The 54,875-nt window shown below is 31.2% G+C and carries 42 protein-coding genes and 1 tRNA gene (1 of these 43 cut by a window edge); 10 read left to right on the top strand and 33 right to left on the bottom strand.

From position 1 onward, the window contains the following. Positions 1 to 186 precede the first annotated feature (186 nt). The 4 genes from hpf to RSC72_RS04320 all read right to left on the bottom strand — a co-directional run bounded on the left by hpf (position 187) and on the right by RSC72_RS04320 (position 2,876). Positions 187 to 486 (bottom strand): ribosome hibernation-promoting factor, HPF/YfiA family, encoded by a 300-nt coding sequence (hpf, locus tag RSC72_RS04335; protein WP_332543538.1) that lies wholly within the window; start codon positions 484 to 486, stop codon positions 187 to 189. 2 nt (positions 487 to 488) lie between these two features. Beyond that, the gene (locus RSC72_RS04330; protein ID WP_332543537.1) at positions 489 to 1,388 is read right to left on the bottom strand and encodes a tyrosine-type recombinase/integrase; all 900 of its coding nucleotides are present in this window, start codon (positions 1,386 to 1,388) and stop codon (positions 489 to 491) included. Between the two features lie 82 nt (positions 1,389 to 1,470). Next, a complete protein-coding gene (gene rpsU / locus RSC72_RS04325) occupies positions 1,471 to 1,665 on the bottom strand; it encodes a 30S ribosomal protein S21 (protein ID WP_332543536.1) in 195 nt (64 codons plus the stop codon). Positions 1,666 to 1,733: 68 nt separating this feature from the next. Continuing rightward, positions 1,734 to 2,876: an acyl-CoA dehydrogenase family protein gene (locus tag RSC72_RS04320; protein ID WP_332543535.1), complete on the bottom strand. Its 1,143-nt coding sequence runs from the start codon at positions 2,874 to 2,876 to the stop codon at positions 1,734 to 1,736. Between the two features lie 235 nt (positions 2,877 to 3,111). Between RSC72_RS04320 and RSC72_RS04315 the strand changes: the two genes are divergently transcribed. Further along, positions 3,112 to 3,759: an OmpW/AlkL family protein gene (locus RSC72_RS04315; RefSeq protein ID WP_332543534.1), complete on the top strand. Its 648-nt coding sequence runs from the start codon at positions 3,112 to 3,114 to the stop codon at positions 3,757 to 3,759. Positions 3,760 to 3,838: 79 nt separating this feature from the next. On the opposite strand, the gene RSC72_RS04310 is transcribed toward RSC72_RS04315, so the two are convergent. From RSC72_RS04310 to RSC72_RS04290, 5 genes are all read right to left on the bottom strand, one after another. Beyond that, positions 3,839 to 4,768, bottom strand: a complete 930-nt coding sequence (locus RSC72_RS04310; protein ID WP_332543533.1) for a cation diffusion facilitator family transporter — start codon at positions 4,766 to 4,768, stop codon at positions 3,839 to 3,841. A 61-nt stretch (positions 4,769 to 4,829) separates the two neighbouring features. Beyond that, a complete protein-coding gene (gene pruA, locus RSC72_RS04305; protein WP_332543532.1) occupies positions 4,830 to 6,458 on the bottom strand; it encodes an L-glutamate gamma-semialdehyde dehydrogenase in 1,629 nt (542 codons plus the stop codon). A gap of 122 nt (positions 6,459 to 6,580) precedes the next feature. After that, positions 6,581 to 7,315 (bottom strand): DUF1003 domain-containing protein, encoded by a 735-nt coding sequence (locus RSC72_RS04300; protein ID WP_332543531.1) that lies wholly within the window; start codon positions 7,313 to 7,315, stop codon positions 6,581 to 6,583. Between the two features lie 56 nt (positions 7,316 to 7,371). Beyond that, the gene (locus tag RSC72_RS04295) at positions 7,372 to 9,921 is read right to left on the bottom strand and encodes a hypothetical protein (protein WP_332543530.1); all 2,550 of its coding nucleotides are present in this window, start codon (positions 9,919 to 9,921) and stop codon (positions 7,372 to 7,374) included. Then, entirely contained in the window at positions 9,918 to 10,907 is a 990-nt protein-coding gene (locus tag RSC72_RS04290) for a hypothetical protein (protein ID WP_332543529.1), read from the bottom strand. Before RSC72_RS04290 ends, RSC72_RS04295 begins: the two co-directional genes overlap by 4 nt. A 252-nt stretch (positions 10,908 to 11,159) precedes the next feature. Here RSC72_RS04290 and RSC72_RS04285 point away from each other — a divergent pair, with 252 nt between their 5' ends. Further along, positions 11,160 to 12,269 (top strand): GEVED domain-containing protein, encoded by a 1,110-nt coding sequence (locus RSC72_RS04285; protein WP_332543528.1) that lies wholly within the window; start codon positions 11,160 to 11,162, stop codon positions 12,267 to 12,269. Between the two features lie 184 nt (positions 12,270 to 12,453). On the opposite strand, the gene RSC72_RS04280 is transcribed toward RSC72_RS04285, so the two are convergent. From RSC72_RS04280 to RSC72_RS04270, 3 genes are all read right to left on the bottom strand, one after another. Further along, entirely contained in the window at positions 12,454 to 13,704 is a 1,251-nt protein-coding gene (locus RSC72_RS04280) for a type IX secretion system plug protein (protein ID WP_442878298.1), read from the bottom strand. A 333-nt stretch (positions 13,705 to 14,037) separates the two neighbouring features. Next, a complete protein-coding gene (locus RSC72_RS04275; RefSeq protein WP_332543526.1) occupies positions 14,038 to 16,059 on the bottom strand; it encodes a T9SS type A sorting domain-containing protein in 2,022 nt (673 codons plus the stop codon). A gap of 142 nt (positions 16,060 to 16,201) precedes the next feature. Then, entirely contained in the window at positions 16,202 to 18,619 is a 2,418-nt protein-coding gene (locus RSC72_RS04270; protein WP_332543525.1) for an alpha-ketoacid dehydrogenase subunit alpha/beta, read from the bottom strand. 119 nt (positions 18,620 to 18,738) lie between these two features. Here RSC72_RS04270 and RSC72_RS04265 point away from each other — a divergent pair, with 119 nt between their 5' ends. Next, on the top strand, positions 18,739 to 21,480 hold the full coding sequence (locus tag RSC72_RS04265) for a M16 family metallopeptidase (protein WP_332543524.1): 2,742 nt from the start codon (positions 18,739 to 18,741) through the stop codon (positions 21,478 to 21,480). 214 nt (positions 21,481 to 21,694) lie between these two features. Beyond that, positions 21,695 to 22,714 carry a hypothetical protein gene (locus RSC72_RS04260; RefSeq protein ID WP_332543523.1) on the top strand — a complete coding sequence of 340 codons (1,020 nt, stop codon included), beginning with the start codon at positions 21,695 to 21,697 and terminating at the stop codon, positions 22,712 to 22,714. A gap of 73 nt (positions 22,715 to 22,787) precedes the next feature. Here the strand turns inward: RSC72_RS04260 and RSC72_RS04255 are convergent, their stop codons facing one another. The 10 genes from RSC72_RS04255 to RSC72_RS04210 all read right to left on the bottom strand — a co-directional run bounded on the left by RSC72_RS04255 (position 22,788) and on the right by RSC72_RS04210 (position 38,773). Next, on the bottom strand, positions 22,788 to 24,389 hold the full coding sequence (locus tag RSC72_RS04255; RefSeq protein WP_332543522.1) for a class I SAM-dependent methyltransferase: 1,602 nt from the start codon (positions 24,387 to 24,389) through the stop codon (positions 22,788 to 22,790). Between the two features lie 121 nt (positions 24,390 to 24,510). Next, the gene (locus RSC72_RS04250; RefSeq protein WP_332543521.1) at positions 24,511 to 25,104 is read right to left on the bottom strand and encodes a PepSY-like domain-containing protein; all 594 of its coding nucleotides are present in this window, start codon (positions 25,102 to 25,104) and stop codon (positions 24,511 to 24,513) included. A 78-nt stretch (positions 25,105 to 25,182) separates the two neighbouring features. Continuing rightward, positions 25,183 to 26,568, bottom strand: coding sequence for an alpha-amylase family glycosyl hydrolase (locus RSC72_RS04245; protein WP_332543520.1), 1,386 nt, complete (start codon positions 26,566 to 26,568; stop codon positions 25,183 to 25,185). 22 nt (positions 26,569 to 26,590) lie between these two features. Beyond that, positions 26,591 to 28,246, bottom strand: coding sequence for an alpha-amylase family glycosyl hydrolase (locus RSC72_RS04240; protein WP_332543519.1), 1,656 nt, complete (start codon positions 28,244 to 28,246; stop codon positions 26,591 to 26,593). Positions 28,247 to 28,424: 178 nt separating this feature from the next. Further along, complete coding sequence (locus RSC72_RS04235; protein ID WP_332543518.1) at positions 28,425 to 30,596, bottom strand: glycoside hydrolase family 97 protein; 2,172 nt, start codon at positions 30,594 to 30,596, stop codon at positions 28,425 to 28,427. A gap of 420 nt (positions 30,597 to 31,016) precedes the next feature. Continuing rightward, a complete protein-coding gene (locus RSC72_RS04230) occupies positions 31,017 to 32,873 on the bottom strand; it encodes a glycoside hydrolase family 13 protein (RefSeq protein WP_332565993.1) in 1,857 nt (618 codons plus the stop codon). A 387-nt stretch (positions 32,874 to 33,260) separates the two neighbouring features. Further along, complete coding sequence (locus RSC72_RS04225) at positions 33,261 to 35,555, bottom strand: glycoside hydrolase family 65 protein (protein WP_332543516.1); 2,295 nt, start codon at positions 35,553 to 35,555, stop codon at positions 33,261 to 33,263. 27 nt (positions 35,556 to 35,582) lie between these two features. Then, entirely contained in the window at positions 35,583 to 36,239 is a 657-nt protein-coding gene (pgmB, locus tag RSC72_RS04220) for a beta-phosphoglucomutase (protein ID WP_332543515.1), read from the bottom strand. Positions 36,240 to 36,244: 5 nt separating this feature from the next. After that, the gene (locus tag RSC72_RS04215) at positions 36,245 to 37,591 is read right to left on the bottom strand and encodes an MFS transporter (protein WP_332543514.1); all 1,347 of its coding nucleotides are present in this window, start codon (positions 37,589 to 37,591) and stop codon (positions 36,245 to 36,247) included. A gap of 162 nt (positions 37,592 to 37,753) precedes the next feature. Next, a complete protein-coding gene (locus RSC72_RS04210) occupies positions 37,754 to 38,773 on the bottom strand; it encodes a LacI family DNA-binding transcriptional regulator (protein ID WP_332543513.1) in 1,020 nt (339 codons plus the stop codon). 224 nt (positions 38,774 to 38,997) lie between these two features. Between RSC72_RS04210 and RSC72_RS04205 the strand changes: the two genes are divergently transcribed. Genes RSC72_RS04205 through RSC72_RS04195 form a run of 3 tightly spaced genes read left to right on the top strand, consistent with a single transcriptional unit; the run spans position 38,998 to position 44,600 of the window. Then, on the top strand, positions 38,998 to 41,928 hold the full coding sequence (locus RSC72_RS04205) for a SusC/RagA family TonB-linked outer membrane protein (RefSeq protein WP_332543512.1): 2,931 nt from the start codon (positions 38,998 to 39,000) through the stop codon (positions 41,926 to 41,928). Between the two features lie 10 nt (positions 41,929 to 41,938). Continuing rightward, the gene (locus RSC72_RS04200) at positions 41,939 to 43,561 is read left to right on the top strand and encodes a RagB/SusD family nutrient uptake outer membrane protein (RefSeq protein ID WP_332543511.1); all 1,623 of its coding nucleotides are present in this window, start codon (positions 41,939 to 41,941) and stop codon (positions 43,559 to 43,561) included. A 1-nt stretch (position 43,562) separates the two neighbouring features. Further along, positions 43,563 to 44,600, top strand: a complete 1,038-nt coding sequence (locus RSC72_RS04195) for a SusE domain-containing protein (protein ID WP_332543510.1) — start codon at positions 43,563 to 43,565, stop codon at positions 44,598 to 44,600. A 116-nt stretch (positions 44,601 to 44,716) separates the two neighbouring features. Here RSC72_RS04195 and RSC72_RS04190 read toward each other — a convergent pair whose 3' ends face one another. The 4 genes from RSC72_RS04190 to RSC72_RS04175 form a co-directional block, all read right to left on the bottom strand. Beyond that, entirely contained in the window at positions 44,717 to 45,433 is a 717-nt protein-coding gene (locus tag RSC72_RS04190) for a TIGR00730 family Rossman fold protein (RefSeq protein WP_332543509.1), read from the bottom strand. A gap of 67 nt (positions 45,434 to 45,500) precedes the next feature. Beyond that, complete coding sequence (locus RSC72_RS04185; protein ID WP_332543508.1) at positions 45,501 to 46,205, bottom strand: Bax inhibitor-1/YccA family protein; 705 nt, start codon at positions 46,203 to 46,205, stop codon at positions 45,501 to 45,503. Between the two features lie 80 nt (positions 46,206 to 46,285). Then, a complete protein-coding gene (pnuC, locus tag RSC72_RS04180) occupies positions 46,286 to 46,966 on the bottom strand; it encodes a nicotinamide riboside transporter PnuC (protein WP_332543507.1) in 681 nt (226 codons plus the stop codon). Between the two features lie 90 nt (positions 46,967 to 47,056). Next, the gene (locus tag RSC72_RS04175) at positions 47,057 to 47,686 is read right to left on the bottom strand and encodes a 4'-phosphopantetheinyl transferase family protein (RefSeq protein WP_332543506.1); all 630 of its coding nucleotides are present in this window, start codon (positions 47,684 to 47,686) and stop codon (positions 47,057 to 47,059) included. A 77-nt stretch (positions 47,687 to 47,763) separates the two neighbouring features. Here RSC72_RS04175 and ahcY point away from each other — a divergent pair, with 77 nt between their 5' ends. Together ahcY and RSC72_RS04165 are read left to right on the top strand one after the other, a co-directional pair. Further along, a complete protein-coding gene (ahcY, locus tag RSC72_RS04170) occupies positions 47,764 to 49,077 on the top strand; it encodes an adenosylhomocysteinase (RefSeq protein WP_332565867.1) in 1,314 nt (437 codons plus the stop codon). A 166-nt stretch (positions 49,078 to 49,243) separates the two neighbouring features. Then, a complete protein-coding gene (locus RSC72_RS04165; RefSeq protein ID WP_442878293.1) occupies positions 49,244 to 49,819 on the top strand; it encodes a hypothetical protein in 576 nt (191 codons plus the stop codon). 61 nt (positions 49,820 to 49,880) lie between these two features. Here the strand turns inward: RSC72_RS04165 and RSC72_RS04160 are convergent, their stop codons facing one another. Together RSC72_RS04160 and RSC72_RS04155 are read right to left on the bottom strand one after the other, a co-directional pair. Continuing rightward, positions 49,881 to 50,612 (bottom strand): hypothetical protein, encoded by a 732-nt coding sequence (locus RSC72_RS04160; RefSeq protein ID WP_332543503.1) that lies wholly within the window; start codon positions 50,610 to 50,612, stop codon positions 49,881 to 49,883. Between the two features lie 19 nt (positions 50,613 to 50,631). Beyond that, a complete protein-coding gene (locus RSC72_RS04155; RefSeq protein WP_332543502.1) occupies positions 50,632 to 51,258 on the bottom strand; it encodes a hypothetical protein in 627 nt (208 codons plus the stop codon). Positions 51,259 to 51,462: 204 nt separating this feature from the next. On the opposite strand from RSC72_RS04155, the gene RSC72_RS04150 reads away from it, so the two are divergent. Further along, positions 51,463 to 52,749, top strand: coding sequence for a retropepsin-like aspartic protease (locus RSC72_RS04150; RefSeq protein ID WP_332543501.1), 1,287 nt, complete (start codon positions 51,463 to 51,465; stop codon positions 52,747 to 52,749). Positions 52,750 to 52,781: 32 nt separating this feature from the next. Here RSC72_RS04150 and RSC72_RS04145 read toward each other — a convergent pair whose 3' ends face one another. From RSC72_RS04145 to RSC72_RS04125, 5 genes are all read right to left on the bottom strand, one after another. Further along, entirely contained in the window at positions 52,782 to 53,375 is a 594-nt protein-coding gene (locus tag RSC72_RS04145) for a hypothetical protein (RefSeq protein ID WP_332543500.1), read from the bottom strand. Further along, positions 53,365 to 53,796, bottom strand: a complete 432-nt coding sequence (locus RSC72_RS04140; RefSeq protein ID WP_442878294.1) for an RNA polymerase sigma factor — start codon at positions 53,794 to 53,796, stop codon at positions 53,365 to 53,367. The genes RSC72_RS04145 and RSC72_RS04140 overlap by 11 nt, the downstream gene beginning before the upstream one ends. Positions 53,797 to 53,874: 78 nt before the next feature. Further along, the gene (locus RSC72_RS04135) at positions 53,875 to 54,135 is read right to left on the bottom strand and encodes a hypothetical protein (RefSeq protein ID WP_332543498.1); all 261 of its coding nucleotides are present in this window, start codon (positions 54,133 to 54,135) and stop codon (positions 53,875 to 53,877) included. 116 nt (positions 54,136 to 54,251) lie between these two features. Next, positions 54,252 to 54,659: an NUDIX hydrolase gene (locus RSC72_RS04130; RefSeq protein ID WP_332543497.1), complete on the bottom strand. Its 408-nt coding sequence runs from the start codon at positions 54,657 to 54,659 to the stop codon at positions 54,252 to 54,254. A 193-nt stretch (positions 54,660 to 54,852) separates the two neighbouring features. Continuing rightward, a tRNA-Asp gene (locus RSC72_RS04125) sits at positions 54,853 to 54,875 on the bottom strand; it runs 154 nt beyond the window's last position.

Here is a 54,875-nt window from a genome sequence, read left to right as displayed (position 1 = left end):
CCCACGACCTGCTGATTACAAATCAGCTGCTCTGGCCAACTGAGCTACATCGGCATTTTTTAAAAAAAATATTACTTTTTAAAAGAACAATCCGTTAATTCTGTATGTTTAACGGATTGCAAATTTACGTTGTTTTTTGAATTAACCAAATTTTTATACTTTTTTTTTAGTCAATTCAATAAAATTTTATCTTTCGCTAACTTTTTCTTTTTTTCTAATGATTAGTTTTTTTAATGTATCTACTGCTAAATCAATGCATTCCTCGAATGATTGACCTGTTTTACTTACTACAATATCATCTCCAGGAACTTCTAACTTAATATCCACTGTTTTGTTACTTTTCTCAGATGTATTTTCAAGTTTTAGAAATACTTGTGCAGAGATTATTTTATCAGATAATGTTTCTAATTTCTCTAATTTTTTTCCTAAATACTCCTCTAAACCTGGTTTAGTGTTGAAGTTTACTGCTTGAACATTAATTGTCATAGTTAATCTTTTTTGTTCTCACGTGGGTGAGCTTTGTTAAACACTTTTTTTAGATTCTCTATACTTCCATGTGTATAAACTTGAGTTGACGACAAACTTGAATGCCCTAAAATATCTTTAACCGCATTCAGATCTGCTCCAGAGTCTAACATATGGGTTGCAAAAGAATGCCTCAACATATGAGGACTTTTTTTATGCTTTACACTTATAAGACTAAGATAATATTTTACTTTGGAATAAACAAGATTATCATACAATGGTTTTCCTTTTTCTGTCACAAAAATATTAACACAATTTAGTTCAATTTCTTTATCTCGTATTTCTTTATACGCAGCAATATCTTCTAATAAAAAGGTTGAAACGGGTATAAAGCGTTCTTTATTTCTTTTACCTAGAACTTTTATTGACAGTAGATTAGGATCTATATCATTTTCTTTTAGATTGATTAATTCTGCACGACGAATACCGGTTTGATACATCAGATCGATCATCAAACGGTCGCGTACGCCTTCAAATGTTTTTGGAAAATATTCTTCATTTGTTAACAAATCATTAAGTTCTGCTTCCGTAAATGGTATTAGAACTTGTTTATTTTGTTTCAAAGAATGGATTTGTTCGATTGGATTTACGGTGAGTTGTCTTTCTTTTATTAAATATCTATAAAAGCTTCGAAGTGCACTTAATTTACGATTTACTGTTTTTTCGGATTTCTCCAGCTCAGTTAAATACATAATGAATGCACGAATGTGATTTTTAGATGCAAGATGAATTTCTGTTGTGTTTTCTTCTTGTTGGTAAAAATTAATAAAATCTTCTAAATCACGTTTATAACTTGTTACCGTTAGCGCAGAATAGTTTTTCTCGAGTGCTAAATAATCTAAAAATTGATGTGTAAAATCCATAAAAAAAACCTATTTATCAAAGTTACAACTTTAATAAATAGGTCAACAGAAATTAATTCTTTATATTGTCTAAAACGGTAGACTAAGCTTCTTCTTGAACTGTTAAAGACAATTTGTAGATTGCTCTACTCATTTTTTGTCTTTTAGTAACTGAAGGCTTAATGAACTGCTGACGCGCTCTTAACTGACGTACAACACCTGTTTTATCAAATTTTCTTTTGTATTTTTTTAGAGCTCTTTCGATTGACTCTCCGTCCTTTACTGGTATAATCAACATAATTTTATCTATTTCTTTTTAAGATGGCAAATATACAACTCTTTAGTTATTAAACAAATCCTTTTATATTAATCTTTCAAAATATTTCTTCCGATTACTAATTTTTGAATCTCAGTTGTACCTTCCCCGATTGTACATAATTTAGAATCTCTGTAGAATTTTTCTACTGGAAAATCTTTTGTATATCCGTATCCACCAAATATTTGAACCGCATCATTCGATATTTTTACACACGCTTCAGAGGCATAATATTTTGCCATTGCACCCTCTGTAGACATTGGTTTTTTATTATTTTTTAAATACGATGCTTTGCGAATTAATAATTCTGAAGCCTCAATTTCTGTTACCATTTCTGCTAACTTAAAGTTTATAGCTTGGAAATTTGCAATTGCAGTACCAAATTGATGACGTTCTTGTGCGTATTTTAATGCCGCTTTATATGCTCCTTTTGCAATTCCTAAACTTAGTGCTGCAATTGAGATACGACCACCATCTAATACTTTTAGCGCTTGTTTGAAACCGTCTCCTACGTTTCCTAAACGATTTGCGTCTGAAATACGTACATTATCAAAAATTAATTCTGCTGTTTCTGAAGCACGCATTCCTAATTTATTTTCTTTTTTACCTGATGTAAAACCTGGTGTACCTTTTTCTATTACAAAAGCAGTTGTGTTATTTTTTGCTCCTTTTTCTCCTGTACGTGTCATAATTACAGCAACATCACCAGAGATAGCATGTGTAATAAAGTTTTTTGCTCCATTTATCACCCATTCGTCACCATCTTTTACAGCTGTAGTTGACATTCCTCCGGCATCAGATCCTGTATTGTGTTCTGTTAATCCCCAAGCACCAATCCATTCTGCTGTTGCTAATTTTGGTAACCAACGTTGTTTTTGTTCTTCAGTTCCAAACTCTAAAATATGATTTGTACAAAGTGAATTATGCGCTGCGACTGATAAACCGATAGAAGGATCTACTTGAGAAATTTCGTCTACAATCGTCACATACTCTTCATAAGACAATCCGCTACCACCATATTGTTCTGGAACTAAGACACCCATGAATCCCATTTTTCCTAATTCTTTAAATACTTCTACAGGAAAAGTTTGGGCTTCGTCCCACTCCATTATATTTGGTTGAATGTATTGCTTTGCAAAATCTTGTGCAGATTGTGCGATCAATGTTAAGTTTTCGTTTTCTAAGAAATTCATTTTTTTGAGTTTAATTCTGATTTTTGTCAAAAATAATAAAAATATAGTCTTCTATGATTATTAAATTAATTATCTTATTTTTATTGATTAAGAATTACTGACTATCAGCGTGTTTAAGGTATAAAAGTTTCATAAAACACCAAATGTTTTTTCTCATTTCGATGTATGATTTTCGACATTTTAATTCGGATAAAACTATCCTAGTTTTGCATTAGAAAAAGATAAAACAAGTACTATGAAAAAAGGATTATTAGTGTTGAGCGGATTATTACTATCTACTTTATCATTTGGACAAGAGGCTGGTGAATTACATATGCGCGTTAGAGCAACTGGTGTTGTACCAATGGAAAATGCGACTATTGAAACGATTGGAGGAAATGTTAACCTTACAAATAACTTAATTCCTGAAGTAGATTTTACTTATTATTTTACAAAAAATATAGCTGCCGAATTAATTTTAGGAACTTCGAAACATGAAGTTGTTGCTGTAAATACAGCTTTAGGTAATTTAGATTTGGGACGTGTTATGTTATTACCTCCTACGCTAAATCTTCAATATCATTTCTACCCAACCAAAAACTTAAAACCATATATTGGTGCTGGACTTAATTATACTATTTTTTACGATGAAGGTCAAGGAAAAGGACGTAATGCTGCTATAACTAATGTTGATTATGATAACAATTTAGGTTACTCTTTTCAATTAGGATTTGATTACAAAATCAACGATAAATTATATTGGAATGTCGATGTAAAAAAAGTTTACTTGAATACAGATGTTGAAGTTGGTGCAGCTTTACCTGCTGGACAAGTTTATGTACCTGCTGATGTAGATCTTAATCCATGGTTGATTAGTACTGGTATCGGTTTCAAATTATTTTAATACCAACTCACTTATATAGTTTCTTTAATTTTTGAAATTAAAGAAAAACAAAAAAGAGAAGCAAAATACTTCTCTTTTTTTATTCCCCTACTTTTCTATCTTCTATCTGATGATCTCGATAATATTTTCTAACCGAAACAAAAGTTGGTTCTATATGCACCAAAACATCTTGTACTTGTGGCATTTTCTCTTTAATTTCATCTTTCAAATGATGGCTAATTTCATGACCTTCTACAACAGATATATTTCCATCGACAATCATATGTAAATCTACAAAATAATACATTCCACTTTTGCGAACATTACATTTTTCAGTTGCAATAACGCCCGAAACGTTCAACGAAATCTTTCTAATTTCTTCTACTTCTTCTTCATACAATTGCTCATCCATAATCTCTCCTAAAGCAGGACGAAGAATTTTATACGCATTGTAAAAAATAACTCCCGAAGCAAAAAGCGCCGCAACATCGTCTGCCGCTTCCCAACCTGGTCCCATTACCAACGAAATCGAAATCCCAATAAAAGCCATTAACGATGTAATTGCATCTGAACGATGATGCCAAGCATCTGCTTTTAGAGAAGAACTATTGGTTTCTATACTTTTTCGCATTACATACTGAAAGGATAATTCTTTGAATAAAATAATTCCTCCTAAAACCAATAATGTAAAAGGTGCGGGCTGATGATGTGGTGTAATAATATTATTGACACTTTCTTTTGCAATAATAATTGCTGAAACAATTAAGAAAGTTACGACCAAGAATGTGATCAGAGCTTCTGCTTTTCCGTGTCCATACGGATGATTTTCATCTGCTGGACGTGCAGAATATTTAAGTCCAAAAAACACAAATATAGATGAAAATACATCTGCCGAAGATTCTATAGCATCCGCAATAAGTGCATAAGAGTTACCGAAATATCCAGCCAAAAACTTGATAATAGCCAAAGAAGCATTCCCGAAAATACTAAATATTGAAGCTTTTATAGCTTTCTCCGAATTGTCATTCATACCAAAAAAAATAAGCCCTACAAATGTAAGGCTTATTCTATTTTATATCTCGAAAAAAAAATTATTTTGCCAAGAATGGGTATTTATAATCTGTTGGAGAAACTAATGTTTCTTTGATTGTTTGAACTGAAGTCCAACGTAACAAGTTCATTGCAGAACCTGCTTTATCATTAGTTCCTGATGCACGAGCACCTCCAAATGGTTGTTGACCTACAACTGCACCTGTTGGTTTATCGTTAATATAGAAGTTTCCACAAGCATTTTTCAATGCTTTAGCAGCAATATCTACAGCAGCACGATCTTTAGAGAAAATAGATCCTGTTAATGCATAAATAGAAGTTTCGTCAACTAATTTTAATGTTTCTTCGAATTCATTTTCATCATAAACATAAACAGATAATACAGGTCCGAAGATCTCATCTACCATAGATTCATATTTAGGATTTGTTGCTTTAATAACTGTTGGTTGAACAAAATATCCGATAGAATCGTCATACGTACCACCAATTACAACTTCTGCTTCTGAAGATGCTTTTGCTCTATCAATATATCCTTTTGATTTTTCGAAAGAATTTTTATCAATAACAGCAGTCATAAAGTTTGAGAATTCTTCTGGTGTACCAACTGTGATTGTTGCAACCATTTCTTTCATTTGTTTTTCAACTTCTGGCCATAAGTTTGATGGAACATAAGCTCTTGAAGCCGCAGAACATTTTTGACCTTGATACTCGAAAGAACCACGAACTAATGCTACCGCTACTTCTGTTGGACAAGATGATTTATGTACCATTACAAAATCTTTTCCTCCTGTTTCACCAACAATTCTTGGATAAGTTCTGTAATTATTAATATTATCTCCAATTTGTTTCCATAATGTATTGAAAACGCGTGTTGATCCTGTGAAATGTAAACCTGCAAAATCTCTGTGTTCTAAAACAGTTTTTGCTGTTTCTGCACCATCAGTTAAAATTAAGTTGATAACACCATCTGGTAAACCTGCTTTTTTGAAAACTTCCATTGTAATTTTCGCAGCTAAAGTTTGTTTGTCAGATGGTTTCCATACAACAACATTCCCCATTAAAGCCATACAAGATGGTAAATTACCTGCAATTGCAGTAAAATTGAATGGTGTAATTGCGAATGTAAATCCTTCTAACGGACGATAATCTACGCGATTCCAAATTCCTGGAGAAGAAATTGGTTGATCTGCATAAATCTCTGTCATATATTGTACGTTGAAACGTAAAAAATCTATCAACTCACAAGCCGAATCAATTTCTGCTTGCATTGCATTTTTAGATTGACCAATCATTGTTGCAGCATTTATCTTAGCGCGGTAAGGACCTGCTAATAAATCTGCAGCTTTCAAGAAAATAGCAGCTCTATCTTCCCAAGCCATTGCAACCCAAGCATCTTTTGCAGCCAAAGCTGTATCAATTGCTTTTATAACATCTGCTTGTGTACCTTCGTGGAAATAACCAACTACTTTTTGATGATCATGTGGTGGACGAATTTCTTTTTTGTTTCCGCTAAAGATTTCTTCAGAACCAATGTACTGAGGAACTTCTGTTATCTCATTGTACATTTTTTTGTAAGCGTCTAATAATTGTGCTCTCTCTGGCGTACCAGGAGCGTATGATTTTACCTCTTCGTTAATAGCTTGAGGAATTTGAGCAAATGATTTTGACATTTTATTATTTTGTTTGTTTATACTTTTTCAAAGTTCAAATTTAAGAAAAATAAATGAAAATGATTTAAATTGAATCATTAACTATATGTCATCAAACTCTTTTTAAATGATTTAACAAAAAACTATTCTAAGTTTTCTAAATTATCGTCCGATTTTTTAGTTTTGCTTTTAGATTGAAGTACTTGTTGCTCAATATTCTCTAAATATTGAATCTGCATTTCTTGAATTTCTAATAGTTTTTTATTTTGATGAACTAATAAATGATCAATTTTTTCGCTCAATAATTTAATTTCTAATTCAGCTTTCAAATTAATTTTATAATCATGTTCTGCACGTTCACGGTCTTTATCTTCTTGTCTATTTTGACTCATCATAATAATTGGTGCTTGTATTGCCGCCAAACATGACAAAATCAAATTAAGTAAAATAAACGGATACGGATCAAATCCTTTGTTATGTAACATCCAAAAATTAAGAAACATCCAAATCAATAAAAATGTAAAAAAAATAATGATAAATGTCCAACTTCCACCAAAAGTTGCCACTTTATCAGCTATTCTTTGCCCCAAAGTAGAGTCTTTTTCTACTTCATCTTTTATATTTTCTGACAAAATAGAATTATCACGAATTGCTTCCATAACATCTTGATCTAATTTTTCCATTTCTCCTTTTTCCTGCGAAATCAGATTTGCAAAAAATAATCTTCTATATTTATTTAATTCTTTGATAGAAATATAATCTTCTATCTTGAAATTAGGAAAATCTACATTGATTAAGTCAAAGATTTCTTTCTGTAAATCTTTTCCTTGAACAGTTTCATATTTTTTAAATTCTTGGTTCGTTATAAAACATTTCATACATGATTCATTTTCTTAAATATATAAAAAAAGCTTCCATGTGGAAGCTTAAAATTTTAATAGTTATTTGTATAATAATCAAAATACTTACAATTTGATTTCGTTTCTTGATAAGATTTTGTATCCGAATATTGTTTCAATTCTTTGAAATAACTACGATAATTCACTACTTTATAACTCAATATTTTTGCTTCATTATCATATTCATTTTCGAATAATTTTCTCAAAGTCGCATCTTTAGAATTATAAAAACGTCCTTGTTCATCTTTAGATAAAGCAAACAAAATTTGCGCTTTCATCTCTCTATTTGTCGTAGAACTGAATGCTTTTTTCAAATAATTTTCTGATGGTGTAAAATTATCCGTGTAATTTCCACCCCAACCAAAACTTTTGTAGAAAAAATTGTTTGTTGCCTGATATTCATCACCATAATTATTGTATTTCGGTCCGTTACTATTATTTGTGTCAAATGTTAACAAATAACGATAATAGCCTAAAGTAGTGGTATTGTAGTAAAAATTACCCAACAAATAATTTGCTTTTGCACCTTCTTCTGTATTCTTTTTGGCAATTTTATTCAATTCTATCATAGCATTTATCAATTCCAATTTTGACAATTTTGGCTTGATAAACTTAAATTCATTCAAATAAGGCGTTTCAATTACAATATTCTCATCACAATTAAAACATTCTATTTTATTGTAACCAAATATCTTATTCGGAATATTGTGATAACCGTCAAACTGGTTTTCTACCCAAGTTTTCGTTTCCTTGTCTTTTACAGAATCATAACCATATACAAAATAAGCACTCTCTGAAGTCTGATATTTTTGATCAATTTTCTCAAATTCTTTCTTCGCCAAATCAAATTTCATCTCACCCAAATACAATGTTCCTTTGAAATCTGCTAAATAATCAGAAAGTTTGAACTGTAAATCTGTCGATTTCTCAGTTCTCCAATCCCATGAACTCGACTTTACTTTCGCTTTAATCAAATACTTTTCGAAAGCTGTTTTATTCGATTTTTTATCCAATTTATCCAGATCATTGATGATATCCCAACTCGGATTCGTACCTAATTGCGTAATATCATTATGTATAAGAAATGCTTTTCCTTTGTCGCCTTGCAAATAATAACGATTCGCCAAAACATCAAAAATCACATTTTTTAGATTCATTTTTTGATTATCTGCATTCGAATAATCATACACATCTTCTGGTAATTTTGGAAATTCATAGCTCAGAATCGTACCATATTTTTGTATCAATTGATTCTCAAAATTATCTGTAATCTTTTTTTGTTCAAAAATTTCTAATAAAATCTCGATTACTTTTTTCTGTTGTTGAAATTCTTTCGAATTAGAATTTGTCTTTGCTAAAAAAGTCTTTGTTTCAGTAAAATTTTTATTTAATAAATTAAGATAAGCAACGGAAAGATTCCAATAATCTTTATCTGTAGCCTTCTCTGCTTGCGATTTAGCTAAAGAAATTAATTCATTAATTTGAATATCATTTGTATTTTCGGAATAATAACTATCTTGTTTTACAGGTAAATATAAATCGGTGTATTTTTTTCGTTCCTGAGAAGAATCCCAATAATAATCTTCTGGATTTTGCTGCAAATATTCGCGCTCTATCAAATTGATTGCTCGGGCAAATAAAATTCTGGCTTGTGGCGCATTTACATCATTCGCAATTATTTTCTTTGCTGGCGCTAATGGATTTGAAAAATTATTGTAACCAATCAACAAATACAAATCATTTTTTTCTTGCATTGTTTTTGCATTCGCCAACATATTCTCAAAATTCAAATCTTCCGTGAATTTCATTGACTGATATGCACTCAATTTTCTATCATTTGAATGAGAAAATACTTCAAAAAAATCATAATTCGCTTGCATATAATTTCCTGAACCTCTTTCTGCTCCTGCTTTTTGATCTAACGCATAAAAATAAATCGCATTTTTAATCCCTTGCGATTCTACATACATTTTGAAATAATTAACGGCATCTTTATATTCATGAAAATAATGTGCAAAACGTACAATTTGATAACCATAACGCATCTTCAGCTCTTTGTCTGTCTCTGCATTCCAGCTTTTTTTCAGAACATCTAATACTTTTTTATAATTCAGATTATTTACATTTTTATCTGGACGATCTACATACGACCATTCGCCATTATCAATGTAATAAAAAGCCATATAAGGCTCTAAATACTTGGCATACGACAAATAAAGTAAGTTTTGTTTGTTCTTTTTTACCCAATCAGAAGTTGCAAAATTAGTCTTACTATCAGTCGATTTTCCATTTTTGATTAATTTATCAACATCAGCTTTAGACGTTATCAAAACCAACTCATACGCCTCATCATAACTAATACCTAAGGTTTTTTGCCAAGCCATAATATTGTCATTTTTCTGATTTGGATCCATGTCATAATACGGATTATCCATTGTCATCAAAAATGGTTGATATTGCGGTGCTTCGCTCAATGTTTGCGAAAAAAGATTGTAGTAATAATAATCTTCTCCACCTCTATCAGCACACGCAAAAGCTTGTGATAACGGTAGAATTAAACTTAATGATAGTATTAATTTTTTCATAGTTCTGTTGGGATTGTTTTCAAAAATTTTGAATCTAAATGATAATAAATTAGTCGATAATCATTTTTCAATTTTGTATCAAGAAATGATTTCGTTTTGACCAATAATTCGGGTGAAATTGTTTCAACTTTTATCGTAAAACCTTTGCTGACATAAAATTTTTCAACAAAAAAATCATCTTCCACTTCATAAAATCCATTACGAATTTTCTTCACTGGTTTCCCTATCAAATCTTGCTCCGAAAAAGAATTAATTAATTTTATTTTTCCTAAATGATTGGTCACAATCGCCCACGAATAAATAGGTAATGCGACATCTAATTTTATCGGATAATTATTCAGATTTTGGAGATAATCTTTTGCAATATTCAAATCTAAAATCGAATTATTTTCAGATTGATCGGTTGGATTTTCGGTTGCATAACACATCAAAACCATTTTGTCCAAAGGCGGAATTCCTTCTTTGTCTTTAAATTTAACTTGATGTAATCGTAATGTTGCCGAAAGTTTTTTATTTGAAATATGTTTCAATTCATTCAGAAACAAAAAGTAATTTTCTCGTGTAGATTTTGTCCAATCACAATCAATCTGAATTTCTTCAAATTCGTTCAAATTTCCCTTTTTAGCTGTTTCATTTATAAAATTGAATACATTTTTTGCTAAAGTTTTTACTTGATCTTTTGATGTATTGAGAAAAGTTCTGTTGGTAATAAAAACCGTTGGAATGTAATTTACAGGAAGTTTTCTTGCATCAAAATTTTGAATAATTCCGACTGGTTGTATGTGATCTGCGGTTTTATCAACATCAAAAAATCGAACATAAATATTTTCGACTTTTAACGAATCTACCGTGTTTTTTTCTGTTTGATTTATACCATAATTACTTCGCCAATAATAGAAGTCTATTGGCGATTTTTTAGTTTCGGAAGTACAGCCTACCAAAAGAAATAATAGAAAAACAACAATTATTTTCTGTAAACAATTCATACTCAAATTTACTACGAAATTTGAATTAAACTATCGATAATTTTAGTGATTATTTCCGCTTTTTGAAGGATTGAAATACTGGATATCTAAATTTAGATTACAGTTTTGGTTTCGTCTAAAAACACCAAAAAAACTGATTTAACAAACCATTAAACAATTGATTTAATTACAATTAAACAATACTATTTATCTGTATACACAATATTGAATAATTAAATTTAATTATATTTAAGCATAATTAAATTTCAAAATATGAAAAAAACATTTACAGCTATGATTATTTTAGGGACTGCGTTGAGTTTAAACGCACAATGCTTAACTTCTAATAATGGAGAATATCCTAATTATATCTTTACACCAAATTGCAATGGACTTCAAAATAAAATTGTAGAATACGCTTATACATCAGAATATTCTAAAATAAACGTTACAGAAGGAACCGAATATGAGTTTATTAACAAAAACTATAACGGTGGAACTTATGGATACATTACAATATCAGATGGAGAGGGAAAAACAGTTCTTGCTCATGGTGCTGGTAAATTAAAATGGACTGCTGAAAAGGATAGTGTTATTAGATACTACTCACACATGAATGGTACAGATTGTGAAAAAGAAGACTGGGATGCTTCTTTTGATAGAACACTAGTTTGTAACAAAGCTGCAGTAGAATATTGTAAGCCAATATTAGATTGCAGTAATGGTGCTGTTATTACAACTGTTTCTTTAGCTGATTACTCTAATACAACAAAATGTTCTACCAACGGTTATGCAGACTATACAACTAAAAAGATAACATTAAAAAAAGAAACAGATTATGACTTAAGTGTTTCTGTTGGTTATGGATGGCATGAACAATCCGTTTCTATGTGGATAGATACTAATAAAAATCTAATGTTTGATCAAAACGAATTTATTTACGTTGGACAACAAAATAATGGAGCTGGAACTGTTACAAAAACAATCAACATTCCATCTACTGTTCCAGATGGAGAATATCAAATGAGAATTAGACTTGCAACAACACCACAAGCTAATGCAGCTTGGAGTAAATCTTGTGATGGCGCAGATGCTTATGGAGAAACTGAAGATTACACTGTAAATATTGTAACAAATTTAGACACAAAGGACATCAAAGAAAGCGAGATTAAAATTTCGCAAAATCCAGTAGTTGATGTACTTCATATTTCTGATGTTTCTAATGTTACAGAAATCAGTATTATTAATAGTAATGGTCAAATAATAAAAAAACTAACGCCTCATACTAATATCGATTTAAAATTTCTTACTTCTGGTATCTACATTCTGAATATCAAACAAAAAGATGGAAAAAAAATAAGTAAAAAAATTATTAAAAAATAAATTTTTTATACAAAATCAAAAAGTCTATAAATACAAAATTCTGTTTGGATTGAACTCAAACAGAATTTTGTATACATTTAATACTTATTTTGTTGTATTAAAACTCTTGATTTATCACGTCTCTATATTTCTTTTTTTGAATGGATTATTTCATTCATAGATAATAGTAAATTAAGGTATAAAATTATCTCCTCGAATTTCCAAAACCATAACCCATCAACACATCATAACGCTGTCCCCAAGGGCGATAGTAAAATAATGCTTGATACTGATTTTCGGTTTGCCAAAAACTTCCGCTCACATAACTTGGATCAATTTTCCCTGTCTTCGTATTTTTAACAACATATTGATAGTTATAATATCCTTGTTTCAAGAATAATTCGGTTACCCAAAGTCCATTTTCGTCTTTATGTAATTTAGAATCTTCGTTAATTTCCCATTTATTAAATGCTCCAACAACATAAGGCTCATATAAACCATTCTGATCTTCAAAAGCATCTAATGCAAAATAAACCCATGCATAATCTGCTTCAGAATTCGCCGCATATTCGTTACCATAACGGTTATTTCTAATGTAAAAATTACCATCAATGTCTGGATAATCATCATAAGGTAAATTATATTTCGGGATATCTACTCGTAAAATAGTGTTATAAACGCTGTCTTTTCTGAAAGCTTGTTCTGTTGTTAAACTCGGAACTTCGAGATTTTTATTATCAAACCAATTGTATTCTGCACCACCTGGAAATAAAATATTTGTATCGCTATAGGTTAATTGATTTGGACGCGAAAAAGTTGAACGATCAACAAATAAACCTTCGTTCCAATTATTATTTTTCATCAAAAATAACTTCGCTCCATCTGGAACTTCAGTTAAGTTTTGTGTTCCGCTTGCAACTTGAATTTGCAAACGTTGATTTAACTCTTTTATCGTCGGATTATTGTAACGAGAAACCGTGACACCGACATCTGTAATCGGTTGATAAATTGCAAAACGTTGCGTAAAAATTGGATTAGAATCGTTTTCTAAATAGACTTTCAGAACATAATTTCCTGAAAGTTTAACATTCATTGTATTATTTGGAAACTGAATTTGATAATTGGTATATTTCTGATAGGTATTGAACGAATTTTTATACGTTCTGGCATAATCATTATTCATTCCTGTTAAAAACTCAGATTGAAAAATATTAGACTCTGACCAATCCGCATTTCGATGTTCTATAGAATAATTGTATCGTTTGTATCCTGCATTTATATCGTCAAACAAAAACAATAGATATTCGCTTGAACCTAGCTTGATAATTGGTGTATTATCATTTGTTTGCGGGTTAAAAACTTGCAAACTTTTAATATTTTTGGGTGGTTTAATTTCTTGAAACTGTCCAAATACGATCGAAGTAATTAAACAAACTATTATCGAATAAAATTTCATTTCTTTTCGTTATTTACGTAAACATACAAAAAAAACAGCTGTATTTTTGTTAAGTATATACCCTTTTATAACTCAAAATCTTATTTTTTAGTACAAAATAGAAAATTGATTAGATTTTACTTCTTTAGTTGAAGTTTCTAATGATAAAATTCTATTCTCGATACAATTTTTATTCATTCTTGTACTGAGTTTATCGAAGTGTCATTTCTAAAAATCACTCGAACTGACGAATTTTAATTTAAAATCGACAAAGAGTATTCTTACACTATTTTTAAAACATAAAATGGTCGGAATTTCTCCCGACCACAAGTAACTAATAAATATTTTTTTTATTTAATTTTTAATTATTTTTTGTTCAGTTATTTTACCATCTTTTGTTTGTATTTGTATCATATAAACTCCTTTGATAAGATGTGATAAACTAATTTCTGAATTAGATGTTTTTATTAATTCTTTTCCATCAATAGAAAAAACTTTTATTTGATTGATTTTTTTATCCGAATTGATAAAAACTTTATCTGTAACTGGATTTGGATAAATTGTTAGTTGTGATTTATTTTGTTCATTTGTTCCTAAATTATCGGTCATAACAATTAACTGCACAATACCAGTTGGCTGTTTTGTTGCACTTGTAAAATTAGAAACATTAACATAGTACATTACATCTTTATTAGAGTTTTCTATGTTTACAGTATGTGTAAAATCTGTTACTTGAGCACCTTTTGTTCCTACACATGTTAGTGAATTAGCAAATGTTGGGTTGGTTTGTTTTTCTTGCTCTGTTAATGATCTATAAACATCTATTCTTGCATCCCAAAAATTATCTGTAATGGTACGAACAGAAAAATTACTTCCGTTTCCTTTAAACTTAAACCATACACCATCATCTGATACGTTTGTTGTAGTAAGATTAATTCCTTCTAAATTAATATCAGCATACATTGAGCATGTAGAAATTAAATCATCTTCTGTTAAATTTGATCTTTTTGTATAGCCTGATGTGTCAAACTTTTGATCAAAAGTAAATTTCTCTATTAATAATGCTGTGGATTGGTCATCATTTTGAGGTGCTACTGAAGCTGTCGAAAGACAAATATCAAACTCCGAATCTGTAAGATTATTAGAATACGTGAATAGTCTAATGTAATATGTTTTTCCTACAACTAAATCATCTAAAATAGCTCGTTCTTCATCAATACATTCTTTTTTTATGAGTTGATTTGGCTCACCTTCATATAATGTAAAATATAAATCGCTTACACTTCCATCTGTTGGTGTTAATGTAATTACATGTCTTTTTGCTGTTGCTACAAATTTATACCATACATCATTATTGGGATTTGCAGAAGTTGTGCAACCTAATTCTTCTATCGATTTGGATGCATTATTAAATGTTCCTCTCAAACCTCCTTCACAAAAAATATCGTTTGATGGTGTTAACAATATTGCATCTGCAACTTCATCATTAATAGGCGTTGTTTTAGTTTTGAAAGTAATTTCTTCACAATTTACTGCGCTTCCTGATACATTGTAAGGAACAACTTTAATAAAATATTGCGTATTTGATTTTAGATTTGTGGTTAATTTATATGATGTTACATTCCCTAAATCAACATTATCTAAAATTGAATAAACACCAGATTGTTCTCCTAAATAAATACGATAACCTTCGGCACCACCAACTGGCGACCAAGTAAAGTTTTGATCTACACCAAAATTTTCGGCATTATTTGTTGGTGTTATAAATGTTGTACAAGATGGCAAAGTAACTGTTGATTGTGTAATTACAAGATCATCAAAATAAATATAAAAATTGTTTTGAGTACCGTCTAATAACAACGCTGCCGATGTTTTAGCTTTTAATTTAAATTGTGATCCTACAGGAACTTTATCAGCAGATATAATAAACTGAGAAGTTATTATTCCTTTTGTTGTAGGATCTAAACTTGTATCAAATGCTTCATTATAGCTAATTAAATCTCCTAAATTAGTCCAAGACGAGCCATTATCTATAGAGTACATAAATTGAAGTTGTCCATTTATTATACGGTCAGAAAAACGATGTGCTCTTGTTTTTATTGCTACCGTAATCTCGTTTCCATTAGATTCTGTATAATTTTTGGTTATAAATTCGACTACTGGAGATGGAGCTGCTGTTGTTGCAGAAATTGACTTTCTAAGCGATCTATTTCCGTTTAATGGACTAGCTGTTGATGATACCCAACCAGTACTAGATGGTGTGTAAGACCAACCAGATGGAAGTGCTGATGTTTCGAAAGTTTCGTTGACTGAAATTTGAGAATAGGCTGTTACACCAAGTACCATAGAAATGGCAAATGTTAAAATTTTTTTCATACGTTTAGTGATATTGGTTAATTCTTTTCAATTATACGTCAATTAGTTAGAAATAAATAAAAAATTATTAAAAAATATTTTAAATAAAAAAATCCTGTCTAAAAAAGACAGGATTTACATTATTATATATGATATTTTTTATTTAATAAATTGCAGGAAATACAGTTGGTTTTGCTTCATGCATTATTTCATATACTTTCTCTACCATATCATCTACAGATGGTTTAGAGAAATAATCTCCGTCTGTCGCATACGCAGGACGGTGAGCTTTTGCAGTAAGTGTTGTAGGAACACTGTCTAAACTAAAATATCCACCTTGTTTTTCGATGATTTCTTGTAATAAGAAAGCACTTGCTCCACCTGGAACATCTTCATCAATAATAAGTAAACGATTTGTTTTAGCTAAACTTTTTACAACATCTCCTTTAATATCGAAAGGTAATAAAGATTGTGCATCTATAACTTCAGCAGAAATACCTAATTGCTCCAATTCTTTTGCTGCTTCCATAACAATTCTCCAAGTAGATCCGTATGTTAACAACGTAATATCTTTTCCTTCTTTTGTTACTTCAACTTCTCCAATTGGTGTTGTAAAATCTCCAATATTTGTTGGTATTGGTTCTTTTAGACGATAACCATTCAAGCTTTCAACAACAATTGCAGGCTCATCTGCTTGCATTAAAGTATTATAAAAACCTGCTGCTTTCGTTAAATCACGAGGAACTAAAACATTTACACCACGTACCAAATTAAGAATTCCTCCCATTGGTGAACCCGAATGCCAAACACCTTCTAGACGGTGTCCACGCGTACGAATAATAACTGGCGCTTTTTGACCTCCGTTAGAACGATAAAGAACTGTTGCTAAATCATCAGAAATTCCTTGTAAACAATAAAGGATATAATCTAAATATTGAATTTCTGCAATTGGACGTAAACCTCGCATTGCTAAACCAATTCCTTGACCTAAAATTGTTGCTTCGCGAATACCTGTATCCGAAATACGATCAATTCCATATTTTGCTTGTAAACCTTCTAAACCTTGATTTACATCTCCAATATTACCTGCATCTTCTCCAAAAATTAATGCTTTTGGATATTTCTCGAAAATTTTATCAAAATTATCACGAACAATTACACGACCATCTTCCATTTCTGGATTTTCTGGATAATTTGGTGCAACTTGAGTAACATTAGTTGCTGTACCAGAAACTAACTTTGTCGAATAAATTTCTTCTTCTATTTTTAATTGTTTGTCTAACCAAGAAATTAATTCTGTTTTGGCAGTATTTTTTTCTTCTCTTGTTAAACGAATTACTTTACGGATTGCTCCATAAACATCACGTTTGAAAGGTGTTTTCTTAGATTTAAGATTATTAATTTCAATCGTAATAAATGCTGAATTAGAACTCGCATCTGCTACATTTTGTAATAATGCTAATCCTTTATTTTTCAACTCAAGAATTGGGTTTAAATAATCATCCCAACATTGTTTTTGAGCCGATTTAACTTCTTTCTTTATTTGATTTTCTAATTCTCCTAATTCTTCTTCAGAAATGATAGATTCTGGGGAGTTATCACCAAAGGCTAAAATATATTCGCGGAATTTTTTAATTCCATCAAAATCTTTTTCCCACTCTAAACGCTCTTCAGATTTATAACGTTCATGAGAACCTGAAGTCGAATGACCTTGTGGTTGCGTACATTCTTGTACATGTACAATACATGGTATATGATGTTCACGTGCAAAATTTTCTGCACGAGAATAAGCTTCTATCAAAGCTGCATAATCCCATGCTTTTACTGAGATAATTTCGTAACCTCTTTCTTCTGCAGTTCTTTCAAAACCAGATAATAATTCAGAAAGATTAGATTTTGTACGTTGAAATTTAGCTGGTACAGAAATTCCGTAACCATCGTCCCAAATAGATACAACCATCGGAACTTGTAAAACTCCACCTGCATTTATAGTTTCCCAAAAATGTCCTTCTGAAGTACTCGCATCACCAATTGTTCCGAAACCAATTTCATTTCCAGTTACAGAGAATTGTTGTTCCGTATCTGCTTGTGGTACATTACGATAATATTTTGAAGCTTGTGCTAATCCTAACAAACGAGGCATTTGCCCTGCTGTTGGTGAAATATCTGAACTTGAATTTTTTTGATCAGTTAATTTTTTCCAAGATCCATCTTCATTTAAAGAGCGCGTCCCAAAATGAGAAGTCATTTGGCGTCCACCCGAAGCTGGCTCTTTTTCTAAATCTGTTAATGCATACAATTGTGCAAAAAACTGTTCTACTGTTAATTGTCCTATTGCAAACATAAATGTTTGGTCGCGGTAATATCCCGAACGAAAGTCTCCATTCTTAAAAACACGTGACATTGCAATCTGAGGTAACTCTTTTCCATCACCAAAAATTCCAAATTTTGCTTTTCCTGTAAGCACTTCTCTTCTACCTAGAAGACTAACCTCACGAGACATAAAAGCTGTCTTATAATCATTAATGATTTGGCTCTTAAATTCTTCGAAAGTAATTTTATTTACCTCTTTTGTTTCCATTTCTTTTGTTTGTTGCAACACAAATTTAACAAAAGATTTGTAACTTAATCACAGAATTTACATCTAATTAGAAGATTAACTGTTTATAGCAAATAAACAAATACACTAAAAATTAACGTATGAGAAAAACTTTACTGAGTCTATGCCTAGTTTTTGCACTTGCAAATACAACTATTGTCACGGCTCAAACAAAAAATCAAGGTGCTACATTGGTTAACCAAGTAGAAGGAATAAAGGAATACAAATTAGCAAATGGTATGCAAGTTTTATTAATTCCTGATCCTTCTCAAAGTAACATGATTGTAAATATTGTGTATCATGTTGGGTCTAAACATGAAGGTTATGGTGAAAAAGGAATGGCGCATTTATTAGAGCATATGCTATTTAAATCGACAAAAAATCTTGGAGACATCAAAAAAATGTTGTCGGATAAAGGTGGAGATGCAAATGGAACAACTTATTACGATAGAACAAATTATTATGAAATTTTTCCTTCTTCGGACGAAAATTTACGTTGGAGTTTAGAAATGGAAGCAGATCGTATGATAAATGCGACAATAAAACAAGAAGATCTTGACAAAGAATTTTCGGTTGTACGAAATGAGTTTGAAATTGGAGAGAACAATCCATCAAGTGTTTTAATGGAACGTGTGATTTCTGCAGGATATTTATGGCATAATTACGGGAAATCTACAATTGGATCTAAAGAAGATATTGAGCGAGTAAAAGCACCACAATTAAGAAAATTCTACGAAAAATATTATCAACCAGATAATGCGACTTTAATTATTGCAGGAAAATTTGATGAGAAAAAAACAGTAGAATACATCAATCAATATTTTGCTTCTATACCAAAACCAACACGTGTTTTAGATGAAATATTAACAGTAGAACCAGCACAAGATGGTGAAAAATTTGTTGAAATAAAGCGTGCCGGCGATAGCCAATCAGTTGGTGTTATGTATCACGTGGCATCTTATAGCGACAAAGATTATGCGGCAATGGATGTTTTAAATCAAATTTTAACATCAGATCCTTCTGGTTATTTATACAAAGCTTTGGTTGATTCGCATAAAGTAGCTTCTATTTGGGCATATAGTCCAGAGGTTAGAGATGCAAGTTTCTTCTACATTGGGACAGAAATTCCGAAAGATAAAAATCTTGACCAAGTTAAAAACGATATCCGAACTGAATTAGATAAAGTTTCTACCATTAATTTTACAGATCAAGATGTACAACGTGCAAAAGCAACTATTGTAAAAGGAATAGAAAATAATAAAAATAATACCATTAATTATGCTGTTAATTTAACTGAAATTGTTGGTGCAGGAGATTATCGTTTAGGATTTTTATATCGTGATAATATAGAGAAGATAACAAAAGAGGATATAAAACGAGTTGCCGAAAAATACTTTAAAGCAAACAACAGAACAGTTGGAGTTTTTATTCCAACAAAAGATGAAACTCGTGTAAAACCAAATGAGTTTACAAATAAACAAATTACCGAATTAGTTTCCAATTACAAAGGTCGTGCAGCAGAAAAAGAGGCAAAATCTTTTGAAGCATCAATCAAAAATTTGAAAGCTAATTTTGCTGAAGGAAAAATAAATAATGGATTGAAATATGGTATTATTGACAAAGAAATAAAAGGTGAAAAAATTATTTTGTCGTTCAACTTACCAGTTTCTAATGAAAAAGATTTAGCCAACAAAGGTGCTATTGGTATGTTAACAGCAGAATTATTAACATCGGGGACAAAAAATCTAACAAAAGAACAAATCAAAGATCAATTAGATGCATTGAAATCTTCTGTTGGATTTAGATTTAATGGACAAACTTTATCCGTAAACATTAATACATATAAAAATTCGTTAGATAAAACTATGGATATTGTTCGTCAAATTATTACAGAACCTGCTTTTCCTGAAGCGGAATTAGTAAAATCTGTAAATGAGTATGTAACATATTTAGACGCAAATACAAATGATCCACAAGCTTTGGCATTTAATGAGATTCAACGTTTAACATCAAATTATCCAAAATCTTCTATTTATTATACATCATCTTTTCCTGAATTGAAAGAAGATTTAAAGAAAATAAAACAAGCGGATTTAGTTAGTTTTTATAAAAATATTTTAGGTGCACAAAATGGTGTAGTTTCTATTGTTGGTACAAATGATAAAGCTAAAGTAGAAAAATTGTTGAACGATACTTTTGGACAATGGAATAGTAAATCTAAATATGAAAAAGCATATCCAACATTTACTGCGACTAAAAAAGAAGATAAACTATACAATATTCCAGACAAAGAAAACGCTGCCGCAGTTGGTACTGTTAACTTCAAAATGAATAGAGAAAGTGCAGATTATGCAGCAATGCTTATGGCAAATGAAATGTTAGGAAGTGGAGGTTTCTTATCGGCTCGTATTCCGATGCGTTTACGCGAAAAAGAAGGAATTAGCTACGGTGCAGGTTCGTACACTTCAATTCCAAATGATCCTAAAAATGATGCTGCGAGCTGGACTTATTATGCTTTCTTAAATCCTACAAAACGAGATTTAGTAGAAAAAGCATTGAAAGAAGAAGTTGCTAAAGCTATAAAAGATGGTTTTACGGCAGAAGAACTAAAAACAAATATCGTAAGTTGGAAAAACAGTAGAAATACATCTTTGGGAACAGATGGAACGTTATTAGGATTATCAAATAATTACTTATTAAACGGTATCAACTTTGATGAATTTGATCAATTAGAGAAAAAAGTAGATGCTCTTAATGTAAATCAAGTGAACGAAGTTTTCAAGAAATATATCTCTTTAGATAAATTGACTTCTGTTTATACAGGTACATTTGACAAAAAATAAATTATTTTTTGCCCTCATAAAAAAGCTTCAGCATTGCTGAAGCTTTTTTTTATAGCTTTTTCCTAATAAATTTCTGTATAATTATTCAAATAAAGCTAGAAAATGAAAAAAATTTGTTAAAAAAGCCTCATTTTAACATTTTAAAAACAATTTGGTATAATAATTTCTTATGGCTAAACACAGAAAAAACAATTAACCGTAAAAAAGAAACAGGATGGAAGGATTAGGAGATAACAATAATCAATCGACGAGCAAAGGGAAAAATGGTTTGGTATTACCTTTAGCTTTGGTTGGTTTATTACTTGCAGGTAGTGTAGGATACAATATTTATCAGGCAAATCAAGTTAGTACACTCGAAAAAAATGAATCTTTGAACTCTCAGATTCTTAAAAACGAAACTGGTCAAAAAGACCAAGTAAGAAGACAATATGATTCGATTCTTAATGACTATACACAATATAAAGCTCGTATAGAAGATCGCAATAATTTGTTAGGAGATAAAGAAAAGATGATTCAGTTGAAAAATCAAGATATTCAACAAATCTTAGACAAAGACAATCCGACTCCGGAGGAAATGAACAAAGCGAGAAAAATGATTAATGATTTAGAAGGTAGTGTTAGAAACTACAAATCAGAAGTATCTCGTTTACAAAAAGAAAATGCTATTTTGGTTCGTAATGTAGAAGATTTAAACAATAAAAACTCTGCTTTAACAACGGATAACAATAATCTAAAAGAAAACAATAAAGAGTTAACATATAATTACGAAACAGAAAAAAGTGTACGTCAAAAAGACAACGCAATCTCTAAAGGAAAAATAAACGAACTAAGTTCTACTTTATCTGTTTCTAATCAACAAATAAAAGGAATACGAGTAAGAAGCAGCGGAAAAGAAGTAGAAAAAACACGTGCAAAACGTATTGATAAAATTAGAGTTTCTTTTGATGTAGATCGTAATTCTAGAACAGAATCTGGTGACAAAAAATTGTATGTTGCTATTTATAATCCTGATGGAACTTTAGGAAAATACGGTAATACACAAGGAGGTCAAATTGAATTGAGATCGGGAGAAACAGTAAATTATTCTGATGCAATTAGTTTTAATTACACAAACGGTCAAACAAAAAATATTACGTTTGATTGGGAAAATGAGGAATTCCAAAAAGGAGTTTATACATTCAATGTTTACGAAAACGGATTCAAAATTAGTCAAGCAAAAATTACATTGAACTAATTTATTCAAAATATAAATCAAAAAAATCCTCAAGTCTTACTTGAGGATTTTTCATTTATACTTATTTAGCTTATTATTTCTTCAACAAATTAATACTAACCGTTGCCAATTCGTTATTTGGATATTTTTTGAATAATGAATTATCTGGAATCAATCCTGTTTCTTTACAAATACGATGAAAAACATCAACTTCTACTATATATTGATCCGAGAAACCATGCGTCGCATCATAAGCTGTTGCTGGTGTATTTCCTAAATTTTTCGCTGTTAAATCTGGTGCTATTGTATGTAATTCAATCAATAATAAACCAAACTTATCTACATAAGGTGCCCATTTTTTCAGATGATTCAATAAATTTTGTTCAACATCATTATTTGATAATCGTTTTCCTCTATACGTAAATGCACCTGTAGAAGTGCTTATTCTAGCTGTTTTTACTTCACCAACATCTTCCCAAATACGATTATGATCTAAAAAAGTTCTGATATTTAACAAATCACTTAATTCAATCGCGTAATCTTCGCGCAAATCATTCGCCAAACGATCTGGATCACCAATATCTCCCCAAATTACTTTTGCCCAAATATCATTTTTTATCAAATTTGCACGTGTTACTTTTAACGCTGCTTGGTTATAATCTGCTCCAACCAAAAACAACGGATATTCGTCCAAATGTTTTCCACGTAAAGTTTGACGCTCGATAACATCATATAAATGCTGTAACAATGCTCCATTTCCACATCCCATATCCAAAATACCTTTCGGCTGTTCTTCTATCGGACGATTAAAAATATCAATTACAAACTCATCTACAACTTTAAAATAGGTTGAATGCGCTCCTCCACTTCCCCAAACATTCATTTCGCGATTCACGTGTTGTTCATCTTCACCGTCTGCTATTTCACGTAGTTTTGTTGGTGATCCGAATAATAAATCATTCAACTTAGAGAACATTGGCAAATACGAAACCGTTACGCCATACGAAGTTGCACGACGTGCAAAAAATAAGCCTGTTTCTGTGAATTTATAATTTTTTTCGTGTTTGGTAAACCAGCCTAAATCGGCTAGTCGTTCTAGAACTTTTTCAAAAGTTTGTGGATTTTTATGAAATTCATCTGCACTAAAAGATGCCTCCATAAAATATTTATGAAACAAACCACTCATTCCCATTCTTACAATTATTGGCCCAACTAAAGCGCCTTCTATATGTTTTGTAATCTGATAATGCAATGGTTTTTCAGCAAACTCTTCGTCTTCACTTGTCATCAAATACGTTTTGTATTTATCAAAAAGTTTAATCCATTTTTTACAAAATTCATCCGAAAAATCTATTTGTTTTAAAACTTCATCTTCTGCCAAAAAAGTTGCTAAATCTTTATAAATATCAATATTTGTAAAAGCTCGATCTGAGTATTTATTTGTTTGAATTTTTACTTGATTTTTTTCATTATCAACCGAATATTCTAACATATTTTGCGATGCCAAAACACGCAAAGCAACATTAAGATAACCTTCGTTTGTCTGAAATTCTTTCGTCAAATCATCTAACATCATTGTTTTATGCTCTACAATGTAATGTAAAATTCCTTTGCTCGCCAAAGTATTCAAAACGGGTGCAGTTACAAGTCCGTCGAGATGTCTAAAAATTAACGATCTCAAATATTTTTTATCCATTTTGGTTGATTTATTTCTATTATAAATATATTGAATTATACATTATTGTTTTCCCAATAATTTACTAAATATTTCAACTAAAAAAGCCAATCTATTTGATTGGCTTCTATTCGTATAAAAATTAACCTAGTTTGATAAAATTACCATTCAAATCAAATTTTAAATCAAGATTATTTTGAATTAATTCTACCTTGATTTCTTTATCTTTTGCATCCTTTTCAATTTTATTTACATCAATTTTAGGATAATTTGTTTGAATATATTTTGATATATTTTCTGGAAAAAATTTTGTTGGAATTGGTTTATTCATTCCGTTTTTCACTTCTTTCCAATCTCCATTTACATCAAATTCTATTTTCGTTCCGTCTTTTAATTGAGTTTTATATTTTGTTTCACTTCTATCAACTTCTTTTATCGAATAATAAATATCCGAATTTGAAAAGTTCTGTTTAATGAAATCTTGTGCCTTCACAGGAAAATTAGTTAATGCGACAATTGTTTCATCATGATCTAAAGTAACCGTTTTTTCTTGACCATTATCTTGTAATACAGTATAGCCATTTGTTGCTACTACTGTCTTTTGAGCTGATAATGTGTCTTGATTAACAGATTTTTTTTCTGTTGTTTCCTTCGTTTCTTGTACTGTTTTCTTCGATTCGCACGAATAAAAACTAACCAAAGTTATGGTTGCTATTGCAAAAAATATTTTTCTCATAATACATTGATTTTAAAAATAATCAACAATCATTATGCCAAAAAAAAGTCGCTCAAGGAGCGACTTTTTATAGTTAAATTATTTTTTCTTTTGAACCAAGATTAGATATTCCCACGGTTTCAACTTCAATTTTGTCGAAGTATTAAGTGTTACATCTTTATTGTTCATAAAGTTTTTGTAAACTCCATTTATTGGAACTGTAATTTCTTTATTTGCTTTGGTAAAATTCGCAATAAAATAAGCTTCTGTCGTATTCTTTTTACGTTTAAAAGCTAAAATAGATTTATCATCAGAAGTTTTAAGACGCTCATAAGATGCAGCTTTTTTTGCTCCATTGAAGGCTTCATTTGTAACTTTCAATTCACCTAATTTTTCGTAAACACCACGCATTTTTGCATTCGGATTACGCGTAATAGAATCTTTGACAAAGAATTTTAATCGACGATCAAAATCTTCTTCCTGTCCATTATAAATCAACGGAATTCCAGGTAAAGTATACGTCAAGGCGGCAAAAGTTTCTACTGCATCGCCCATTCTTTCATATTCACTTCCTGCCCAAGAATTTTCATCGTGATTGGATGTAAACAATAATTTATAATCATCGGCTTGCCATTTTTTTGGAATAGAATCCATGTAAACATCAATCGCTGATACATTTTTCTTTCCGTTCGCAATGTCATTCATAATATGATGAATTTCCCAACCATAAGCGGCATCAAAAGCAGTTTCTAACAAATCTGGTTTCTCCGTTTCTCCTAACATAAAAATCTCGCGACCATTAGCTAATTGTGGCTTAGCATCGTTCCAAAAATCTGTTGGAACTTCGTGTGCCATATCGCAACGGAAGCCATCAATTTTGAAATCATCTAACCAATATTTCATATCCGCAACCATTTGTTTACGCATTTCCTTATTGTTAAAATCTAACGCAACAACATCTGTCCAATCATAAGGTGAATGCATTTTTCCATTCTTATCTTTTTCGTACCAATCAGGATGTTGTGTTACCCATGGATGATCCCAAGCTGTATGGTTTGCAACCCAATCCATAATGACATAAATTCCATTTTTGTGCGCTTCGTCTACCAATTTCTTGAAATCATCAGCCGTTCCAAATTCTGGATTTATTCCACGATAATCTTTGATCGAATAATAAGATCCTAAACCCTCTTTGCGATTTTTTTCTCCAATTGGATAAATCGGCATCATCCAAAGAATCTTAACACCTAATTTCTTAATATTCGGAATCTCTTTTGTAACTGCGGCGAATGTTCCTTCTGGCGAAAACTGACGCACATTTACTTCATAAACCACAGAACTTTCTGCCATTTCAGCTGTAAAAGGTAAAATTCCTTGTTCTTTTGATTCTGTTTTAACTTCTTCTGATTTTGTTTCATTTTTGTTGTTACAACTTGCCAAAAACAAAGTCGTCATCATCGTTAAACCAATTATTTTTTTTATCATAAATCTTTTATTAACCTATAAACTAATCTATTTTTTCTAACAAAACGGTATCCGAATTTGTAGTCATCTCAATTGTTCCATTTTTTACAACACCACTTGTTCCTGTATAAAAATCTCGCACTTTTGTTCCATCTTTCCATAAATTAACCACATTAATTAATTTCTTTTCAGAAGAATATCCAAGTGAAATAATTACCTCATCGTTCTCATATTTTCTAAAAAATACATACGGATCATTTTGTAAATCGGTTTGTTTACCAGCTCCTACAGCAGGATGATTACGACGAAATTGACCTATTTTTTGGAAATGATTTAATAATGATTCCGTTTCTGAATTTGATTTTATATCATTCCAATTCATGTTAGATCGTAAATTTGCATCACCATCAACGCCTTCTACTTCGAGTGGACGAGCCGTTTCATCGCCATAATAAACCTGAGAAATACCTGGTGCTAACAACAATCTTATTCCAGCGTCCCAAGGATTTTGACGATTTTTATCGAATGGAGAACCATCATCATGCGAAGTAATGTAACTCATTACCGTTTTACCATTCATCTCATTTTGTAAAATATCATTGTATCGATTGAATAATTTTTGATACGATTCTTTATGTGATGAACGCAAATCGAAATTGATTAAAGCATCAAATCCATTGTCATAATAATTGACTTTTTTATCTGGAAATGGAAATTGTTGTGCATCATTTATTGTATAATTGTACACTTCTCCTAACAAGAAAAATTTGTTATTATCCAGAACTTTTGTTGGGTTTTTGGCTTTATATTCTGCAAAAGCATCTTGACAAATTTCTGCAAATTTCTTCCAAACTTCTTCTTCCGTATGTTTCACCGTATCCACACGATAACCGTCAACGCCATACTTTCTGATATAATCTGAAAGCCATTTCATGATGTAATATTTTGGTGCTTTTGGAAGATTGTATTTTACAAAAAATGCATTCAATTCTGCAACTTCTTTTTCTAATCGTCCTTCTTGCGACCATTTTGCCAACAATTGTGGCGGTAACATGACATCTTTCTCTGATTCTGTTAAAATATCTGGAAGATTTTTGACTAACGTACATTCTATCGTTGTCTTATACGAATCGTAGGTACATTGTGGCGAAACACGTACCCAATCCGCAGGAAAAACACCGTCTGAATTGGTTACTGGTCCTGTATGATTGATTACCGCGTCCAACATAATACGAATGCCTTTTGCGTGAGCTTTATCAACCATTTCTTGAAACTCTTTTTCAGAACCCCAGTTTTTATCAATCGATGTCCAATCTTTTGTCCAATAGCCGTGAAAACCGTATGTTTTACCTTGACCTTCGTCTACATATCCATGAATTTGCTCTACAATTGGCGTCATCCAAATGGCATTAATTCCTAAATCTGAGAAATAATTTTCATCTATTTTTTGACTAATTCCTTTGAAATCTCCTCCTTCAAAACCACGAAGTTTCGCTGTTTCGGCAGTTCGTCCGTAATTTATATCATTTTTTGGATTACCATTATTGAAACGATCTGTCAATAAAAAATAAACATTTGCTCCATTCCAAACAAAAGGTTGTTTTTCCGAATGAACAATTTGTGTTGCTTGCGTTGCTGTTTTAGAACAAGATGTTAAAAACATTGAAGCTATTCCTACCGAGAAAAGTATTTTTTTCATACTCTTTAATTATGATTAATTAATTGTCAAGCTGAATTTATTTCAGCTTCTCATTTTATCAGATGAGATTCTTCGACAAGCTCAGAATGACAAGTTTTGAAAAAAGTTTTAAGTTCTACGTTTTCAGAAAAAACTTAGAACGTATCACTTAAAACTTACTACTTTTTAAGCTTAAAACTTATTTAATTTCTTTGATACTTATTGCAAATCCTCCTCCAGCTTGTGAAGTTAAATCTAACACAGATTTTGCATCAACTTTCTTTGTTTCAATTTTATATGATTGCGGATTTGTTTTGAAATGCGCATCTTTTCCATCAGCATAAATTGTTGCTTCGTATTTTTTTCCTTTTTCTAAGAAATCTAATTTGATTTTTGTTGTACGAGGTGTATCTCCATTCACATTTCCAACAAACCAATTGTTTGATTTTTTGTCTTTACGTGCAACTGTTAAATATTTTCCTGGTTCTGCTTCAAGATATTTAGAATCTTGCCAATCTACTGGCACATCTTTGATGAATTGAAATGCATCTGGAAAACGTTTGTAATTCTCGATAATATCTGCTGCCATTTGCAACGGAGAATACATCGTTACATACAATGCTAATTGATTGGCTAATGTTGAATTTACGTGTGAATGATTATCTGGATTAAGTTTTGTTAAATCCATTTCAAAAATTCCTGGCGTATAATCCATTGGCCCTCCTAAAAGACGTGTAAATGGTAAAATTGTAACGTGGTTTGGTTTAGATCCACCAAAAGATTGGTATTCTGTTCCACGAGCTGATTCATTTCCGATAAGATTTGGCCATGTACGCGCAATTCCTGTTGGACGAACTGCTTCGTGTGCATTAACCATAATTTTGTATTCAGCCGCTTTTTCTAATGCATATTGATAATGATTGATAATATTTTGACTGTAATGATAATCTCCACGAGGAACAATATCACCTACATATCCACTTTTTACAGATGTATAGCCGTTATCGTTCATAAATTTGTATGCTTTATCCAAATGTCTTTCGTAATTGCGAACAGCACCAGAAGTTTCGTGATGCATCATAATTTTTACACCTTTAGATTTTGCATAATCGCGTAATCCTACCACATCAAAATCTGGATAAGCTGTTACAAAATCGAATACATAATCTTTGTGATTTCCGAACCAATCTTCCCAACCTTCGTTCCAACCTTCAACTAAAACAGCATCGAAACCATTTGCAGCAGCAAAGTCAATATACTCTTTTACATGTTGATTATTTGCTCCATGTTTACCATTTGGTTTTGCTTTCGAATAATCTGAAACACCTAATTCTACTGTAGAAAAATCGTCTGTGTAAGCCCAAGAGCTTTTTCCTGTAATCATTTCCCACCAAACACCGATGTATTTTACAGGTTTTATCCAAGATGTATCTTTTATTTTTGATGGTTCGTTTAAGTTATACGTTATTTTAGACGCTACCACTTCGCGCGCATCGTCACTTGCAATTACGGTACGCCAAGGTGTATTAAAAGGTGCTTGTAAATAACCTTTATCGCCCAAAGCATCTGGCGTTAACCAAGATTCGAATGTTAATGTTTTATCATCAAGATTAAGACTCATTGCTGGATAATTAATCAACGCTGCTTCGTGTAAATTGATGTATAATCCATTTGATGCTTTCATCATCAACGCTGTTTGAACACCTGTTTTTGAGAATGCTTTTTGTGATGCATTTCCAATATAGGCTTTGTCAAACAAACCTCTTATTTCTGATAATTTAGATTCTGTGTAATCATATTCTTGCGTATCATAATCTCCCGGAATCCAAAAAGCTGTGTGATCGCCTGCCATTGCAAATTGAGAATGTTCTTCTTTTACAACAAAATATTTTAGATTTTTTTGCTCTGGAAATTCGTAACGAAATCCTAAACCATCGTTGAACATTCGGAAACGAATAATCATTTGACGATCTGTTTTTGGTTGAGAAACTGTAACAGCTAATTCATTAAAATTATTTCTGATTTTGTCCACTTCTCCCCAAACTGGTTTCCATGTTTCATCAAAACTTGTTGATTTTGTATCAATAATTGTAAAACCTGATAAAAAATTAGCAATATCTTTTGCACGATCATCTTCTACACGATCTTGAACGGCAAAATCCATTTCTTTGAGTTTTGTTTTAAACTCAAATCCCAAATGACTTGGTTTTACAACATCTTTTCCTTTGTATCGTAATTGATAAGTTGGCTTTCCGTCTTTAGACAAAGAGAAATCCATCACGAAATTTCCGTTTGGAGATTTTAACTCTTGTCCATAAACCATGTTCATCATCGCGATTCCTAAACCTAGTATAAACTTAAAGTTTTTCATATTTCTTGTTTTTGTTTTTTTACATTTGGGAGATTCCTCCATTCGTCGGAATGACATTTACTATATTGTCATTAATAAAATTGTCATTCTGAGTTTATCGAAGAATCTTTTAATTCTCTCTTGAGCCGAATTTGTTTCAGCTTCTCATTCTCTACTCTATGTGATCCTGAAAATGAATTCAGGATAACTTTTATAATCTCATTCATTTTTATCTTGACACAAAAACGAATCAAAAAAGTCAAGGCGGTAAATCTATTTGACTAAAAATTTATTTCGTTTCGAGAATGATTTAAAAATTCGCTATCGCCCATTAAATCATTTTTACTCTTCACTTCTTAAATTTTCTTTACGTCATAGATTTAATGCCAATTTTAAAAAATACGTTTTCAGAAAAACTTAAAAGGTATTACTTAAAACTTACTACTTTTTCAGCTCAATAATCATTGAAGATTTTCCGTCAATAGAAATTTCTCCTTTAGAATTAATTGGTAATATTTTATCTGAAATAATATCTTTTCCAGAATTTATTCCGTTTAATGATTCTGCAAAACGATCTAATTTGAAAGTTTGTTTTTCTGGATTTGCATTTATAATTACCATCACAGATTCGTTATCATTGTATCTAAAATAAACGTAAACATTTTTCTGAGGCATATAATGTTTCGTTTTTCCTGAATGAACGACTTCTTTATTTTTTCTCCAATTGAAAACTTTTGCAGAAAAATCATGAAATTCTTTTTGCTCTACCGTTCTACCTTCATTTGCAAAAGCAGATTGTTTATCCGATTTCCAACCACCAGGAAAATCTTGACGAATCGCTCCATCTCCTTTGCTTTTATCTCCGCTCATTCCGATTTCTGAACCATAATAAATTTGAGGAATTCCACGAACTGTTGCTATTAAAGATAAGCCTAATTTGTATGCTTTTGGATCATTTTTGAAAATCTGATTCCAACGTTCTGTATCATGATTTTCCATGAACACAAACATATTATTGACATCTGGATACAAGAAATCACTTGTAAATGTATTGTACAATTTTATCATTCCTTTGTCCCAAGATTCCTCTTCTGTAATGGCTTTTGGCATTTCTGAGAACAATGTAAAATCCATAATTGCAGGTAAATTAGAATTGTAATTTTCTATTTCTGCAATTTTAGAATCTTTTTGCCAATACGAAATATGCGCTGACGAATACATCCACGCTTCTCCTACAACATTAAAATTTGGATATTCATTTGTGATTGATTTTACCCATTTTGCCATTCCAGCTTTGTCGTTATATGGATAAGTATCCACTCGCATTCCGCCTAATTCTGCATATTCTATCCACCAAATTGCATTTTGCGTCAGATAATTAAGAACCAATGGATTTGCTTGATTAAGATCTGGCATCGATAAATCGAACCAACCATTCAAAGCTTCTTTTTTATCAACTTCTGCAACATTTGGATCAAATTGAGAAGTTGTACGATAATTAGAACGTTTGAAACCTTTTTCGCCTCCATCTGCAAATTGATTAATCCAATCCTTAGAAGGTAAATCTTGAATCAACCAATGCGATAATCCCCAATGATTGGTTACATAATCTTGAATAAGATGCATTCCACGTTTGTTCAACTCACGCGATAATTCTCGGTAATCTTCGTTGGTTCCGTAGCGTCCATCAATTTTATATAAATCGGTTTGCGCATATCCGTGATAGGAATGTTGTTTTTCGTTATCTTCATTAACTGGCGTTAACCAAATAGATGTTGCACCAAGATTCTGAATATAATCTATATTGTTAATAATTCCGCGTAAATCTCCTCCATGACGACCATCAGAAAGTTGACGATTTGCTTTATCTACTAATTCTTTTTTAGAATCGTTTGTTTCATCTCCATTCGCAAAACGATCTGGCATGATTAAATACACCACATCTTTTGATGTAAAAGAGGCACGATTTGATGAATTTGGTTGACGATCTTTTAACTCGTAATTGTACGAATCAACAATTTTATTTTTCTTTTTCAGATTGATTTTGAACGATGTTTTTTTTACATCATTTGTATTAATCGTAACAAAAGCATAATTCGGATTTTCAGTTTTCTGAATATCTTTTATTTTAATTTCATCTGATAATTCGATTGTATAATCACTAATATTTTTACCATAAACCAAAATTTGAAGATCAGGATTTTTCATTCCCTTCCACCAAAACATTGGTTCTACTTTTTGTATTTGTGCAAATGCAAAAGTTGATAATAGTGATGTTAAAACTAGTATTTTTTTCATGTGTGAGTGTTTTTTAGATTCCTCCATTCGTCGGAATGACATTTACTTTATTGTCGTTAATGAAATTGTCATTCTGAGTTTATCGAAGAATCTTTTTAATTTTTATTCTCATTCATTTTTGTCTTGACACAAAAACGAATCAAAAAAGTCAAGGCGGTAAATCTATTTGACTAAAAATTTATTTCGTTTCGAGAATGATTTAAAAATTCGCTATCACTCATTAAATCATTTTTACTCTTCACTTCTTAATTTTTTTTTACGTCATAGATTTAATGCCATTTTCAAAATACGTTTTAAAAAACTTAGAACGTACTACTTAAAACTTTCTACTTTTAAATTAAAATACCCTGAAAGCAAAAGCCTTCAAGGTATCTTGAATTCCCTTTATTAAATTGAAGGTTGAACAACAGACTTTTCTCCGAAAACATAAACCTCTAACGGTTCTGTTCCTTCTAATTCGAAAGTTGTTTCTCCTTTATTTACGATAACTTTTAGGATTTGATGACGGAAATTGATTTTAAATGAAAATCCTTTCCATTGCTCTGGCAAGCGTGGTTCAAAATATAATGCATCATTTTTGACACGCATTCCTCCAAATCCTTCTACAATCGACATCCACGTACCAGCCATAGATGTGATGTGTAAACCTTCGTGAACCTCTTTGTTATAATCGTCTAAATCTAAACGAGAAGTTCTTAAATAAAATGTATATGCTTGCTCCATTCTACCTAACGTTGCCGCTTGAATAGAGTGTACACAAGGTGATAATGATGATTCGTGAACCGTTAATGGTTCATAAAAATCAAAATGTTTTTCTAATTGTTCTTTCGAGAAATCTTCTTCGAAATAATAAAATGATTGCAAAACATCCGCTTGTTTGATGTAAGCTGAACGCAAAATTCTATCCCAAGACCATTTCTGATTAATTGGTCTATCTTCTTTTGACAACTCAGAAACAGGCGTTAAATCTTTGTCTAAAAAACCATCTTGTTGTAGATAAACATCATGTTCTTCACTAAATGGTAAATACATATTATCCGCAACATTTTTCATTGCAACTAATTCTTCTGCATTGATAGAAGTTTTAGTCACAATTCGCTCATAATCTTGAGGATAATTTGTTTTTATATTTTCAATTTGTTCCAACGTATAATTGATACACCATTGCGCACAATAAGACGTATGAAAGTTATTGTTGACATTATTTTCATATTCGTTTGGTCCAGTTACACCCAACATTACAAATTGTTGTTTGTCAGCAGACCAATTTACACGCTGTTGCCAAAAACGAGCTATTCCTAATAAAACTTCCAAACCAGCTTCTGGAATATAAGATTGATCACCCGTAAAGCGTGTGTAATTGAAAATTGCAAAAGCGATGGCTGCATTACGGTGAATTTCCTCGAAAGTAATTTCCCACTCATTGTGACATTCTTCTCCATTCATCGTAACCATTGGATATAAAGCAGCTCCATTTTTGAAACCTAATTTTTCTCCATTCTCAATCGCTTTATCCAATTGATTGTAACGATACATCAACAGATTTCGCGCAACTTCTTGGTTTTTCGTAGCCATATAAAATGGCAAACAATATGCTTCTGTATCCCAATAAGTAGAACCTCCGTATTTCTCTCCAGTAAAGCCTTTCGGACCAATATTAAGACGAGCATCTTTCCCAGAATACGTTTGATTTAATTGAAAAATATTAAAACGAATACCTTGTTGTGCCTCAACATCACCATCAATCGTAATGTCAGACATTTCCCATGTCTTCGCCCAAGCTAATTTTTGGTTTATTAACAATTGTTCATAACCTTGTTCATTTGCTTGCAACAATACATTTTTAGCAGCATTAATCAATTCATTTTTAGCATGATTAGTTGAAATAACATAACCACCAAATTTCTGAATTGTCGCTGTATCATTTGTTTTAACCTCAACTTTGTATGTAAATTCTACTTTTGATTCTGTTTTAAAAGAAGAAATAGGATTAATATGTTGATAACTACCATTTACCAAGATTTTATTCTCCATAAATGTAACCACCTCAAAATGTGTTTTGAATGTGCGCGCTTGTACAAAACCTTGTTGATTATTGATTTCTGTATTTACAGGTTCCCAAAAAATCTCTTCCCAATTGGCATCTTCATTTTTTACAGCAGCATCTACATACGATTTGTACACAATTTTTGCATCAGAATTTGTAGGTTTTATATCGTATTTAATTACTCCTAATTCATCTAAATCAGCAGAAAGAAAACGGCGTACAAAAACCTCTATTTCTAATCCAGAAGGTAAAATTGCATGAAAAGAACGATCTAAAATACCTTTTTTCATGTTCAATTCACGACGAAAATTATTTACTTCACACGTATTCAAATCTAATTTTTCACCGTTAATTTCGATGTCAATTCCGATCCAAACTGGCGCATTCAATACTTTTGCAAAATATTCTGGGTAACCGTTTTTCCACCATCCAACTTTTGTTTTATCTGGATAATAAACGCCGGCAATGTAACTTCCTTGAAATGTATCTCCCGAATAAAATTCTTCGAAATTGGCACGTTGCCCCATCGCTCCGTTTCCAATAGAGAATAAACTTTCAGACGATTTTACACGATCTTTTTCAAACCCTTCTTCAATTATTGACCATTCATTTGGGATGATATAATCTTGATTCATTTTGTTGTTTTATATATTGTTGTTTGTCTATTGATTGATTAATTCTGCCAAGAAATCTTCAGAAATTTCTTCAAAATTGTTAAAATTGAATTTCGCTTCATTCAAAATCGAAGCTTCTCCAATTCCTATACTTGTCATTTTTGCCGTATTTGCGGCTTCAATTCCAGCAACTGAATCTTCGAAAACAATCGAATTTTCATTGGTTTGATTCGCTTTTCTTGCTCCGACAATAAAAACTTCTGGATCTGGTTTCGCATTCGAAACATCATTTCCATCTACGATATCATCGAAATAATTTAAAATCTGAACTTTTTCTAGAATTGGACGTGCATTTTTAGAAGCAGAACCCAAAATAATTGGTTGATTATGATCTTTCAAAAAATTTAAAACACGCATTACACCTGGTAAAATTTCTGAATCATCCATTTTATCGATATAAGCTAAATAGTCTTCATTTTTTTGATTTAACCATTCGTTTTTTTGTTCTTCTGTTGCTTCAACATTTCCTAATCCAAGAATAATTTCTAATGAACGCACACGCGAAACTCCTTTCAAAAGCTCATTATGTTCGTGCGTAAAATCAATGTTTAAAGTATCGGCTATTTTTTTCCACGCCAAATAGTGGTATTTTGCAGTGTCTACAATGACACCGTCTAAATCGAAAATAAATGCTTTAGTTTTCAAAATAATTATGCTTTGATTGGTTCATCCTCATCTTTAACGCGTGTTACAAAAAGTGCGGCAATAATTAGCGCAACTCCACTGGTAACAATAGCGTAAATTGGATTATCGTTATAAAGGTATTTTACAATTGGACCGCCCAAAAGAGCGTTGATGATTTGAGGCATACAGATAAAGAAATTGAAAATTCCCATGTAAACGCCCATTTTTTTGGCTGGAATTGCGCCTGCTAAGATTGCATAAGGCATTGATAAAATACTTGCCCAAGCGATTCCTACACCAATCATTGAGATGATTAAAAGTTTTGGATCATGAATAAAATAAATAGAAATTAATCCTAATCCTCCACAAATTAATGAAATAGCGTGTGTTGTTTTTCGACCAAATTTTAGTGCAATTGCGGGTAAAAAGAAAGCAAAAATTGCCGAAATTCCGTTGTAAACTCCGAAGATAATTCCTACCCAATCTCCTGCTTCGTTGTATGTTGCGGAATGCGTATCTGTCAAAGGTAAATTATAAACATGATGCGCAATTGCTGGTGTTGCATACACCCACATACCAAATAAAGCAAACCATGTAAAAAACTGAACCAAGCCTAATTGTTTCATCGTTTTTGGCATGTTTCCAAAATCTGTAAAAATTTGTGTAAGACTTGTTTTTTCTTCTATTACGGGTTCTCTTCCTTCCGATTTTTCAAACGCATCTAACTGTTCTGGAGAATATTCTTTTGTTGTAAAAATCGTTATTAAAACGGTTATTATAATTGCGATTGCACCAATAATAAACGATAAAATAAGATGAAATGGAACTTCTCCTTCCGCAGCAGTACTCGAAACGCCAAACCAATTACTCAAAATATATGGCAACCACGAACCAACAACAGCTCCTAAACCAATAATTACAGTTTGAATTGAATAACCCAATGTACGTTGATCCGAAGGTAACATATCTGCAACAAAGGCGCGCATTGGCTCCATTGCAATGTTGAATGACGCATCCATTATCATCAAAAATCCTGCTCCCATCCAAAGTGCAGGCATAATTGCAGTAAATGCACCAGCTTGCGGCATTAAGATTAATCCGAAAGAGGCCAATAATGCGCCTAATAAAAAGTAAGGTTTTCTTCGTCCGAATTTGGACCAAGTATTGTCTGAATAGTGACCAATAATCGGTTGAACAATCAATCCCATTAAAGGTGCTACAATCCAAAACCAAGATAATTCGTGCACATCGGCACCAAATGAACTTAAAATACGGCTCGCATTTGCGTTTTGCAAGGCGAAACCCATTTGAACTCCTAAATATCCGAAACTTAAATTCCAGATTTCTAGAAATCCTAATCTACGCTTTCCCATTATCGTAATTTTATTATGTATTTTACGATAAGCGTTTTATGCTTATCAAAACTATATTTTTGTTTTTTGAGAAGTAAAAATATGTTTTGATTTGATTACAATGTTAAAACTTTTTTTTGGGATTATTGCAACTGTAACAATTATTTAACCAAAAAAAATGTACTAAATCGTTGTAGTTTCTCGGTGTAATAATTCGGTTCCAACAACTTCGGTAATATAATGCTCGTGTTCGTTTTCCGACTCTAATTTTTGTATTAATAGACGAGCCGCAATCTCTCCCATTTTGAAGGCATTTTGTTTGACTGTAGAAATGCTTGGAATTGAATTTCTTGAAATTACACCATCTGTAAAAGCAATTAGATGTAAATCTTCTGGTATTTTAAATCCTCGTTTCAAAGCAGTTTTTAATACTTTAACAGCATATAATTCATTAACCGCCATAACTGCATCAAATTTATTTTTTTCGAAAAAATCATCAATCATCGTGTCAATCTTACTTTCATCTTCGATGCGTAAAATCAAATTTTCGTCTACTTCGATTCCATTTGCTTCCAAAGTTCTTACATAACCTTCTGTTCTTAAACGACCTACACTTATGTAATCTGGCGTTGTAATGAAACCTATTTTTCTGCGTCCTTTACTTATAAAATATTGAATTGCTTCTTGTGTAGCAAGTACGTCATCAATTATTACTTTATCGGTATAAACTTCGCGCGTTACACGATCAAACATCACAACTGGCATACCTTGGTTGATGATTTCTTTGACGTGATGATAATCTTTTTTGGCTTGAGTTTCTTTGGATAACGAGATTACAAAACCGTCTATACTACCCGCTGCCAGCATTTCCATGTTGATAACTTCGCGCTCATAAGACTCATTTGATAAACAAATTAAAACATTATATCCATATTGATTGGCTAAATTTTCGATACCGCTAATTACCATAGCGAAAAAATCATGTACAATTTCGGGAATAATTACCGCAATGGTTTTTGTTTTACGATTTTTAAGGCTTAATGCTATATTATTTGGCTTATAGTTGTACAATTTTGCAAATGCCTGAATTTTTTGACGTGTTGCTTCACTAATCTCATCACTGTTCTTTAATGCTTTTGAAACCGTTGAAATTGAAACATCTAATTCTTTTGCAATCTGTTTTAACGTTAAATTTTTTTTCATAATCTTCTCTCTTCCTATACCATCAATCTAATATTACTAATTTCTGCCTTTTTTATCAGAAATTAACACTGTTTGGTAAATAATTTAATTATTTATTAACACGCAAACGTTTTCGTTAAACCAGACAGTGTACTTCATACACAATCAATCATTTAAACTACTTATATTTGAGATTGAGAAGTAAAAATATAAATTAATAATTAACGAAACAAAACGAAAAATATATGAGGATTTTAAAACAATCTCTTCTAGCATTAGTTTTATCAAGCCCTGCTATTTTATCTGCTCAAACAGCGGTAAAAGGAACAGTGTATGATAGTACAAATAGTGCAATTCTTACTGGTGCAGATGTTTCGAACATTACAACCGGAGACTCTACAACTTCTGATGAACAAGGAAACTTTACATTAGAGGTAAATGATGGTGATATTATCACAATAAGTTATTTTGGTTATGACGACCAAGAATTTACATACGCAGGACAAGGACAATTGCAATTTCGCATGGCGAAAACAACAGAAAACTTGAAAGAAGTTGTTGTAATTGGATATGGTACTGCAAAAAAATCTGATGTTACAGGTTCTGTAAATCAATTAAATTCTGAAGATTTCAACAAAGGATCTATTTCATCTGCCCAAGAACTAATGACAGGAAAAATCGCTGGCGTTGTTGTAACATCTAGTGGAGGAGCTCCTGGAGATGATCAAAAAATCTTAATACGTGGTAATAGTTCTATCTCATTAAATCGTGAGCCTTTATATGTTATAGATGGATTACCTATTTCTGATGAAAAAATTGGAGGATCTCGAAATCCATTAGATTTCTTAAATCCAAATGACATCGAAACAATGACTATTTTGAAAGATGCTTCGGCAACTGCGATTTATGGTTCTCGTGCCGCAAATGGAGTTGTTTTGATTACCACTAAAAAAGGAAAAGGAAAACAATTTAAATATAGTTACAACTCTACAACTTCTGTTTACGATCCTATCAAGATGGTTGATTTGATGAATGCAGATCAATTTAGAACACTTGTAAAAGAACACGGAACTGCTGATGACATAGCAAAACTAGGTAACGCTAACACAGATTGGCAAAAGTTAATTTACAAAACTGCAATAGGTTTCGATCATAATTTCAGTGCTGTAGGAAAAATTGGTGATTTTATGCCTTCTCGTTTTTCTATTTCTAATACAGATCAAAATGGTATCTTAAAAGGAGATAATATTAATAGAACAACATTAAGCGTAAATCTTAATCCAACTTTTTTAGATGATCATTTAAAATTTGAAGTTAATGCAAGAGGTTCTTACATAGAGAATGTTTTTGCAAATAGAGACGCCATTGGAGCTGCATTAGAATTTGACCCTACACAATCTGTTTATTCAAATGGAATTAATTCTTGGCAAGGTTATAATGTTTACACACAACTGATAGATGGACAATATTTCTTACGAGATTTAACGCCTAATAACCCTATTGCATTATTAAACGAAGTAAATGACACCGCTGAAACAAGACGTTTTGCAGGAAATGCAAAAATGGACTATAAGCTTCATTTCTTACCAGATTTAACAGCTACTGTAAATGTTGGTTACGACATTACTAATGCCAATGGTAGAAAAGTTTCTAATTACGCTTTACCAAGTAAAAACACAAAATGGGATGGTTCTTATTCTAACTTCAATAACGAATTTTCGAACAAATTGTTAGATGCTTATTTAACATATAACAAATCATTTGGAGTTTCTACTATTAATGCAGTAGTTGGATATGGATATCAAAAATTTGGATTTGATAAATTCTCTTTTGATTCTGAGAAAGCAGAAATTGGACAAATTGCAGCTGTTGTAGATAAATACGAAAGCGTTTTATTGTCTTACTATGGACGTGTTAATTACAACTACGATAATCGTTATATCTTAACTGCAACTTTACGTGCTGATGCTTCTTCTAAATTAAATCCAAATGATCGATGGGGATATTTCCCATCTGCTGCATTTGCTTGGAACGTATCAAATGAAGAATTTTTAAAAGGAAATTCTACAATTAGTGATTTAAAATTTAGAGTTGGTTACGGACAAGTTGGTAATGTAAATGGATTAGAAGACTATTTATTCTTAACTCGTTATACGCAAAGTTTATCGTCTGCGCAATATCAATTCGGAGACAAATATTATCAAGTTTATCGTCCAGAAAAAGTTAATCCAAACTTGAAATGGGAAATATCTAATACTTTAAATATAGGAATTGATTATTCATTATTCAATAACAGAATTTATGGTAGTTTAGATATTTATCAAAAGAAAACTAAAGATTTAATTGCAGAAGTCTACGTAGATCAATTCACTAATTTCTCTAATAAAGTTAAACAAAATATTGGAGATATGGAAAACAAAGGTATTGAGTTTAATATTAATGCGGATATCATAAAAACTAAAGATTTTGATTGGTCTTTTGGATATAATATCGCATACAATGACAACAAAATTGTTAACTTAAAAAATGATAATTATGTTGGAGGAATCGATGGAGGTACTGGTATCAATATACAAGTGCACAAAGAAGGACATACACCATTTTCATATTTAGTATACAAACAAATTTACGATACAAATGGTAAACCAATAGAAGGTGCATACGAAGATTTGAATAAAGATGGCGTTATCAACGAAGATGATCGTTACTTACACAAAAGTCCATTTGCAGACTTCACAATGGGGTTCAACACACGATTTAGATACAAAAATTGGGATTTAAGTGCAACTGCACGTGCAAGTATTGGTAATTATGTATACAACAATGTCGCTTCAGCAAAAGGATATTTAGCAAAAGCAACAGGTAATGGACAAGGATATTTATCTAACGTACATACCGATTATTACAATACTGGTTTTTCTGCAATTACTGCAAGTAACTTGACAAGTGATCATTATATCGAAAATGGATCTTTCTTAAGAATAGATAATATTACATTAGGTTATAATTTGAAACAAGCGATCAAAGGAATGGACGTTCGTTTATATGGAGCTGTGCAAAATGTCGCATTAATTACAAATTATGATGGAATTGATCCTGAAGTTTTCGATGGAATTGACAGAAACTTTTATCCAAGACCAAGAACTTTTGTCTTTGGTTTAAATGTAAACTTCTAAAAGTAAAAAAATGAAATTAAACATATTCAACATTAATAAAATAGCATTAATAGGTATTTTCTCTTTATTTACAATGACATCATGCCATGACGATTTAGATTTAAATCCTATTGATCCTGATATGGTAACAGAAAATCAAGTTTTTTCTGATCCACAGCAAGCAAAATTAGCTTTAGGTAAAATTTACGCATCACTTTCTCTTACAGGACAAGAAGGTCCTGCAGGACAACCAGATATTGTTGGAATTGATGAAGGTACATCTCAATACACACGTTTAATGTTTTACTTAAACGAATTAACAACAGATGAAGCAATTGTAGGTTGGGGAGATGCAGGTTTACCAAATCTTCATGCGATGGACTGGGGAGCAAGTAATCCTTTTGTGGAAGCAATGTACTTTCGTTTAGCACAAACTGTATCTTTCTCTAATTCATTTATAGAAAAAGCTGAAAAATTAGCTGAAACAGATACTGAAGTCAAAAAATTTGTTGCAGAAGCTAGATTTATCAGAGCCTATGCTTATTACAATTTGATGGATTTGTACGCAAATGTACCATTAGTTACAAAAGTTTCATTAGAATTACCAAAACAAAGTAATCGTCAAGAAGTTTATACTTTTATTGAATCTGAATTGAAGGATTTAGAAGTTCAATTAGCAGAACCAAAAGCAAATGAATACGGACGTGTAGATAAAGTCGCAGCATATGCTTTATTATCTCGTTTATATTTAAATTCTGAGATTTACATCAATCAAAATAAATACAAAGAAGCTGCTGAATATTCGAAAAAAGCAATCGAATCTGGATATACTTTAAATACCATTGACAAAAATGGAAATGGTACTGCTTATGATGAATTATTCTTAGCAGATAATGATACAAATGGAGCACAGAATGAAAATATTTTCGCAATTAACTTTGACGGAAGATACTCTACAACTTATGGTGGCGCTACATTTATTGTAAAATCTAAAATTGGAGGATCAATGTCTCCAGCAGATTTTGGTGTAAACGGAGGTTGGGGAGGTCCCCGTACAACTAAAGCTTTAGTTAATCAATTCTCTGATGCAGTTTCTCAAAGTAACTCTAATGGAAATCCTACTGCGTGGAAAGATAAACGTGCTATGTTTCATTCTGATGGACAAACTTTCGAAATCGAAAATGTTTCAGAATTTAAACAAGGATATGCAATCACAAAATTCTCAAATAAAAAATCAACTGGATCAAACGGAAATAATGAAACAGGAGAACATGCAGATGTCGATATTCCTATTTTCCGTGTAGCAGAAATGTATCTTAATTATGCAGAAGCTTCTCTTAGAGGTGGTGGAGACGCTGGAATTGCATTAAATTACGTAAATAAATTACGCGAACGTGCTTATGGAAATACTTCTGGAAATGTATCTTCGATTAATCTAGATTTTATTTTAGCAGAAAGATCAAGAGAAATGTATTGGGAAGGAACACGTAGAACGGATTTAATTCGATTCAATAAGTTTACGAATAATTATAATTGGCCTTTCAAAGGAGGAATTACAAATGGTATGAACGTCGGAAATCATAGAGTAATCTATCCTATTCCATTTAATGCTTTAGCGGTAAATTCAAACTTAACTCAAAATCCAGGTTATTAAAATGAAAAATTTTATAAAATATATTTCGTTAGCTTGCGCGAGTATCTTTGCGTTAAGCGCTTGTAATGATGATGAGGATATTATCAAATTAGATCCCTCAACATTTGTTGCAGCAAAAGCAGAAACTCCTGCATCTTCAACAATTACATTAAGTGAAGAAAATGCAGCAAAAACTGCTTCAACTTTCAAATGGACTGCTGCTGAATATGGAGTAAACACAACACCTAAATACTCTTTAGAAGTTGATAAAAAAGGAAATAATTTCAAAGCTCCAAAAATTGTTACTTCAACATCGGCACTTTCTTACGATATTACAGTAAAAGATCTTAATACACTTGCAGTAGATTTAGGTATCGAACCTTTTAAAGAAGGAGAATTAGAATACCGTATTGTTTCTTCGGTAGGAAGCCCTGCTTCTCAAGAATTAACATCTAATGTTATTGCAATTAAAGTAACACCTTATCCTACAGATTTGTCTACAAATTGGGGTGTTATAGGTTCTATTACAAATTGGACAGATGGAAAAGATATTCCTTTTTGGAAATCTGGAACCTCAAATGTATTCGTTGCATATATTGATGTAAACGAAGCTAATTCTGAAATTAAATTCCGCCAAGATGGTAAATGGGATTTAAATTATGGTGATGATGGACAAGATGGTAAATTAGAGAAAGGTGGTGCAAATATAAAAGTTGCAGATGCAGGATCTTATAAAGTAACATTTGACTTAACTAATCTTACTTATAAATTAGAAAAATATACTTGGGGATTAGTTGGTGATGCAACTCCTAATGGATGGGAAGGACCAGACACAAAACTATCTTATGATGGTAAATTAGATGCTTGGACAACCACTGTTACGATGAAAGATGGAGAGTTTAAATTCCGTCAAAATAACAAATGGGATGTTAATTACGGAGGAGCTCCAACAGCAGGAACTTTAACAGATAAAGATGGTGCGAACATCAAAATAAAAGCTGGAATATACAAAATCACAGCTAATTTCAATAAACTGACTTACACAGTTGTAGCGCAATAATATTTTCTCATTCGTAATATTTTTTAAAAAGCCATTAAAATTCATTTTGAATCTTAATGGCTTTTTTCTGTAATAATCAAAAAAAATCTCATCAAACGATGAGATTTTTTTGTTGATTAAAAATTAAGTTTAATATTATATTTTTCGTAAAAATTCTGGATATGTGCAACAGCTTCTTCAGCCGTATCAACTAATCTAAAAAGATCTAAATCTTTTTCAGCAATATAACCTTCCGCTAACATTGTTTTCTTTATCCAATCTATTAATCCTGACCAATATTCAGTTCCAACCAACACAATTGGGAAACGTCCTGTTTTCTTAGTTTGGACCAATGTCATTGCTTCAAATAATTCGTCCAACGTTCCGAAACCTCCTGGCATACCGATGAATCCTTGCGAATATTTTACAAACATTACTTTTCGTGCAAAGAAATAATCAAAATTGATTTCGTATTCGCGGTCAATATATTTGTTAAGAGAAGTTTCAAAAGGCAAAGAAATTCCAAGTCCTACAGAAGTTCCGCCACCTTTTTGTGCGCCTTTGTTCGCTGCTTCCATTATTGCTGGTCCTCCACCAGTTATTACTCCAAAACCAATTTTTGTTAACTGAAAAGCAATGTCTTCTGCTAATTTATAATATGGATGTTCTGGAGAGGTGCGTGCAGAACCAAAAATAGACACACAAGGTCCAATTTTCGACATAATTTCGTAACCGTTTACAAATTCTGCCATAATCTTGAACAATGCCCAAGAATCATTAATTCTAATCTCGTTCCAATCTTTTTGACGGAAAGGAGATTTTATTCTATCATCTTCTTTTTCTCTATCTGTCATGTTATTTCAATAAAAAAACCGTAACAAAAATGCTACGGTTCAATATACAAATTTATTTATATTGTATTTAATCTCTACTCATAAAGATTCTCAAAATGTACCAAAATAATAACATTAATGATGCAAATAATGATAATGCTGATGCAACATATTGTTGTGTTCCGAATTGATATTTTAATTGGTGTGTGTTGTATAAAATTGCTCCACCAGCTAATGCGCACATTCCTACAGAAAACCATAAGCCTAAATCAAAACCAAATAACATTCCTGCAACGACTAAACCAATTGCTAAGAAAAATCCGATTGTTAAGGCTCCTCTTAAAACTGAGAAATCAGCTTTTGTTAAAAATACAATTGCAGATAAACCGATAAATAATCCTCCTGTTACCACTGCGGCTTGTTTTATAACGTAAGTTCCACCATAATTTAGTGCAATGTAAAGCATCGGTACAAAAATTAATGCTTCCGCAATAATATATAAGAAATAACCTAAATATTGTTTTGATTTAGAAACCGATCCGTATGCCATTTTTTGTGCTACCCAAGTAATTCCCATAAAACCAGCTAATAACGCTAACCAAAGATAACCTTGTGTAAGACTTAACATGAAATTTACTAATGGTTCTGATTTTAACATCAAAGATTCTATCAATACAAATACTAAAACTCCACCCGCAACATGTCCGTAGGTGTGTTTGTAAAATGTTGCTCTTTCTGCATCTGTAGCTTCGGCTACCAGTTGATTTTGATTATATACGTGTTGATTCTCCATATTATATACTATTTTTTTTGGTTTGATGATTTTCTTAATTTATTTAATGCTAAAATAGTGATTTTTGAACATTAAAAAAATCACTGTTTCTTGCTAATTTCTTTGACTGATTTTATCCAATCAATTAATCCGATGAATGACAAAATTAATAAAACGATATATTGAACAGATGTGATAACTGCACCTTTGTAAATCATTAATGGAATCATGACTAAATCGCCGATAATCCAAAAGTACCAATTGTCAATTTTTCTACGTGCCATCATCCACATTCCGATTAAGAAAACAGCTGTTGTTGTAGCATCTACAAAATCTATTTTGGTATAATGAAACTTAGATTGCGCTAAATAATTTAAATCAAAACCATTTTGAATAACGGGACGAAAATAATAAATAGTCAAAATAAAGATAAAACTCAATGCAAAAAGTAGTGTTGCATACAGATATTCTTTCTTCGTTGCCCAGGAAACATCAACGTGTTTGTGATCTACCTCAAGATTTTTTTGCCATAAAATCCATCCATAAATTGCCATCGAAGTATAATAAAAATTGATAATGGTTTCGCCATATAATCCCCAATTAAAAAATAAATAAATGAAAATAAACGTGGAAATTATAGTTGTTGGATAAACTAAAATATTACGTTTGTACGTATAATATACCGAGATAATTCCGAACAATGTCGCGATTATTTCAAGAATAATATTTAACGTAGAATACGTTTTGTAAGGCGCAATGATAAAATCAATAAAATCGTTCATTTGTTAAGTTGTGAGTGATGAGTTATTCGTTATAAATCTAAAATATTGAATCGTATATCGTCATTCAAAAATCATAATTCTAACTTCGATCTATTCATAATCCAATACCCAAACCAAGTAATATTCATCAATCATTTTATAAAAAGCATGATATTTTCTACTTTTTACCTCATCAGAAATCCAACAAATAATTTGATTATTTTCAATCAATTCAAATTCTTCTGCACGATAATGATTCAGAAAATTCCAAAGATTTCCACCATTCAACTTATACAGTCCTTCCTTCATCCCCCAAATGATGTGTAAAAATTCGGTTTCTTTTTCTTTCGGAATCCACGCTAATTCGTCTGGACGCACGAATTTATGTTTGATGTTTTGTATTTTTTTTGGTCGAGCTAATTCTATATCAATCCCGATATTAAAAGAACTAACGCCAACAGCAACTAAACCATAGGAATGTGTGATAGAAATTTCTTTGTTTGTTGGTAAATATGGTTTCCCATTTTCGTCATAATTTACATCATAATTTAATCCTAATTCTTTCAGACACGCTCTCAAACCCAGATATTCGCGTGCTTGCTTGGGACGGAGATTTTTATACTTCTCCATTCTATATTCCTCTAATTGAAGATATTCTAATAATTCTTCGTTAGTTTCTGTCACATTCCACGTCACAATCTTGGTTTGATTATGATTGTTAATATAATCGATGATAGGCATTTTTATTATCGTAAATTAGTTTGTAAATTTGTTGCTTATAAACTTTATAAATAAAAGTTAGTTAAATATATCAATTGATGGATACAAAAACGCAATACATTCCATACAAAGTTAAAGATATTTCTTTAGCAGAGTGGGGAAGAAAGGAAATTACGTTGGCTGAGGCTGAAATGCCAGGGTTAATGTCTATCCGTGAAGAGTTCAAAGCTACTCAACCTTTGAAAGGTTCTCGCATTGCGGGTTGTTTACATATGACAATCCAAACTGCAGTACTTATCGAAACGTTGGTTGCCTTAGGAGCTGATGTTACATGGTCATCATGTAATATTTTCTCTACACAAGATCATGCTGCTGCTGCAATTGCTGCTGCTGGTATTCCTGTGTATGCTTGGAAAGGGATGAATGAGGAAGAATTCGATTGGTGTATCGAACAAACATTATTCTTCGGAGAAGATCGCAAACCATTAAATCTTATTTTAGATGATGGTGGAGATTTAACGAATATGGTGATTGATCGTTACCCAGAATTAGTAGCTGAAATCAAAGGATTATCAGAAGAAACAACTACAGGTGTACACCGTCTTTACGAAAGAATGGAGAAAGGTACTTTACCAATGCCTGCAATTAATGTAAACGACTCTGTAACAAAATCGAAATTCGATAACAAGTACGGATGTCGTGAGTCTGCTGTTGATGCGATTCGTCGTGGAACAGATTTGATGATTGCTGGTAAACGTGTTGTAGTTTGTGGTTTTGGTGATGTTGGTAAAGGTACTGCAGAATCTTTCCGTGGTGCTGGAGCAATCGTTACAGTTACAGAAATTGATCCTATTTGTGCTTTACAAGCTGCAATGGAAGGTTACGAAGTAAAAAAATTAGATACAGTAGTTGCAAACGCTGATATTATAATTACAACAACTGGTAACTTTGGTATTGTACGTGCAGAGCATTTCGAGAAAATGAAAGACAAAGTAGTTGTTTGTAACATTGGGCACTTCGATAACGAAATCGATATGGCTTGGTTAAACTCAACTTACGGAGCAACTAAAACTGAAATCAAACCTCAAGTTGATATGTACAATATCAATGGAAATGATATCATCATTTTAGCAGAAGGACGTTTAGTAAACTTAGGTATTGCAACAGGTCATCCATCTTTTGTAATGTCAAATTCATTCTCAAACCAAACTTTAGCTCAAATCGAATTATGGACTAATGCTGGTGCTTACAAAAATGAAGTTTACACTTTACCAAAACACTTAGATGAAAAAGTTGCTGAATTACATTTAGCAAAATTAGGTGTTGAGTTAGAGGTTTTATCTCAAAAACAAGCAGATTACATTGGAGTAAAGGTTGAAGGACCATTTAAACCAGAATATTATAGATATTAATTAATTTTAATTCAGAATTTTTATTTGAAAAAAGAAAAAAGCACTTAACTATATGCCCTCGCCCTGAACAAGCGAGGGCTTTTTTATGCAATTATTTTTCATTTGTGAACAAATCGTTTTAAAATCCTATCTTTAGACAGATTCAGTATTGATTTGAAGATTATTTATGATGAAAAAAACTTTACAAATTGGATGTATTTTAATTGGATTTACACCTCTTTTTGCACAAACCGAAAAACCTTCGGACATATTTTGGAATAATTTAAAAAAACATTGTGGTAAAGCCTACGAAGGAAAATTAGCCGAGCATATAAAGCGAGATGATTTTACAGGTAAAAAATTAACCATGCATGTAAAAAGCTGTACAGACAATGAAATAAAAATACCATTCAATGTTGGCGATAATTATTCGAGAACATGGGTTTTGACAAAAAAAGATGGTATTATTACACTAAAACACGATCATCGTTACGAAAATGGAAAATCAGATTCTATTACCTATTATGGCGGAACGAATACAAATTATGGTTTCAAGGATTTTCAGATGTTTCCGGCAGATCAAGAAACTGCAACGCTGATTGATTATGCTTCGACAAACATTTGGTGGATAACGTTAGATGATAAAAACTTTAGCTACAATCTACAAAAAGCAGGATCTAAAACTCCATTTAATGTATATTTTGATTTAACAAAAGAAATTGAAACTCCTCCAGCTCCTTGGGGTTGGGGAAAACCGAGATAATAAAAAAAGAGCTTTTAGCTCTTTTTTTATTCTTCTAATTGATTCAATATTATTATACAATTTAATCTTTTTCTACACCACTGTTTCGTTCTGTATTTACTTTCTCCAAAAGAGCATCAAGCTCCACTTGGGTCATTACCTTTTTTGGTTTTAATTTCTTGAAATCAAAAGAATTTTCTTCTGTCATATTTTTCAATCTATAAGTAACTTTTCTTTCAGTGGTTATTTTAGAATTATTTTCTTTTTTATTAATTATTTCTGCCTCGACAACAATATATCCTTTGAACTGCAATTTTAATGGACTTACAGAATGATCTCCTTGTTTCATCAACCAGAAATGATAGCTAAAAGTTTTATCTTCGGCAATAAATTCTTTTGTATCAAATCCTAAAATCTTCTTAGAGTTACGTGTTGGTTTCATAGAAATTGACTGGATAGAATCTATCAAATAAATAGCTGAAGTATCAATATAATCATAAGAATTATTGGTTTCAAAATCATTTAACAACCATTTCGGCTCAGGCTCTATTTTTATAAAAGATTTATTTTGATCATTATTAATTTTCTCAACAAGTTTTACAAAAGAAAATGACGAGTTTGCAGTAACTTCAACTTCATACGATTTATTAAGTTCTGCAACTATAATGTTATAATCTTCAGAAGGCATATTAGGATTTTCTGCTTTATCAAGTATTGTTTTCTGATGAAAATCGTATAAAAAACGATACGTTTTCTCTTGTGAGAATACAATTATAGAAAGTGCTAAAAATAAAAATGTAATAATTTTTTTCATAATATTTAAAGTAATGAATTTATCTCTTTATCAAAATATCGGCGTTTATTGCTGGAGTAATTCCCAAAGGTGTTTTCTTCCAAACATCAGAATCTCTCGTTTTATACAAACACTTAGCAAGTAAAGCGCCACTAAAATAAATTGGCTTTTCAACTTCTGTCAACAACTCTATTTTAATAAAAAAATCATCTTGATATTTAATATTCAAATCTCGAAGATCAATTGTAAAAATATCATTTTGCTGATATTCTTTTTTTACCACAACTTCAAAAGGTTTCTCTAAAATTGATTGATCTGGTTTTCCATTATTCATAGTCGTTAAATCAACTTTTAAAATAATAGAATCTAATTTCAAACTACTGCTAAAGTTAAAATTAATGCGTTGAAAAGTAAACTCCTTTTTGGGAGCATTCATTGGAATTGCAAATTCTTTGGTAAATTTCGGTAACGAATCTTTATCAAAATTAATATCAGCCGTTAATCCGATTAAAATTGATTTTGTCTTAGTATCTGAACCAATTCGTTTCAACCGAAATTTGCTTTTATCGTACAAAATTGTTTCGTTCAATTCTATCGTATCTTTTCGGAAATCTTGCGCATTTACAAACGTTATAAAACACAAAAAAAAGAAGTAAATTTTTATCATAAATTATTGATTTTAATTATTTTTCAAGTTTATAACATAAAGACAATCAAAATTCATAACGACTACACAATAAGATGTTAAAGTTTATCTATATTTATTAAGAATTATTCATGAAACGTATTGTTTTTTTACATAAATTTAATAGAAGTATCTAATTGAATGAAAATTAAACATCTTTTATATCTATTTTTCCTAATAAATTCAATGTTGATTTCTGCACAAGAAATTGGATTAAAATTGGCAGAAAATGTAAAATCTGAAACTATTGCGTTTCAGTTTATCAAAAATTTAGTTATAATTCCAGTTCAATTAAATGGTCGCGAAATGAATTTCATTGTAGATTCTGGCTTGCGCGAAACCATTTTATTTAGTCAGTTTAACGAAGCTATAAATCATAAAACACTCAAAGAAATAAAACTAAAAGGTTTGGGAAATAACGAAGAAGGTACGATTGGCTATTATTCTTCGGGAAATATTTTATCTATTGGGAAATATTTTTATTCAGCCAAAACTCCAATAATTATTATTCAAGATCAAAATTTTGATTTGTTTTCTCGCTTAGGAATTGATGTACATGGGATTATTGGTTACGATTTTTTCAGGAATTATCCTGTGAAAATTGATTATTCAAAAAGAAAAATAACCATTTATAAATCAATTCTTAATGTAAAAAAAATCAATAAATATCAATCTGATGATCTGGAAATTAGTGCAGAAAAGAAACCATTTTTAAACATCAATTTCAATCATTATCAAGAATATAATAATCAAAAATTATTAATTGATATCGGAAATAGTGACGGTTTGTGGTTATTCAAAAAAGAGATTGATAATTTACGTCTACCTAACAATGTTTTTTATGATGAGTTAGGTAAAGGTTTTAACGGAATAATAAGTGGTGAAAGAGGAACTGTGGATCGTGTAAATATTGGTAAATATGAGTTTGAACAACCATTAATTGCGATTCCAAATCCAGAATCTATTCAATTTATTAATGTCAAAAATAACCGAAAAGGCTCTGTTGGAAATGAAATTCTGAGACGTTTTACACTTATTTTAGATTATAATAATGCGAAAATTTATTACAAACCAAACAAAAATTTTGATGATGCTTTTCATTATAACAGAAGTGGATTAACCATTGTTCATGCTAATTTTGAGTGGAAAAAAGAATCGATTGGAATATCGTTAGATACCAAAGAAACGAATGAAAATGATACAAAAACAACGCAAAAAATGAATTATCAGTATGTGATGAAACCGATTTACAAAATAGAAACTGTTCGTAAAAAATCGAATGCAGAGTTTGCGGGTTTAAAAGCAAATGATCAATTAGAGAAACTGAATGGAAAAAATGTGAGTAAAATGACTTTAACCGATATTGAAAATTTTATGCGACATAACGAACATCAAGAAATATCAATCGAAATTCTGAGAAATAATCAATCCATGAAATTCAAATTTATATTGGATATTCCGTTTACAAATTAAAAAAATGAGCAACTTTTAGTTGCTCATTTTTTCTATTCTTCTTCTAATTGATTTAATATTTTTTCTAATTCGAGAAGTGGTTTTTTATACAATTTATTAATCCACCATTTTAAGATGAATACACATATCAAAATATAAATAATAAATGTAGAAATAATATAAAGCCATAATAAAAATACATTCTCAAAATGTAAAAAATCGTTTTTTTGAATATAAATAATTCCTACAAACATAATCATCAAAATAAAGACGATATACGAATATATGCTATAAATATCGATGGATGATTTGTAATTATAATAAAACCAATTAATATTTTTCAGGGAATTATATTCTAAATTATATGACCTTTTGTAAAACTTAAAAATGTAAACAAATGGCACTATCATTGTGGCAAAAAGACAGATTATAACCCACCAAATCAGATTCGAACTAGAATCAAAAAGATAAGGAAAAACTAATAATATAGGAAATGATGTTAATTGAAAAAAGAAATCTTTTTTCATTACAGCTCTCACTTTATCAACCACCGTATTGGCCACTTTTTTTATTTCTAAATCTTTTTCAATCTTCACATCTTCGGAAGACTGATCGTTCCATTGTTTTTGTAGTTCATCAAAATTCATAACCGTAAGTTTTTATGATGTTTTGTAATTTTTCTTTTGTTCTGTTCAATTTTACACGAGCGTTGCCTTCTGTAATTCCCAGATTTTGTCCTATTTCTTTGTGACTTTGTCCTTCCAAGAAAAGAAATATCAAGGCTTTCTCTACTTTATTCAATTCATGCACAGCTTTGTAAAACAATTCTAACTGTGTTTCTTTTTCGGCAGAATCTAATTCATCAACTTGATCTATATTCTCCAAAAATGTATGTCGATCTGTTTTCTTTTTTTCTTTTTTGAAAAATGTTAACGCTGTATTCAACGATACACGATACATCCACGTCGAAAATTGAGAATTTCCTTCAAATCGTTCAAAAGATTTCCATAATTGCAAAACAATTTCCTGAACCAAATCATTTTGATCCTCCGCATTGTCCATATACATACGAGAAACTTTATGAAGAATTCCTTTATGTTGGTCAATTAAATTTAAAAATTCGGTTTGCTTTGCCTTCAAAATCGTTTATTTTACTTTTTTCAGAGCAATTTGTTCATCATCAACAAAAAGGATACAATTAACTCCAAAAAATCCTTGTTGCAAATTAGCTTTAATTCCAATTCTTTCTTGATTATTTTTGATATGTCCAGTTAAAATTGGAGGATTAAAATAATTGACCTGAAAATCTTGTAATTGATTATTTACAAAAAGTTTTTCGCCCGAAAACCAATTATTCTCAATTCTGATTACATTGTTTTCATAAGTTGCTTCCCAAATAGATTTCATCGTTTTATTTTTTAGTGTTTACAAGTTAGTAGACATAAAATAAAAACGTTACAGTTATCAAACAAAAAAGTCAGAAAAATATTTCTGACTTTTATTTGTTCTATTATTTTTGATATTTAAAACTCCATATCCAACCAAATCGGCAAACTAAATTCTTCTAGTAAATGCGCTAATTTATAATCGTGGTAATTTTCTTTTGTTATCCAAACCATTTCTTCTATTTCAGAGGCTATTTTTATCGCTTCTCCCGACTTTAATTTCACATGAAACACATTTGCATGTACTTCTGTATTTTCTTCGTTTACGGCTAACGTATCGTGTTTTCCTAAAAAAGAAACTCTGTGTGAAAGAATATCAAGGTTTATTTCTTCTAAAAATTCGCGACGAAGGGTTTCTAATAATTCTTCATTTTGTTCACGCTTTCCTCCTACCATCTGAAAAAAAGTAGAATTCTTTTTACGAACAGCCAACATTCTTCCAGAAGAATCGGTTACAAGTGCGTTTACAAGATAAATATGATTCATTGTTATGCGTTATGCGTTATGCGTTATGCGTTATGCGTTATGCGTTATGCGTTATGCAAAATTAAAATTTAGATTGATTTACGAAGAACTTTAATAAAAAAATTGCCATTCTGAGTTTGTCCAAGAATATATAGCAATTGACTACAATAAAAAGCAAAAAAAAAGCTTCACAAAATTGTGAAGCTATAAAAGTTGGCGATCCGGACGGGATTCGAA

It is taken from the genome of Algoriella sp., from assembly GCF_036647415.1.
Lineage (GTDB): Bacteria > Bacteroidota > Bacteroidia > Flavobacteriales > Weeksellaceae > Empedobacter.
The sequence above is the reverse complement of the archived record's forward strand: the minus strand, read 5'-3'. Positions and strand labels throughout refer to the sequence as shown.

What these genes read in the sequence shown, in the direction of transcription:
- RSC72_RS04330 (WP_332543537.1), bottom strand. Translation starts at nt 1,388, where the DNA reads ATGGATTTTACACATCAATTTTTAGATTATTTAGCACTCGAGAAAAAC.
- RSC72_RS04160 (WP_332543503.1), bottom strand. Translation starts at nt 50,612, where the DNA reads ATGAAAAAAATTATTACATTTTTATTTTTAGCACTTTCTATAATTGTA.
- RSC72_RS04140 (WP_442878294.1), bottom strand. Translation starts at nt 53,796, where the DNA reads ATGTATATGGACAATGCGGAGGATCAAAATGATTTGGTTCAGGAAATT.
- RSC72_RS04205 (WP_332543512.1), top strand. Translation starts at nt 38,998, where the DNA reads ATGAGGATTTTAAAACAATCTCTTCTAGCATTAGTTTTATCAAGCCCT.
- RSC72_RS04255 (WP_332543522.1), bottom strand. Translation starts at nt 24,389, where the DNA reads ATGGATAAAAAATATTTGAGATCGTTAATTTTTAGACATCTCGACGGA.
- RSC72_RS04275 (WP_332543526.1), bottom strand. Translation starts at nt 16,059, where the DNA reads ATGAAAAAAATTTTAACATTTGCCATTTCTATGGTACTTGGTGTAACA.
- RSC72_RS04210 (WP_332543513.1), bottom strand. Translation starts at nt 38,773, where the DNA reads ATGAAAAAAAATTTAACGTTAAAACAGATTGCAAAAGAATTAGATGTT.
- ahcY (WP_332565867.1), top strand. Translation starts at nt 47,764, where the DNA reads ATGGATACAAAAACGCAATACATTCCATACAAAGTTAAAGATATTTCT.
- pruA (WP_332543532.1), bottom strand. Translation starts at nt 6,458, where the DNA reads ATGTCAAAATCATTTGCTCAAATTCCTCAAGCTATTAACGAAGAGGTA.
- RSC72_RS04155 (WP_332543502.1), bottom strand. Translation starts at nt 51,258, where the DNA reads ATGATAAAAATTTACTTCTTTTTTTTGTGTTTTATAACGTTTGTAAAT.
- hpf (WP_332543538.1), bottom strand. Translation starts at nt 486, where the DNA reads ATGACAATTAATGTTCAAGCAGTAAACTTCAACACTAAACCAGGTTTA.
- RSC72_RS04200 (WP_332543511.1), top strand. Translation starts at nt 41,939, where the DNA reads ATGAAATTAAACATATTCAACATTAATAAAATAGCATTAATAGGTATT.
- RSC72_RS04215 (WP_332543514.1), bottom strand. Translation starts at nt 37,591, where the DNA reads ATGGGAAAGCGTAGATTAGGATTTCTAGAAATCTGGAATTTAAGTTTC.
- RSC72_RS04310 (WP_332543533.1), bottom strand. Translation starts at nt 4,768, where the DNA reads ATGAATGACAATTCGGAGAAAGCTATAAAAGCTTCAATATTTAGTATT.
- RSC72_RS04285 (WP_332543528.1), top strand. Translation starts at nt 11,160, where the DNA reads ATGAAAAAAACATTTACAGCTATGATTATTTTAGGGACTGCGTTGAGT.
- RSC72_RS04245 (WP_332543520.1), bottom strand. Translation starts at nt 26,568, where the DNA reads ATGATAAAAAAAATAATTGGTTTAACGATGATGACGACTTTGTTTTTG.
- RSC72_RS04195 (WP_332543510.1), top strand. Translation starts at nt 43,563, where the DNA reads ATGAAAAATTTTATAAAATATATTTCGTTAGCTTGCGCGAGTATCTTT.
- pnuC (WP_332543507.1), bottom strand. Translation starts at nt 46,966, where the DNA reads ATGAACGATTTTATTGATTTTATCATTGCGCCTTACAAAACGTATTCT.
- RSC72_RS04320 (WP_332543535.1), bottom strand. Translation starts at nt 2,876, where the DNA reads ATGAATTTCTTAGAAAACGAAAACTTAACATTGATCGCACAATCTGCA.
- RSC72_RS04190 (WP_332543509.1), bottom strand. Translation starts at nt 45,433, where the DNA reads ATGACAGATAGAGAAAAAGAAGATGATAGAATAAAATCTCCTTTCCGT.
- RSC72_RS04280 (WP_442878298.1), bottom strand. Translation starts at nt 13,704, where the DNA reads ATGAAATTTTATTCGATAATAGTTTGTTTAATTACTTCGATCGTATTT.
- RSC72_RS04250 (WP_332543521.1), bottom strand. Translation starts at nt 25,104, where the DNA reads ATGAGAAAAATATTTTTTGCAATAGCAACCATAACTTTGGTTAGTTTT.
- RSC72_RS04135 (WP_332543498.1), bottom strand. Translation starts at nt 54,135, where the DNA reads ATGAAATCTATTTGGGAAGCAACTTATGAAAACAATGTAATCAGAATT.
- RSC72_RS04300 (WP_332543531.1), bottom strand. Translation starts at nt 7,315, where the DNA reads ATGAAATGTTTTATAACGAACCAAGAATTTAAAAAATATGAAACTGTT.
- RSC72_RS04265 (WP_332543524.1), top strand. Translation starts at nt 18,739, where the DNA reads ATGAGAAAAACTTTACTGAGTCTATGCCTAGTTTTTGCACTTGCAAAT.
- RSC72_RS04230 (WP_332565993.1), bottom strand. Translation starts at nt 32,873, where the DNA reads ATGAAAAAAATACTAGTTTTAACATCACTATTATCAACTTTTGCATTT.
- RSC72_RS04175 (WP_332543506.1), bottom strand. Translation starts at nt 47,686, where the DNA reads ATGCCTATCATCGATTATATTAACAATCATAATCAAACCAAGATTGTG.
- rpsU (WP_332543536.1), bottom strand. Translation starts at nt 1,665, where the DNA reads ATGTTGATTATACCAGTAAAGGACGGAGAGTCAATCGAAAGAGCTCTA.
- RSC72_RS04290 (WP_332543529.1), bottom strand. Translation starts at nt 10,907, where the DNA reads ATGAATTGTTTACAGAAAATAATTGTTGTTTTTCTATTATTTCTTTTG.
- RSC72_RS04165 (WP_442878293.1), top strand. Translation starts at nt 49,244, where the DNA reads ATGATGAAAAAAACTTTACAAATTGGATGTATTTTAATTGGATTTACA.
- RSC72_RS04240 (WP_332543519.1), bottom strand. Translation starts at nt 28,246, where the DNA reads ATGAAAAAAATACTTTTCTCGGTAGGAATAGCTTCAATGTTTTTAACA.
- RSC72_RS04235 (WP_332543518.1), bottom strand. Translation starts at nt 30,596, where the DNA reads ATGAAAAACTTTAAGTTTATACTAGGTTTAGGAATCGCGATGATGAAC.
- RSC72_RS04260 (WP_332543523.1), top strand. Translation starts at nt 21,695, where the DNA reads ATGGAAGGATTAGGAGATAACAATAATCAATCGACGAGCAAAGGGAAA.
- RSC72_RS04150 (WP_332543501.1), top strand. Translation starts at nt 51,463, where the DNA reads ATGTTGATTTCTGCACAAGAAATTGGATTAAAATTGGCAGAAAATGTA.
- RSC72_RS04185 (WP_332543508.1), bottom strand. Translation starts at nt 46,205, where the DNA reads ATGGAGAATCAACACGTATATAATCAAAATCAACTGGTAGCCGAAGCT.
- RSC72_RS04130 (WP_332543497.1), bottom strand. Translation starts at nt 54,659, where the DNA reads ATGAATCATATTTATCTTGTAAACGCACTTGTAACCGATTCTTCTGGA.
- RSC72_RS04270 (WP_332543525.1), bottom strand. Translation starts at nt 18,619, where the DNA reads ATGGAAACAAAAGAGGTAAATAAAATTACTTTCGAAGAATTTAAGAGC.
- RSC72_RS04145 (WP_332543500.1), bottom strand. Translation starts at nt 53,375, where the DNA reads ATGAATTTTGATGAACTACAAAAACAATGGAACGATCAGTCTTCCGAA.
- RSC72_RS04225 (WP_332543516.1), bottom strand. Translation starts at nt 35,555, where the DNA reads ATGAATCAAGATTATATCATCCCAAATGAATGGTCAATAATTGAAGAA.
- RSC72_RS04315 (WP_332543534.1), top strand. Translation starts at nt 3,112, where the DNA reads ATGAAAAAAGGATTATTAGTGTTGAGCGGATTATTACTATCTACTTTA.
- RSC72_RS04295 (WP_332543530.1), bottom strand. Translation starts at nt 9,921, where the DNA reads ATGAAAAAATTAATACTATCATTAAGTTTAATTCTACCGTTATCACAA.